Source organism: Reichenbachiella sp., from assembly GCF_039944555.1.
GTDB lineage: Bacteria > Bacteroidota > Bacteroidia > Cytophagales > Cyclobacteriaceae > Reichenbachiella.
In genome coordinates, this window is record NZ_JBDUYN010000004.1 from 288,358 (window position 1) to 346,028 (window position 57,671).

Consider the following 57,671-nt stretch of genomic DNA (forward strand, 5'->3'; position numbering starts at 1 on the left):
AAACCTCGATAGTCAATAAGCAATACCTCGTAGTCATTACGAGTGAAGTCCTTAGAATATTTACTCCATCCTTTAATGCTTCTGGTATTACCATGAAAGTAAATGACTATACCCTTAGACTGTTTCACCGTAAAGTGCAGTCCGTTTATTCTGACTCCTTCTTCCACATCAAAAAAATGCTCTTCGAAAGGGACTTCATATTTATATTCAAAGTCTTCAGGAAGTTTTTCAGGATGAAACATGAAATATTCCTGAACCAGATAGACAAGTACCGAAAGAAAAAAGTAAACTCCGAGACCAATCCAGATAAACTTTTCCATATCTCAAAATAGCGGAAATAAGCAGGCTCCACAAATTAATTGGCTTTGGATTAAGTGAATGGCCTAATTTTTGCTTTTTTATTAAAAAACATAAAAGATGAAGAAATTCGCTCTACTTACACTATTTCTGGTCATGTTAACTAAACTGGCCTGCTGCCAATATCGACCTTATCACCGTGAAGATTTAAAGAAGTATAAAAAGAAAACGGTCAAGACTTTTCAAATAGAAGATGTTAAATATGGCTACGGGTTTGGTAGCCAATATCGACCTCAAAAGTTTCAGGGCATGCAGGTGATCTCTGTAAACAGAGCAGGGGGTACGCACGATGACGTTTACTTTGTTGATAAGAATGGGAATACCCAGTATCATACAATCCGCCCAACTGCTCCAATTAATACACATCCGAACGGACAGACAAGATATGATAGTTTTAACCCTTCCGGTAATCCCTATCAGTCTTTCGGACAGGCGATCATTGACGGAGCCGCTACATTGTTATCCGGATTGTTGATTAACTAAATTTTGATCACATTAGTATTCTTCCTGCTAACCATAATTGGGGGCAAATTGGCAAGAATTTCTTTGTGTAGGGCTTCAAGTAGTTTTTTCTTGACATAGCTTTTCTTTACAACCAACCCTACTTCTCTTGTCGGTATTGGGTCCAAAAATTTGCGCAACTTAGATCGTTCGTCTTTGTTTAAATCCAATGTGAACAGTTCTGGTAACAGTGTATAACCACCCCGTCTGTCTACCAATCTTTTTAATGACTCTAGCGAGCCACTTTCATAGAGAACCCTATTGTTATATCGATCGGCCTTTTTGGCGTTGCAGATGTTGAGTGTTTGGCTTCTAAAACAATGTCCTTCGTCCAATATCCACAACCCCTCATTTTTCAATTCTGAAGATGCTACGGCCTTGTGTTCGTATAAGGGGTGTCGATGCGAAATGTAAGCTAAAAACTCTTCATAGAATAATGGTATTTCCTGCATGCTATCAACATTGAGGGGAGTTACCATCAAGCCAATATCTAATTGATCTTTTTTTAGAAGATCAAGCATGCCGTCAGTCATGTGCTCACTTACCTGAAGATTAATCTTGGGATATTTTTCAATAAACGGTGAAATGAAAAGAGGAATAAGATAGGGAGCTAATGTTGGTATTACACCAATCTTAACGTCTCCACGAATTTCATGTTTTTCGTCATCAATGATTTCATCAATTTTTTTGGACTCGGCAATAATAATTCTTGCTTGCTCTATTATTTGTACACCAATTTCTGTTGGCTCAATTGGGTGCTTTGACCGATCAAATAAGATTACGCCTAAGATGTCTTCCAGTTTTTGAATTTGCATACTGAGCGTAGGCTGTGTCACGAAGCATTTTTCTGCTGCTACAGCAAAATGTCGATGATTGTCCAGTGCAATAATATATTCAAGTTGTACTAGTGTCAAATTTGTACGAATAAGAGTGATAAAAAAAGGCTCGAAAATCGAGCCTCATGAGTTAATCAATTATTTTGAATTCTACCCGACGGTTTATGGCCTGATTTGCTTTGGTGTTGTTTGGTACTTTTGGCAAAGTTTCACCGTATCCTACAGATTCGAGTCTTGATGAGTGGATGCCGTTGGCAATAAAATAGCTATATACTGACCAAGCTCTTCTTTGTGACAAGTTTAAGTTGTAGTCGTCATCACCAATTGAATCCGTATGACCTGAAATTTCTATTTTTTCAATTTTATTTTCTTGCAGTAATTTCAATACTCTTTCGAGTTCAGAATACGAAGAAGTTTTGAGATCTGATTTATCAAAATCAAAGAATATATTGTTGAGTGCTATTGCTACTCCCTTCTCAATTGGCGATAAAAATAAATCTTTTTGAAGATCAGTGATTTCAATTACTTCATTGAGATCTACATTTTCATTCTGTGAAAGATATCCTTCTTTTTGAGCCAGAATGCCATAGGTGGCTCCAGGGCGCACCTTGAAAACAAATTCTCCATACTCATTAGTATCTGTCTGACCTATTGTTACACCGTCGGGTAGTCTTTCTACCAACACGCTACTTACTATAGATTCGTTGGTTTTTGAATCGAATACTTTACCATGTATGGTCACAAAAATTTCAGAAGCGTCTATTACTGGCTCGTCTGTAGGTTCTATAAATAGTTCGTCTATTCTAAATCTGAACACATCTGTGTTTTCGTCTGCTTTACCTCGGGTAAAATAGGCATGGCTACCTGTAGAAGGTATGTTGAAGTAAGTGTCATCGTCAGGGCCATTTACACCTTTCCCTAGATTTTCTGGTTGTGACCAGTTTGTCCAAGTATCGTCCAACCTCTTGGACACATATATGTCAGCTCCTCCATAACCTCTAAAACCTTTGGAAGAGAAATATAGCGTTTCCCCATCATGATGAAGAAAGGGGCTTCTCTCAACATCAGCTGAGTTAATTTTATTTCCAAGATTTTTTGGCTCAGACCATTGACCATCTAACCCAACAAACGAGACATAAATGTCACGGTCTCCATATGTGTCGTCGCGCTCAACTGCCATTAGGACTACCTTGGTATCCTGACTCATGTAATAATCCACCTTTTCAGAATAATTGTAGTCGTTGGTAATATTCAAATTGGTTGGTTTTTCCCATTTCCCTTCACCCTTGCTTCTACTCATTGAAATTCCTTGAGACATCCTTCCTCTCTTCTCATATCTGTTACCAAGCAGCAATATGGTTTCGTCACCGACCTGAGTGATCGAGCAAATGAAATTGGGTCCGGGTGTATTAAGCGGAGGACCAAGATTTTTAGCTGGTAACCATTCTTGTGTTTCTTCGTTCAACTCAGAGTACCAGATGTCCTCGTTGTCATCCACACCACCTACATTGTCAGGGTGACCTCTTCTACTAAAGAATAACGTTTTTCCGTCAGGTGATAGAATAGGGCTTTGTTCCAAATATTGACTATTCACATTTTCGCTTAGCTTTTCAGTGCTTAGCTCTTCGTTCACGTTTTTGGCCAAGTCTATCAATACACTGATCGGAATATTTGACGAGGATAACCCAATAGCATCAATACTGTTAAAGCCTGGTACATTCCCACCTTTTATGTCTACCCGAATATAAGCGATCCTGTAAGGCGTTTTTTCGAAAAACAGGTTGAGCAACCTACTCTGCAGTGGAATTGGTCTGGGGTTAAGGTCAAAGATCACATATTCGTTGTCTAAAGAGTCATAAGCATAGACCTTGGATATGGCTCCTGGGTTTTCAGTTTCTGCAATTGCGATTTGTTGTGCTCTGATTGGAGCATCAAATTTAACTACGATATACTCATCATTGTCAGGCCTAGCAGGCCTCCACGCATTTGGACTTTCCCCTCCTTTTGGATATACATTTGGTGAGTGAAGAACCTGACTTGCGGCATATTGAAGTGCCGTTGTTTCAGAGGTTACATGCATGACCTCAGATGCCCACTTAACAGTTTCTTGGGCAAATAGCTGAGAAGAAATGACAACGGCAGCTAAAAGAGTGATTATGTTTCTCATTGAGGATAACAATTTTTCTGAGTGGGAATAAAGATATTCAATTTTTTATTGCTTGAGTATTCTAACTTCTACCCGACGGTTAGAGGTACGGGCTTCTGGGGTTCTTTCCCTGGTCAGCGGTTGGGTTCCACCATAAGCTTTGGTACGAATTCGAACCTTCTTAACTCCTTTTTTTGTAAGATACTCTTTTACAGCATCAACGCGTTCTTGAGATAGTTTTAGGTTGGCGTCAGCGTTGCCCTGAAAGTCTGTATGTCCCTCCAATTGAATATTAATTGCTGGTCTTTGCTCTAACCAGACAACAAAATCGTTAAGTTCCGTATAGGATGATTCATCTATAATGGCTCTACCTCTGGCAAATATCAAGTTATGCAGGTTAAATTTCTCATGAGCCGCATCTGGCACCATCGCAAAATTTTTCTCAATCAATTGGGTGCCGTTGTCTGTTACGTCCATTTCTTCACTGATGGTTTTGTAACCATCGGCCTTTACGTTGATAATGTATTTGATATTTTCGAGCATAAATAACTCATATACTCCATTTTGCTCATTTGTGGCCGCAATGCCCATGTCATCGTAATAAGGCAATTTTTCATAGAATACATTGGCAATAATTGGAGTCTTAGACTCTTTGTCCAAAACGGCACCAGTCACTCTAATCAGAGTACCCTCTTCGTGAGACTGACCAATGACCGGAACAGCATAAGAAACCAAATGGAATATGGCTATTAAACAAAGAGCGCTTTTTGAGAATGCAATTTTCATAGTTCAAGCAGATATTGTAGAATCAAAAGTTCGACAGCACGTAATTTAGCGATATTTTAAAAATTACTCTAAGGAATGATCGTTGAAAAGAAGATAGCCTATTTGTAAAAAGGCTCCCCAAGGATGCTGAGCATCGTCGTAGTAGTTGACATGGAAGCCAATAGGACCGATGAGTGAATGATATACTATTCCGGTTGTAGCTGCATATGAAGGATTAATCCAGTCGGTTGTCAATGTTGCTCTTTCACCTTCAACACCAGATAAGTTCTCGACTGGGTTAAAGACATATCCTTCAAGTCTTAATTGCAGACTCTTGTTAGGAGACCAAACATTTTTTAAACCTAGAGCCAAATACTTCCGACTTCTGAATTTTTCCAAGAGCAACGTACGACTATCTTGTAGTGGATAAAATCCGGGGAAATTCATGATTGTACTTTGCAGTGTGCCCAATACCGGCTGGTTTGAATATGCTGCCTGTAATTCAGTCCCGATACTGTATTTTTTACCTAGCTCAAAAAAGATCTTGCTCGCCAATTTAGCCCTATACCATCTAATATTGTCATTATCAGAATTAGGTATTGTTGAAGTGGTGCCGGGAGAATATGTGCTTTCAATAAAATATTGATTTATGCTCAATTCAAATTCCGACCCCCGTGACGCAAACTGACGATAGTTTAGGCTGTTGTGATAAATTTTTGCATTAATCCGATAGCCATTAAGCTTCAATTCATCGAGGCTCTCGTTCGTATTGACCCGTGCAAAATTGCTGAATTTGTCCTTGTTCAGGACATAAGTGGTCTTGGCGCTAAAGCCAACTTTTCGGCTTAACGGAAATCCAAAAAACAGACCAAATCCTCTGTCTACCCTATCCACAACCGTCAAATCAGGTTTGCCAAGTAAATAATCTGTGAGATTTAGATAATCTCTATGATTGATAGAGATCGTAGGGCCAAAAGTAAAAGAATTTCTACCTGGTAGGGTAATCCTGTTTCGAAGTAAAAACGACTCATAAAACGGCCCTGCAAAAAAATTAGCGGTGTATTCTTCTAGTATACCGGACAATCGTTTGAAATCCAGACCTAGATAAAGGTATGAGGTATTGCGTGAAGTAAGGTTACCACCAATTTTGGCTTTAAGTCTTGGGTTGGATCTACCACTGAGCCTGAATGTATATTTTTCCCCTCTCGTATAGCTAGGAAAGACGTTAATGAAATAATCGTTGTTAATTAATCGATAATACCCAGATTTAGCCTGCTCAAAGTCAAGAGGTTCATTATTCTTGAAAATGCTTTTTATATATCGCGATTTTTTTTCACTGAAACCTTCAACTATTACTTCATCGAATGTGTCCTGAATGGATTGATCAAGAAATTTTTTTCTTCGCTCATTTATTTCTTGCTGGGTCACACGATTTGGAATCTTTGACAGTATTTCATCCATTTGAACCATGGTCGTATGATAACCTATCTCATAGATTTCTTTGGCTTTATTAAAATCGAGTGTACTATATTCTGATAGCTTTATATCTAAAAAAACATCTGTACTATCTAGTAAAGATGGATTTCCTTTATTTAGCATAAAAAAAAGAATTGACTCGGCCAGCAATTTTTCATCATAGTTTTTTGGGTATTGATCTAAAACTTTGCTTCCCACATTGACTCCAATGATGACATCAGGGTTAAATTCTCGTCGGGCAGGAGTGATTGGGAAATTGTCATATACACCTCCGTCAAAAAGTAGCTCTCCATTCACCCGAACAGGTCGATAGAGTAAAGGGATGGCCATAGATGCGCGTACAGATTCATACAAAACTCCGCGATTCATTACAATTTCCTCTTCCATAAAGATATTGGAAGCTATGGCACGAAAAGGAACTAGTAGACTGTCATAGTTTCCTTGTGATACATAAGAGGCGTGTTGCAGTTTCTCGGCAAGATTGATATTTAATACGTAGTCTCTGTCTAGAGAAGGGTCTAGACTTGCTGCGAATACCGAATCAAAATCAAGTTTGACAGTAAGCCAGGAAGGGTCAATTGGAGCTGGATCAAAACTATATTGATAATCTTCGTTCACAATACCATCTACCCAGTCCTGCAAATCTTGTGATAGAGCCAGATCTTTAATTTGATCAGGTGAATACCCTGCTGCATAAAAGCCACCAACCACACTGCCCATGGATGTTCCCACAATATAATCTATGGGAATTTGGTGCTCTTCTAGGGCCTTGAGTACTCCGGCATGTGCAATTCCTTTAGCGCCGCCACCACTGAGTACGAGGGCCACTGTTTGTGCGTTGGTGGAGAATGAAATGAAAACCAGGAAGATTAATATATTGAGCTTCACAGGTGGTGAATATATAGTTGAAGTTTAATAATGGGCTCTAAAAATATTTCAAACGAATGACATGAGACTGTAAAAGTTAAAAATAAACTAGGCAAACCTATTTCAAAACTTATATTTGCCGTGCAGGCTCACATTGAATATGGCTTCAAAACTTTACGACAGCACCCAATTAGATTTATATAGAAACCGATCCAAATTCAAATGGGTTGTGTTAGGTATATCCATTATAATAAGTATTGTATCAATCTACTATACCAATATATTGGTCGAGCAGATTAAATCAAGGGAGGAAAAGTTGATCGCTCTTTATGCCAATACATTGGAATATTTCGCTAATCAGGAAAACAATTCCGACCTCAATTTTATCTTCGATGAAATTATTCTGTCGAACAAGAGTATCCCAGTGGTAATGGCGGATGAACTTGGAAACCCTTTGGAGTATAAAAATATTGCTGCTGCTGATAGAGCGGCAACTAGAAAGGAACGTAATCGGATATTGCTTAATGAGATAAGAGAAATGGAAGAGGAGCATGAGCCTCTGTTGGTCACATTAAGACGAGATGGAAGTATTACTGGTTATCAGTTTATCTATTACAAGAACTCTTTATTGCTCACCCAGCTAAAATATTACCCACTTACTCAATTACTGGTTATCGGTATTTTTGGAATGATTGCCTTTCTTGTCTTCAACTATTCGAAGGCCGCCGAGCAGAACAAGGTATGGGTAGGTTTGGCGAAAGAAACAGCCCATCAATTAGGTACTCCCTTATCTTCTTTGATGGCTTGGGTGGAATACCTGAAGTCTGATGAGAAACTTAAGGATATGGAGATGATCGTGGAGCTCGAAAAGGATGTGGAACGGCTAAATATGATAACCTCAAGATTCTCGAATATTGGATCCGAGCCCATTCTGCAAAGTACTAACGTGTACAATCTTATTGAAGAGACCATGAGCTATCTGAAAAAGAGAATCTCTACCAGGGTTGAGTTCACTTTGGTATGCTTTCCAAACAAAGATTTGGAAGCAAACATCAACAAGCCTCTATTTGAATGGGTAATTGAAAATCTATGTAAGAATGCTGTAGACGCCATGGGTGGTGAAGGAAAAATCCATATCAAAATACTGAAGGCGAACGAAGGACATATCATTATTGACATCTCCGATACAGGTAAAGGCATTTCAAAGTCTGGAGTACAGAAAATATTTCAGCCGGGTTTCACCACAAAAAAAAGAGGATGGGGGTTAGGCTTGACACTAGTCAAACGGATCATTGAAAATTATCATAAGGGTAAAATTTTTGTAAAGAGATCTGATGTGAATCGGGGGACTACCTTTAGAATTTCATTAAAATCATAATCGTTCAAAAAGAAATGCGATACTTGGGGAAAAACTAATTATTACCTTAACTTCGCACTTTGAAAAAACAGGACACAATTTTTCATTGAAATAAACAATCAAGTAATGGCAAATAGTGGTAAAATCACACAAGTAATTGGCCCAGTGGTAGATGTAAGCTTCGAAGCTGATGGTTCTAAGGTTCCGGATATTTTGGACGCTCTGTACGTAACAAAAGAAAACGGACAAAAAGTAGTGTTGGAATGCCAGCAGCATTTAGGCGAAGACAGAGTAAGAACCATAGCAATGGAAGGTACCGAAGGTTTGACCAGAGGTATGAAAGTAACTGATACTGGTAAGGCAATCACTATGCCAATAGGAGAAGACATCAAAGGTCGGTTGTTCAACGTGATCGGTGAAGCCATTGATGGAATAGAACAACCAGAAGGAAAAAAATCCCTTCCTATCCACAGATCTGCTCCGCCATTTGAAGAATTGTCAACTTCTACTGAAGTTCTTTATACCGGTATTAAAGTAATAGACTTGATTGAACCTTATTCAAAAGGTGGTAAAATTGGATTGTTTGGTGGTGCTGGTGTTGGTAAAACGGTATTGATTCAGGAATTGATCAACAATATTGCTAAAGGACACGGTGGACTTTCTGTATTTGCTGGTGTTGGTGAAAGAACAAGGGAAGGAAACGATTTACTTCGTGAGATGATTGAGTCAGGAATTGTAAACTACGGTGATGAATTCCTTGAGTCAATGGAGAAAGGTGGATGGGATCTATCTAAAGTTGATAAGAAAAAATTAGGTGACTCAAAAGCAACCTTCGTTTTTGGTCAGATGAATGAGCCTCCAGGGGCAAGAGCTAGAGTTGCTCTTTCTGGTCTTACTGTCGCTGAGTACTTCAGAGATGGGGATGGTGAAGGTCAGGGAAAAGATATTCTTTTCTTTGTAGACAACATCTTTAGGTTCACTCAGGCTGGATCTGAGGTGTCAGCCCTTTTAGGCCGTATGCCATCAGCAGTAGGATATCAGCCTACGTTAGCAACAGAGATGGGAGCAATGCAAGAAAGAATTACTTCCACAAAGAAAGGATCTATAACCTCGGTTCAGGCTGTATACGTACCTGCGGATGACTTGACTGATCCAGCACCCGCTACAACATTTGCTCACTTAGATGCAACTACCGTACTTTCAAGAAAAATCGCTGAGCTTGGAATTTACCCTGCGGTAGATCCTTTAGATTCTACTTCAAGAATTTTGTCTGAAGAGATAGTAGGCGAAGAGCACTATGGATGTGCGCAGCGCGTAATCGAGATTCTTCAGAGGTATAAAGAGTTGCAAGACATTATTGCCATTTTGGGTATGGACGAATTGTCTGATGAGGACAAGGAAGTCGTGCACAGAGCACGAAGAGTACAAAGATTCCTTTCACAACCATTCCATGTGGCAGAACAGTTCACAGGTCTGCAAGGCGTGTTGGTAGATATTAAAGACACCATCAAGGGCTTTAGCATGATCATGGATGGTGAATTGGATCACTTGCCCGAAGCTGCTTTCAACCTCGTGGGAGATATTGATCAAGCGATAGCAAAAGGAGAAAAATTATTAGCTGAAGCTAAATAATTGAAACTATGTATTTAGAAATAATCACACCGGACGAAAACGTTTTTGAAGGAGAAGTAGATTCTGCTATGTTTCCTGGAAGCGATGGATCTTTTCAAGTTCTAAATGATCACGCACCTTTGGTCAGTTCAATTGGAAAAGGAGATGTGAAGATTGTAAAAATTCATGAAAAGAAAACTGAAGAGATACATTTCAGTATAGACGGTGGTGTAGTGGAGGTGCTAAACAACAAAATTTTGGTGCTGGCCGAGAAAATCGGAGAGTAAGGTCTGGCATAAAATATAGACTAAGCCATGAAATTGTTTCATGGCTTTTTTTGTGTCCAAACCTTTTCTGCAAGCTCATAATTTGTCAATAAGTTTATGAATTTTTTGTATCTTGTTGGCTAAGTATCTAATTTAATCGACTTCTAATTAGAATTACATGTCAGGCAAAACAGCATTGATCGTAGGTGCTACCGGATTGGTAGGTAGAGAGCTCTTAAACGTGCTTTTGGAGAATGATCATTACTCAAAAATATTGATTTTGGGGAGGAGTTCCCCAGGTGTGAAAGATAACCGAATTGAAGAGTTGTTGATCAACTTCGACGATCTGGCTAATTATAAAGATCAGATCACTGCGAATGATTACTATTGCTGTATTGGGACCACCATGGAAATGGCCAAGTCGAAAGAAGCATTCTATCGTGTGGATTTTACTTATACTTTGGAGTTGGCCAAAATGTCAATGGAAGATAGTCAGTGTGATCAGTTTCATATGGTTTCTTCTTATGGCGCCAATGCACAGTCTGGTTTATTCTACAACGCCGTAAAAGGACAAGTTGAAGATGCTCTGAAAGAACTTAACATAAGGGCATTACATATTTTTCAGCCCTCTTTACTTCTTGGGTACAGGCAGCATTTCAGACTTTGGGAGGAAATAGCCAAAATCGCCTCCGGTGTGCTTTCATTTTTTATCATTGGATCAAGATTAAAATTTTGGGCCATTGAAGGAAGTGAAGTCGCAAAATCCATGTTTTACGTAGCACTTAGCGGTGAGACTGGAATACACGTTCACAAGCCTCTAGAGATGAAAAGAATTGCACGCACCAAAGAATATAAAGGTGATAACAGTGTTACAGCGGACGTCTGAAGCGTCGGTCAAAATCAATCAAAAAGTAGTAGGGAAAATCGGGGCAGGACTAATGGTTCTGTTGGGAATTGAGGAGGAAGATGATCAGCAAGACATAGATTGGCTTGCAAAAAAAATTACTAACCTTCGAATATTCGATGACGAAAATGGTGTCATGAACAAAAGTGTGATGGATATCAATGGAGATATTTTGTTGATCAGCCAGTTTACCTTGCAGGCCAGTACCAAAAAAGGGAACCGCCCGTCTTACATTAAAGCAGCCAAGCCTGTAACTGCCATCCCGTTGTACGAGAAGTTGATTGCGGAGTTAGAGTTGGGGTTAGGTAAGCCTATTCAAACTGGCCAATTTGGTGCCGATATGAAGGTGTCCTTGACTAATGATGGGCCCGTAACTATTCTTTTAGATTCTAAAAACAAGCAATAATGACCATAGAAGAGGCACAGCAATTGGTAGATGACTGGATCAAAAAATATGGAGTTCGCTACTTTAGTGAACTAACTAACCTTGCCGTGCTTACAGAAGAAGTGGGTGAATTGGCTCGAATTATATCTCGCAAATATGGAGATCAGTCGTTCAAGCCGAAAGCAGAAGAAGGGGATTTAGGTGATGAAATGGCTGATGTGCTTTGGGTACTACTGTGTCTTGCCAATCAAACGGGTGTGGATCTTACTAAGGCTTTAGAAGATAATATCAAAAAGAAAACCAAGCGTGACTCTACTCGCCATAAGGAAAATAAGAAGCTTTGGAAACAGAAGCCTCCCGAAAATTAGTCATGGGAGTTCGAGCATTTTGATTCTTTTATTTCAAGGTACATTTAGGAGTGATGTATCCAGCGAACGCCACCGCTGATAGTCACATTTGTAATATTAGTTAGTTGATGCTAATTTTCTGAAAGAATGAGCACCTCACCTACCAAAGTTTTTCAGCCGAAAGTACTCACAAATTACTTGGATAGGTTCGAGGTTTTTGAATTGGACAATGAAATAAGACCTTTTCGAGTCTTGCCACTGGGAGTAGTACAAGTTTTTTTTCAACTGAATCTATCAGTTTACCATAGTACTTCGTTTACTGATGGTTGGACAAAACGTCCAGAAGCTTTTTTAGGCGGACCCTATAACCTTGGTTACACAATGGCTGCTGAAAAGGGAGTTGAGATGTTTTCATTGAAATTTTTACCAGGCCGTTATCGTTATTTTTTCCCGAACCCAATTGACGATTTTAAGAATAAGCTGATACCACTTTCAGACATATGGGGACAACAGGGCGAAGTCTTAATTGATAGAATATTTATGGCACGGAGTCATGAGGAAAGATGCGAGCTGTTGGAATCTTTTTTACTCAGGCACATGTACCATCTAAAATATTCACCAATTGAAGCGGCTGTGCAAACTGTAATTCAACGTAAGGGAATATGTAGAATCAAGGACCTCGCCGTGGCATCGAACCTTAGCACCTCACAATTTAGAAGTAGATTTATAGCAGAGGTAGGGCTTTCCCCAAAAGAATTTCAAAGGGTCATTAGAGTGGGAGCATTGGATGAGTATTATAATAGACACCCTAAAACCTCGTTTACACGATTGGCCTACAGGTTTCAATTTCACGATCAATCTCATTTCACAAGAGATTTCCAATCCATCACTGGGCAGACCCCAAAGAACTATTACTCATAGCAAGCGTTTTTTACAATTTTTTCTTGACTATGAACGCTTTCTTGCATGGAAGAATTAGCTGATACGTACTATGAAGAGTGTAATATTTTTTTTAACGATGAGTATTTTATGTTCTGAATCCTCGGCTTCACCGATCACGGTGAATGCCCAAGATACTGTTCGCTCCTCAGTTGTCATGTCCAATGACTTCGATTTTCTAATAGGAAAATGGAAAATAACCAACAAAATATTGAGGCAAAGACTAAGTGGAAATAATGAGTGGTCAGAATGGGTTGCCTATAGCCATTGCTGGAAAATTCTCGACGGATTTGGTAATATGGACGAGTTCGAAATGAAGTCAAGAGAAGGCAGAATATTCAAAGGCAATACGATTAGAACATATAGCCCAAGCCGTAAGGAGTGGACTTTGTATTGGGTAGATAGTTGGAACCCTGACTTGGGTATTACAGAGCAAACTAAAGGTTCCTTCAAAGATGGAGTAGGATTGTTTTATGGGCAAGAAGAGTTTAACGGAAAAACAGTGAAGCTTAGATTCACATGGAAGAGCCTGGATGAAAATAGGGCCTATTGGGATCAAGCCTATTATGATGAAGAAAATGGCAAATGGGAGATCAATTGGATAATGTCTTTTGATAGAATTAATGAATAATTATCGTTTCAAGGATGGATAGGCCACGGTTTTGTTACTCATTCTGATTTGTCCAAAACCCATTTCAATATTGTTTTGAATAGTTCTTCTTTTTTGAAGTCATTATGAGGCTCATGTTTAACGCCTTCCCATTGATGATAAGTAACGTCATCACCCGCTTTTTCTGTAAAGATCTTTGATGCATTAGCGGAGGTGATGGCATCTTCAGTGCCGTGGTAGATCAATAGTGGAATCTTGTTTTTGTGCGCATTTTCCAATGCCCATAGACCAGCCTGGTAACATTCTGTAAACATTCGGGTTGAGATTCTTCCATGAACTAAAGAGTCGTTTTTGTAGGCTTGATTTACCTGATCGTCGTTGGTTAGATGATTTATGTCTAACTGATTGGATTGTGTGAGCGAGGGAAGGACACCAGAGAAAAATTTGGCCAATTTGATTTGCCACTCGGCTGGCTCTTCTGCGAGTTCAAACCACGGTGAGGAAATAATAGCTCCTTGTAGTTCATTAGTGTTCTTTTGTAGAATATAATTGGCCACAATGTTGCCGCCTAAACTATGTCCGTAGAGAAAAATTGGCAAATCGTTGTACTCAGCCCTGGCGTACATCAGTAATTCCTCCACATCATCCAGAAGCATTTCGTGCGACGGAGTGTGTCCTCGTTTGCCTTCTGATTTACCATGGCCACGAAGGTCGATACCGAAAACTGAAACTTTTGAGGCATTCAGAAATTCTGCTACATGCTCGTATCGGCCCAAATGCTCGCCTAACCCATGAATTAGGCAAATGATAGATTTCGGCTCATTTACAAGCCACTCACGGCCGTTGAGAGAGGTGCCATCTTTGGCAGTTAGGATGAAACTTTCTACTTCCTCCATTCGGATCAGTTCTATTTTTTGTTGGCAAGATATACACCCACTAATACAATCCCAATACCAACGATCTGATATATATTGAGTGTTTCTCCGTCTACTATTCCCCAACCTATGGCAACAATTGGGATCACATAGGTCACGGAGCTGGCAAAAATCGGAGAAGCAGTTTTCACTAGTTTATTGAATATGACAAGTGCCACCGCAGTCCCAATAAGGGCAAGTGCAGATACATAGGCCATGCCTGATAAAAATTGAGGGTCCGTTCCTACTTTATCTAGAAAGTCGGTGGCCAGCAAGAGATATCCCAAGCTGATCGGACTTACCAAAGTGAATGATACAGCAGTGATATGCAAGGATCGAATATCCGATAGATAATGTTTGATCAGGTTGATACTTGTTCCATACATTACCGTGGCGGCTATTACAAATAGAGCATAAAGATTGACTCCGGATAGATCGAAATAAGCGCCTCCAAGCATAATGAATGAACACCCTATGAAACCAATAGCGATGCCAAACGAGTTTATGATTTTAATTTTGTGATGAAAGAATACCAGGCCGATCAACAGAACAAAAACAGGTGTCAATGAATTGATGACTCCGGTAATTGCACTTTCAAGCTGTGTTTGAGCTATCGCGAAGAGTATGGCAGGGAGTAGGCTACCAACGAACCCTACCAAAAACAAAACGGGCAGTTTTTTTCTTTCGACCTTCCTTAGTATCGGTAGGGCAAATGGCAATAGTCCCAGAAAAGCAATAAACATACGAAGAGTACCTACCTCTCCTGCAGAGAAAGTAAGTAAACTTTTTTTGATTAGAATAAATGAGCTACCCCAAACCAATGCCAGAACAACGAGTAATACCCAGGCGCCGAGGCCCGGAGAGCTTTGATTGTCGCTCATTGATTGACTAAATTATCTGCCTGAAAGATGTCCTCTATCTCATCCAGAATCTGCATGGTGTCTTCATATGTAGGAGATTCAACGAGGCGGGCACGGAATGGCTTAAACCCCGGGATACCACGAAAATAGTTTGTATAATGTCGACGCATTTCGAAAATGCCTTTTTTGTCACCCTTCCACTCTATAGAGAATTTGAGGTGGCTTTTTACCGCGTCCATCCTTTCGGAAAGTGTTGGAGGAGCTAATTCCTCACCGGTCTTAAAGAAATGTTTGACCTGGTTGAAAATCCATGGATTACCAATAGCAGCTCTTCCTATCATAATACCATCCACACCGTATTCCTCTCGATACAACTTCGCTTTTTGAGGCGAGTCGATGTCGCCATTTCCAAAGATCGGAATATGGATGTCTGGATGGTTTTTGACTTCTGCAATTGGATTCCAGTCAGCTTCCCCCTTGTACATTTGCTGACGGGTTCGACCATGGATGCTTAACGCCTTTATTCCCACGTCCTGCAATCTCTTTGCTACCTCTACGATTTGTATCGTGTTGTGATCCCAACCTAATCTCGTTTTTACTGTTACTGGTTTTTTTACACGATTGACGATCTCCTCGGTCATTTTTTGCATCTTAGGGAGATCAAGTAATATTCCTGCTCCAGCTCCTTTACATGCTACTTTTTTTACCGGGCAGCCATAGTTGATGTCTACCAGTTCGGGATCGGCTTCTTCTGCGATCGCGGCGGCTTCTCGCATCGACTCTATCTTTTCTCCAAAGATTTGAATGCCAATGGGGCGTTCATAGTCATAGATGTCCAGTTTTTGAATGCTCTTTGCGGCATCCCGAATCAATGCCTCAGATGAAATAAACTCAGTATACATCAGATCAGCCCCATTTTCCTTGCAGACTGCTCTGAATGGAGGGTCACTCACGTCCTCCATAGGAGCTAGCAACAATGGGAACTCCCCTAATTCTATATCGCCAATTTTTACCATCTTGCTTTATTTGAGCATTCGAATAGTTCTTTTTGTTTATTCAGAATATCCGATCATTTTTGCTGCAAATTTAATCTTTTTATGTCCAATTCACCAGAAAGCTCACGAAGCCCGTTATCGTTATTGCTGATACTCATTTTGCTCAGCATGGGGACTTATCTTATAGCCCCTGCCATCTTTATGGCAATTGGTGTTGAAGTATTAGGCATCACAGTCGAAGAATTTATGAGCCAGATCGGCATGGAGGATCCGGAGCCTTCTCTTCAGCTCACACTGGTCATAATTCAAGCCGGAGCATCCATCTTGAGTTTTATACTCGTTCCTGCCTTTTTTATTAAAAAATATGAGTCCAGTTCACTTTCAGAGTATTTTCATTCCAAATCACTTGCAATCAACGCTACTGTCATTACATTGGGTTTAACCCTTGCCCTCATGGTTGTCAATAGTTTGCTCATTGAGTGGAACCTAAGTTTTGAATTTCCAGATGCAGTTGCAGCCACCTTCGATCATTTGGAAGAGCAAGGCAGGCTTATGACTGAATTCTTAACAGATTTTTATTCGCTACCCTATTTTTTGTTGGTAATGATTGTGGTGGCAGTAGTACCTGCAATCGGGGAGGAACTTCTCTTTAGAGGACTCATTCAAAAATATTTGCACAGCATATGGGGTAACCCCCATGTCGCTATTTGGGCGACCGCCTTTTTTTTCAGCGCTTTTCACTTGCAGTTTTACGGATTTTTTCCAAGGATGGCCTTAGGCGCTTTTTTTGGTTACCTGTTTTATTTCTCGGGGAACCTTTGGTATGCCTCGATTGCTCATTTGATCAATAATGGATTCACTTTACTCATGATTTATTTATTTCAACTAGGCATGGTGGAGTATGATGTTGAAAGTACGGAGACCTTATCAATTTGGGTTGCTCTTGGCTTTGTGATTATTGGAGGTATTCTGTTTGTATTGTTCAAAAAACAATTTCATATTACAGGTAATTTGAAAAATGAGTAACTGGCAAAAAGTATTTTCGGATAAGAACGAATACCGCGCAGAGATTGTCATAGCCGTGCTACAGGAATCGGGTTTACAACCTGTACTGGTCAACAAGAAGGATGCTGCTTACCAGTTTGGTCATTTTGAAGTGTTGGTTGCACCTGATCATGTGCTTAGAGCAATTAAGATTATAGAGAATGACATCGAGTTCAAGTAAGTTTTCAGATCTGGCCAAGCGGCTGGTCACAGGGGTAATTGGTGCGTTCTTTGTTTTGTTTGCCATCGCCTATCACGAATATGGCTTCTTTGGTGTCTTCCTATTTTTATGCATTCTTACTCAGTGGGAATTTTACAAACTCATTATAGCGAATGGCATAGTTCCACTTAGAACCTTTGGAACAATCATGGGTGTCATTTTATTCACTATGATATATCTGGTAGAGAAAGAAACCATCAGCTTTGATGCCTTTTTTATGATATTGCCCTTTAGCTCGTGTATCTTTTTTATCAAATTATATAAGAAGGATGAAAAGAAACCCTTTACCAATATTGCTTTCACCTTTTTAGGCATTATATACGTAGCGCTTCCATTTTCACTGTTGAGTGTAGCGGCATTTATATTAGACAGGTATAGTTATCAAATTATAATCGGCATATTTCTTATCCTCTGGGCCAGCGATACGGGAGCGTATTTCGCCGGTATTCAGTTTGGAAAAAGAAAACTTTTTGAAAGGGTTTCTCCAAAAAAATCTTGGGAAGGGAGTGTTGGAGGAGCTATACTTTCTCTGGCCTTTGCTATTGGAGTTTCTTATTATTTCACTGACCTAGCTCTATGGCATTGGTTAGTGATATCGGTGATTACAGTTATTGCTGGTACATATGGGGATTTGGTTGAATCACTGTTCAAAAGAAGCATGGATATCAAAGACTCAGGACGAAAATTGCCTGGCCATGGTGGTTTTCTGGATCGTTTTGATGGTTTATTGTTGTCCATTCCCTTCATCATCATATTCTTGAAGTTTTTTGTGCAAGAATGATCGATTGTTGGGGTTAAGTCCTGTTTTCATTGGATGAATGTGTAATTTTGCCTACCTAAAAATGACAACACACAAACGCTTAAAATGGGATATATAGAACCGGCTCCAATTAAGGATAAAGAAAATCCTTTTGAGTCAATGATGTCGAGATTTCATATCGCGGCACAAGCACTAGGTCTTGACGACGAAATTTACAATGTACTTAAGTCTCCATATAAGCAGGCGATCGTTTCGTTGCCTGTCACCATGGATGACGGTTCCATTAAAGTTTTCGAAGGGTATCGCGTGATTCACTCAAATATTCTTGGACCATCTAAGGGTGGTGTGAGATTTGACATGGGAGTGAATCTGGATGAGGTCAAGGCACTTGCGGCCTGGATGACCTGGAAATGCGCAGTGGTTGATATTCCTTATGGCGGTGCCAAAGGCGGTATTCGATGTAATCCCCGTGAAATGTCTCCCGGTGAAATTGAAAGATTGACGAGGGCATACACACAAAATATGCATGAGATTTTTGGACCCGACAGAGACATTCCTGCTCCGGATATGGGTACAGGACCAAGAGAAATGGCCTGGATGATGGATGAATATTCAAGAGCTCAGGGTATGACCGTGAATGCCGTAGTTACCGGTAAGCCAATTGTACTTGGAGGTTCTTTAGGAAGAACTGAGGCCACCGGACGTGGTGTGATGATCTCTGCGCTTGCCGCGATGGAAAAAATGAAGATTAACCCTTTTAATGCCAAATGTGCCATTCAGGGATTTGGCAATGTTGGGTCTTGGGCAGGAAAGCTGCTTGAAGAACGAGGGGTTAGTGTAGTTGCGATAAGCGATGTTTCCGGTGCCTATTACAATGATGGCGGAATAAATATGTCTGAGGCGATAGAATATAGAAACAATAACAATGGGCAATTAGAAGGACTCCCGGGAGCAGAAAAAATCGATCCGGATGAATTGTTATTGTTGGAAGTGGATGTGTTGATTCCTGCAGCCAAGGAAGATGTTATCACCTTCGACAATGCAGGTAAAATTAAAGCCAAGCTCATTGTAGAAGGAGCTAACGGCCCTACATCTGCACGTGCAGATGCAATCTTGCAAGAGAACGACGTATTAGCGGTGCCAGATATTCTAGCTAATGCTGGTGGTGTGACCGTTTCATATTTCGAATGGGTACAAAACAGACTAGGGTACAAATGGACTCGTGAGAGGGTAAACCGCAGATCTGACAGGATCATGAAAACATCTTTTAATAAGGTGTATGAAATATCTCAGGAATATAAAGTATCATTGAGGATAGCTGCATATATCGTGGCTATCGAAAAGGTATCGACAACATATAAATACAGAGGAGGGTTCTAAAAACCCTCCCTTTTTCATTATTATGACCATTCACAAAGAAGGATACAAAATTCTCTTCGTACTGTTGTGTGTTCTGGCTTTAGCTAATTATGCAGTAAGATATTTTCTACCTGTCAATGAGTTGGCTCAGCAACTAGCCCTGATCGCCAGCTTGATTATTTACCTTCTGGTATTACAGTTCTTCAGAAACCCAAAAGTCAGTGTAAATGTGGATCAAAATTTGATTTTGGCCCCTGCTGATGGTAAAGTAGTGGTGATCGAAGACACTGAAGAATCAGAGTACTTTAAGTCAGAACGAAAGCAAATTTCCATATTCATGTCACCATTGAATGTGCATGTTTGTAGAACACCGGTAGGAGGACTGGTTAAGTATTTCAAATATCATGCGGGGAAGTACCTGGTGGCCTGGCATCCAAAGTCGAGTACGGAAAATGAGCGAACGACTTTGGTGGTAGAGTTGGCCAACGGAGTAGAGATTCTGGTTCGTCAAATAGCTGGAGCCGTAGCTCGAAGGATCAAATGGTATGTGGCTGAAGATCAGAAATTGATGCAGGGTCAGGAATATGGATTCATAAAGTTCGGTTCTAGGCTGGATGTATTCTTACCCGTGGATGCAGAAATAAATGTGAACATTGGAGATGTTACCAAGGGTGGCAGGACTGTGATTGCTACATTGAATTAGAAGCACTTTCTCAATCAAATCTTCCAAATTGGTGTTCTTAATTTAATAGTAAATTAAGACAAATTCTTCAAGACCACCACTTCCCTATCGGTCAGGTTTCTCCATTTTCCCTTTGGCAAGTCCTTTTTGGTAAGTGGACCATACATGGTTCTATCTAGTTTGATGACTTCATATTCGAAATGCTCGAATATTCTTCTGACGATTCTGTTTTTACCCACGTGGACTTGCACACCAATAGATTTTTTGTCACTGGATAAAATGGCAATTTCATCCACTTTTACATCCCCATCTTCGAGTGTAATACCTTGAGAGATTTGCTCAAAGTGGTAAGCGGTGAGTGGTTTATCCAACTCAACCTGATAAATCTTTTTGATTTGATAGGAAGGGTGTGTGAGTTTTTGAGAGAGGTCCCCATCATTGGTAAATAACAGTAACCCGGTTGTGTTTCTATCTAGTCGACCAACGGGGTATATCCTGGATTCGGAGGCTCCTTTGATCAGTTGCATGACCGTCTTTCGGTTCTCGGGGTCCTCCATGGTCGTAATGTAGTCTTTTGGTTTGTTGATTAGGATGTAAGCATAGTTCTGCGGTTTGATCACTTTACCGTTGAATTTTACCACATCACCGTGCTCAACCTTTGTGCCTAATTCGGTTACTACATTGTCGTTGATTTTGATTTTCCCTTCAACGATCAATAGATCTGCATCACGTCTGGAACAAATGCCTGCATTCGATATAAACTTGTTTAATCGAGCGGGATACGTTAGTGTCTCAAGTTTTTGAGCAGGTTTATTTGGGCCTTTTGGATTTGTTCTCTTTCGCATGATGACTTTGGTTCCTGCAAAAGTATTGAAAAGAGACGAATGACTTGAAGACACTCTATTCTTTCTCTTCGCCTATCTCGTTTTCTTTCTGCTCGAAGTCCTTGAGGGTAGGTAATTCATTGAGGTCATTAATGCCAAAGTAGTCAATGAAATTTTGACTGGTACCGTAGATGATTGGACGTCCTACGGCCTCTGATTTGCCTTTGATTTCGATAAGTTCTTTTTCCAACAACTTCTGAACGGCATAGTCACAGTTTACACCACGTATTTGCTCCATTTCTCCTTTGGTAATGGGCTGTCTGTAAGCGATAATGGATAAGGTTTCCAAAGAGGAGTTCGACAGTCTTTTTTTGGACTGTTGTTTGAGCAAAATACCAATACTTGCCTGATAGGCCGGTTTGGTCAGAAACTGAAAGCCACCACCGCTGAGTATGGGTTCAAAGGAATACTCATCACTTTTATACTTTTCTTGTAATTTGGCAATGGCATCGTGGATGTCGGAGAGAGGTACTTCAGCTTCGAACATTTCGGTAAGACAATCTTTGATTTCCTGGTCTGCAATAGGCTTTTGCGAACAAAAAATCAGTGCTTCGATATGATTAGCAAGATAATCCAACTAGCTGCTTTGCTTCAGTTTTGAATCAATGGAAAGCGTGGTATGCGGTACCGCACGCAACCTCTCCTTGCTTATCAACTTACCACTTTCTTTACAAATGCCGTAAGTGCCATTTTTGATTCGTATCAAGGCATTCTCCAGGTTGGTGATAAATTTTTGTTGCCTTGCGGCTAGCTGATTAAGGCTTTCTTTTTCGGCAGTGTCTGCACCATCTTCTAGGGTTTTGACATTTCCAAAAGTGCTATCTGTACCTGAATCACCACTTCTTGTCAAAGACTCCTTGATGTATTTCAATTCACTTTTTGCTTTTTCAAGTTTTCCGTTGATAAGCTCTTCAAATTCAGCTAGCTCTTCTTGGGAATATCTTGTTTTCTCTCCATTGCTCATATTTGTAGCATTTTAATCCAAGAATATTTGCGCTAATCTACTTCAACGCTTTTAAAAACAAAAGGAAAAAATGTAGTCACACAAAATATTTAGTTACATGCCATTTGGTTAGATTAGCTAACGACATTTAAACGCAACCAAACGATGAAAAAGTGTAAATTATTTTTTCTATTTCTAGTTTTTTTTACTCTCAACAATTTCTTGCTTGAAGCTCAGAATATTAAAACTAATGGAAAGCCAACTCTAGTTATTCACGGAGGAGCGGGAACCATACTGAAAGAAAACATGACGCCAGAATCAGAGCAGGCTTATCATGCCAAACTAAAAGAAGCGCTTAATGCCGGGCATGAAATCTTGGATAGTGGTGGGACATCTGAAGAGGCTGTGATTGCGGCCGTCATAGTCATGGAAAATTCACCACTATTTAATGCCGGTAAAGGGGCAGTCTTTACCAGCGAAGGTACAAATGAGATGGATGCCTCTATAATGAATGGCGGCGATGGCTCTGCCGGGGCAGTGGCAGGAATCAAAACTGTAAAGAATCCAATTCTTGCCGCTCAGGTGGTAAAAAACAATTCAGTACATGTAATGATGTCAGGATCTGGTGCTGAGTCATTTGCCAGAGATAGCGGTTTGGAACTCGTTGAACCCTCATATTTTTACACTGAAAGAAGAAAGAAGCAACTAGAAAAATTGCAAAAAGCCGAAAAAGTGAAGGAAGAAGGCAGTATCAATAAATGGAAGGATTATAAATATGGTACCGTCGGAGCTGTTGCGCTAGATAAGGATGGTAATATAAGCGCAGCTACCTCTACAGGAGGGATGACGAATAAAAAATATGGCCGAATTGGAGACTCTCCTGTGATCGGAGCAGGAACTTTTGCCAACCAAATTTGTGGAGTTTCTGGGACCGGTCATGGTGAATATTTCATAAGAAATGTGGTAGCCTACGACATAGCAGCCCGCATGGAATATAAAAGTGTATCGCTTAGTAAGGCTACCGAAGAGGTCATCATGAATAAGCTAAAAGCAATCAACGGAGGCGGTGGAGTGATAGCACTCGATGCAGACGGCAACATATCTATGACATTCAATACTGCAGGAATGTACCGAGGATACATTCAGAAGAAGCAAAAAGCAAAAACCTTTATTTTCAATGTGGAAGACTAGGCAGTCCTGTCTCTTCATTCAGACAGCTAACTTATAGGCTTAAGCTAAATGTGTTGGGTTTTATTCCCTCTTTACCAATACAACCAAATCAATAGCAATAAGGGCTCTAATCTACCCACCAATCAGGCTTAACATTTGTTAAATATCCTCTTGGGGGTACAGAAGCAAGGGTGCAATTGAAACATTCCGGCGGCGGTCGCGCATCACATCCTGCTTGCATCCATGCCGGATAAGGAATTACAAAATCAAGCATCTCTGGTGAAAATATCCATCGAAACACGTTTTGGTTGGCAACCTCAAAGTAGCCAAAAACCGGAAAGTTATGATCTACTGGATAAAAGTTGGTCGATGCGTTATATGGCGGGGGCGCAAATAGTTGAGATTGTTCCTCTTGGGCTTGCAAGTCCTCCCTAAACTGGTAAAAATCTTTTGAGACCGAATGTTGGTTAACTAATAATGAGATCCCTTCAGGAAGCCATTGGTGGCCTACATCAAAAAACATTAATTCATAGTCCAGCTCTGGCTGCATATGGTCAGTCAGTGTAATTTGTGAATGGTCGTAGATTGTAGTCATCCAACATTTCCGAACAGGGGAAGAATTATCCCTATTGTTTAAAGCGAGGTACCCATAAGTAGTGGTAAAATCCCAGACGTTATAAGTGACTTCATCTGAACTTACACCTGGATCTAATTTGTACTTCAGTAATAGCCCATCTACATCCGTAATCGTAGTTTCGTCTTCAAGTAGTTGCCGCCTTACGATCTGCTCGGTAATTAATTGGCCGGGAGTCGTCGGTGCAGGCACCGATTCAAATTCTGATTCATAGCGCCTGCCATCTCCAAGTACAATTTGCAATTGATACATGCGGTCTGGTTGGATTCTAAAATCATTGTCCTCCAAAACATAAACACCAGGTCTAAGATTGATGCTCCAATCCGTGTAGTCCCAACAATTACCGGTGTCATCGACCAGTTTCACCTCGGCATAAACAACTGGTCGATCCAGTACGTTAGTTACGGGAGACGTCATTTTCAATCGGACCTCAAAGTTGCGTGCATCCATGGGTAAGGAGGCGGCATCATTGTATGAAATATTTGTAATGAATCCTTCTACAATCAAGGCCTGTTGTTCATCTTCACTCTCAAAACTGAAATTTTCTACACAGCTAAGAAATAACAATTGCACCAATAGGATTAAGGTTAAATTATATTTCATCAAAGGTATATTGGGTAAGGTGAAACACGATTTTGCAATATCGACCGGATGCCAATCCGAACCGAGGAGCAGCGAGTTGTTTTATCACTTGAATAAACCTCGACATCTCTGAATCGGCAGGTTCTAAATAGTTGCATCCAATCATTCTATTTCTAAAATGTGTGAAAATAGGTTTCCTGAATCATTTAAATCTAGCCATCCATTGGTACCCCAAAAGAGCACATAGTCTCCATCGTTTAGATTATTTGGCTCACCAGCTCGCCAGTTAGTATAGTCAACCAGTTCACCCGTGACCCATTCGAAATCACCTTCGGTATTTGAGTCATGAAGTCCTATCCATACAATGCCTTCGCCAATGATGTTTAGAATAAACTGATTTTCTTCTTCTGATGTAATTGTGACAAGATGACCATGCCGGTTGGCCAAGTCGTTCGCGTTCGTCCATGAGGTACGCGCATCAGAAATATAATATAAGTGATCATTAAAATTGCCGACATAGTCGTATCCCTCGATGTTAAAATCTCTACTACAATCACATTCAATTGAACCGCCTGAGATTGTGCGGACGCCTTCAAAGTACGAGCCGTCAATTGACGTCAGCCCAACGTAGTCATAGCATCTCATGGAGTCGAGCCATTGGGTGTATTGTGCTTTTGTTTTGCATCCCACAAATTCATATGTTCTTATATCTTGCCCGTCTTCGTGAGTGTATTGGCACTTTAGTGCCAAATCATCGTACGATGAATAATCCTTGCTTTCAAATCGTTCGCAAAACATATTTTCTTCAGAAGTAAAGAATTCTTCATCTGATTCTTCGACCGTATCAAGGCAGGAAACAAAAAGTCCGAATATAAGATAGGGCACACTTTTCATAATTGGATTTTTGTTCAAAAATAAGTAATGTCCTTTTTGTAGCACTTAGCAGATTGCAATTTTTAAAAATTATCAACGGCAATGGTAAAGCGAATACTTCATATGCCATACAAATTCTAACTTTTAATTGATGTAACCAAAGAATATCTGGCATCGATTTATCAAGAGTGAACGAGTAAACGCTTTTAAGAATTGACGATGACGGCTATGCCGCCCATCCTTCTCTGTCCAAACTTCTATACTGAATAGCTTCAGCCAAATGCTCAATCTGAATGTCTTCTTTGCCAGCCAGGTCGGCAATGGTTCGTGCCACTTTGAGTATTCGATCATAAGCCCTTGCGGAAAGGCCTAATTTTTCCATAGCCGTTTTGAGGAGATTTTTTCCAGCTGAGTTGATCTGACATATTGATTTTACCATTTGAGAATTCATCATGGCATTATTAAATATTTCAGGATGATCTTTGAATCGCTCTTGCTGGACCATACGAGCTTCAATCACTCTTTCTCGAATGATCTCACTGCTTTCAGTCTTCCTATCCTCAGTAAGCTGATCAAATGAAACGGGAGTAACTTCTACATGCAGATCTATACGATCCAGTAATGGTCCACTGACCTTGTTCAGATACTTTTGGACTACTCCAGGCGCGCAAACGCATTCCTTTTCAGGATGGTTGTAGTATCCGCAGGGGCAAGGATTCATACTGGCAATTAGCATAAAGTTGGCTGGAAACTCAATAGATATTTTTGCTCTCGAGATCGTTACCTTTCGTTCTTCTAAAGGCTGACGCATCACCTCCAAAACCGCTCGCTTAAACTCGGGTAGTTCATCGAGAAATAATACACCATTGTTGGCCAAAGAAATTTCTCCGGGCTGTGGTATACCCCCTCCTCCAACCAAGGCAACATCACTTATAGTATGATGGGGGGAGCGAAATGGCCTTGTAGTAATAAGAGATGAATTTTCCTTTAGATGACCGGCCACAGAATGAATTTTAGTGGTCTCGAGCGATTCTTGCAACGAAATAGGAGGTAGAATAGACGGAAGCCGTTTGGCTAACATAGTTTTGCCCGCTCCTGGCGGACCTATCATAATAACATTGTGCCCTCCGGCTGCTGCTATTTCAAGTGATCTCTTAATATTCTCTTGTCCTTGTACATTGGCGAAGTCAGCGGCATATTCATTGACATATGTTTGGAACATATCTCTAGTATCATATGTTGTAGGTTGTATTTTGGTCTTCCCCGAAAGATGGTCTACGGCTTCCTGGAAGTTTTCAACACCGATTATTTCCAAGTTGTCTACAATGGCTGCTTCGGAGGCATTCTCTTTAGGTAAAACAAAAGACTTAAAACCTTGTTTACGCGCCTCTATGGCAATAGGTAGAGCTCCTTTGATTGGGCGAATGGTTCCATCCAAAGACAATTCTCCCATAATGATTGAAGTATCGAGCCCTTCAAGTTCATGTTGGCCGGATGCATTGAGAATACCAAGAGCGATTGGTAGATCATAAGAAGAGCCTTCTTTTTTGATATCGGCTGGGGCCAAGTTTATTATCACTTTTTGTCTTGGCATGAAGTAACCATTTTGTTTGAGTGCAGATTCGACCCTCTGTTCGCTTTCTTTCACTGCAGAATCTGGTAGTCCCACCATGTAAAATTTGGTACCTGCGATTACGTTGGCCTCAATAGTAATAATATGTGCGTCTACTCCATAAACAGCACTCCCGAAAGTTTTGGATAGCATTTAAGTTGATCGTCCAATAAGTGAATGAATTGATTTAGAACTATTCTTCCTTGGGTTGTTGCGGGGTGTCAGTTGGCTTTTCTATCTGGGTTTCAGCTTGCAATGATGTTTCTTTGCTGTTGGCTTTGTCGTATAGTTTGGCTTTAAGGTCGGTGATTTCATTTTCCAATGTCTTTATTTTTCTTCTTTTTGCTGCCAGATGAATATTTTCGACAATTATTTCAGTGATAAATAGGATGGATCCAATAGCACCCATCTGCAGAACAAATCGTATTAATCCGGTCCAGGTGTTTATCCAATCCCAATCCCAATGAAGAACGATTTTTTCATAGTAGAACGCAATGAAGGCAGAAAAGACAAAATAAAAAATGTATATGCCGTAGAAAATGGATTTGAATTTTTTCATGCGTACTAGCGTTCTGTTTCTTGTAGCTGGTTAATAAAATATGCCAATTATTTGACCGCCACTGACGAGTATATTGTAATTGGGAGACTAATTTAAATATTAAATTAATTTTAATCTATCAAAGAACCCTATTCATTTTTCAGGTTTTGAATTATTACTGACTAAACGGAGGTAAATCTACCCAATGGGGCATTTAATCTGAAATGCGTGGAAATCAGAGCGCAATATTTTATATTGCATATTGAGAAAAATAATATCCATTTTGGTAGAATCAATTGAGACGAGGTGTCAGCAGCCGCGTCTTTAGTTGAACTTGCCAATGGTAAACGTAATGCAGCATGAAAGAGATTAATAAACTAGTCGACCTGGTCACCCATGGTCTAAAAAGCAATTTCGATGTAATTAACCTGACTGGTGACGTTGAAAATCCTGGAAAAGAACAACTACTTTATAACGGCGTTTTACGAGGCGATTTTCCTACAGATGAAAGTGCCGCCCAAGGGATGTACGGATCTGATATTTATGACCAGCGATTTAGAATGCTTAAGTCAAGGCTGAGGCATAAACTTTACGACTTACTTTATCATATCAATTTTGATGATCCTGGATTTGATCATACCACCCAGGTGGAGTTAGAATGCGAAGAATATGTACACAAAGCTCATATCCTCTATAAATTGGGTGAGTATGCGATGTCGGAAAAGCAACTCAATAAGTGCATAACATTAGCAGAAGAAAATCAAATCACCTCAGCTCTGCTCGCGGCTTACGAACTGAAAAGTGATATATTATCTTATGAATGCAAGCCGACTGATTTTGATATTGCAACTAAAAAGATAAATGACCTTAGAAAGCTTGACCTGGAAGAAAGAAAGAACCAGGATCTATTTTTGAGAATCAGAATGTTGATGTCTAAATCAATACATTCAAGAAATACTTGTCATGATCATTTAAAAGAAGCCATCAGTCTAACTGATAAATCATGGAAATCAACTCAGTCGATTAATATTTTTCTAAATTCTTACCAATTAAAAGTCTGGCTGTTTTTACTGAATCAGGATTATCCGGGCTTGTACAAATTTACTCAGGGAGCAGCCAAAGTTGTGGATATGGCTAAGGTTGATGTTAGAAGGTTTGACCTCGGCTATAACAGTTATCTAGCAAGCAGAGCTCTACTTGCTGCTGAGAAATATAAAGAGGGGTACAAAGAGGCCAAAGCTGGCTATAAGTTTATTGATAAGTCCACAGAGCGATGGTTTGATCATTCTGAAACAGATTTTCTTCTGGCCATGCACAATCAGGACTATAAGCATGCCAAATCTGTTCTGGAGGACGTGTTAAGAAATCCGAATTATTCGAGAGCTGCTGAGAGCACTATGAGTAGGTGGAAGGTGTTTAGAATCTATCTCAATTTTGCTACTCCTAATAAGGATATGCTCAAACGAGTTCGTTTCTCGGATGTGTATGAAGCGGCAGATTATTATTATATCGAATCCAAAGGCTATTACTTTACTTTACCTCTTCTGGAATTCATTCACCATATAAATAAGGACAGGATCGATTTGGCAATCAATAAGCTTGATGAAGTAGAGAATTACTTCTTTAAGTACCTTAATGAGCCCGGTAAAAACCCTCGTGAAAAGCAATTTTATAAAATGCTCAAAATGTTAAAAACGTTTGGATTTAACGTTGAGAAAACACGAATCAAAACTAATAAGTATCATGAGAAAATGAGAGAGAAAATGGAGTACCCTCCGTTCTCTGATTTTGAAATCATACCCTATGAACATCTATGGGAGATCGTGTTGAAAACAGTGGGTAAGGCTAAGGTGACAGTTTCTTAGTGAGGTAATTTTTCTCGTAGTAACGACACATAAGAGTAATCGCGCAACTTGAGCATTTCGGTTTTCGAGCAATGCAAACATATCTGCCGTGCAAGATTAACCAGTGATGTGCTTTTGGGATATGCTCTTCGGGAATGTACTTAACGAGTTGTTTTTCAACCTCCAGAGGTGTTTTAGCAGATTGTGTAACCAAACCAAGACGTTTTGATACTCTGAATACATGAGTGTCCACTGCCATTGTGGGTTGATTAAATACCACAGATGCTATTACGTTAGCCGTCTTTCGACCTACACCAGGTAATTTTTGGAGATCATTTAAATCGGCCGGAACTTCGGAGTTAAATTCTTCCACCAGCATCTTAGCCATTCCGAGCAAATGCTTTGTCTTATTATTTGGGTAGGAAATGCTCCGAATGTAAGGAAAGAGCTCATCAAAATTAGAAGCAGCAAGAGTTTCCGGAGTAGGGAAGGACTCGAAAATGGCTGGAGTCACAATATTAACACGCTTATCTGTACATTGGGCGCTGAGTGCTACAGCTACAATGAGTTGATAAGGGTTTTCATAATGAAGCTCAGTTTCAGCTTCCGGGTTTTCTCGACTGAAGTAATCTATAAATAACTGAAAGCGCTCTTTTTTATTCATGACTCGAATCTACAAAAAGAGCTGCAATAGTTTAACCTTGTTTCAAATCTTGACTAAGAGCCAACTGGATAATTTGAAGAAAAATTGAATATTTTGTCCAGACAGAAGTCTGCTGGATCGAAAAACAATCCATCAAGGAGTGAGCTATCCAATTTCAGGTCAAAAAATTTGGCTTCGAGTTCAGAGTCGCAGACTAGTGCGTTTTCAATGTCGGTTTTTTCGTTGTCAGTAGATTCTCCATAAATATATCGGAGAAGGTCATTTTCGGTAAAAGTGGTGATCATAGGCGATGTTCAATTTTTGCATTTTTTTACGCAAATTGATCAAGGCATATCTCATCCTACCGAGGGCTGTGTTGATACTGACGTCAGTGGACTCTGCAATGTCTTGAAAACTCATTTGCATATAGTGTCTCATTATTAAAACTTCTTTTTGTACTTCGGGCAATTCTTGTACAAGCTTCTTTAATAACGCATTAGTATCTTGTTTGATTTGGACAGACTCTACAGAGTCTTCCGCAAAAGCAAGCGTATTAAATACCCCGCTTCCATCTTCCATTACAATCGTTGGGTAGCGCTTGTCCTTTCTAAAGAAGTCAATCGCCAAATTGTGCGCAATGCGCAACACCCATGGTAGAAATTTGCCCTCTTCATTGTATTTACCTGATTTGACAGTCTTAATTACCTTGATAAATGTTTCCTGAAGCAAATCCTCAGCAACATACTTATCTTTAACAATCAAGTAAATAGTAGTGAAAACACGAGACTTATGCCGAGCCACCAACTCTTCAAATGCCTCTTCGCTACCGTTTTTGTAATGTGATACTAATAAGCTATCACTAACACCAAAATTATTCATCTGTTTAACACTTTTGTTTAACGTACATGTCTAATCCATATTGTCGTGTTTGGTTAAAGAAATGAGTTAAAATAGAAAGGCGCATCTCAAATGTACTCAAACCATGACGACTTATGAAAGAAAAATCTTATGAAAGTTCTATTTTTTATAAATATACTTCTATAAAATTCGATCAAAGTAGGAGTACTTTCGATTAATAAGACAATAATGGAACTGTAATACCCCTAATGGAGTTTATATCAAAAGTCAAAAAAATAATATGAAACCGACATGAATGGCTACCTATTCACAGGAGAGCTATTAAGTCATGGAGGTTCCATGTGACCGAAAAAAATAATTATAGAAACATGAAAGCAATCTGGAACGGACAAGTATTAGCAGAAAGCGATGACACGCTTGTTGTTGAAAACAATCACTATTTCCCCTCTTCATCCATAAATAAAGAGTTTTTCAAAGAAAGTGCCACACATACTACTTGTCCCTGGAAGGGAGTAGCAAGCTACTATTCTGTAGAGGTTGGTGGAGAAACCAATGCAGATGCAGCTTGGTACTATCCATCTGCTTCTGATTTGGCCAAAAACATTGAAGGTTATGTGGCTTTCTGGAAAGGCGTTGAAGTAGTAGAATAACTATTCCGAATAAGCTCGTTTTATCGGCGAGGTATGAATTGGGCTGTCTATCTTTGTGACCTCACAAAAATAAACAGCTCATAGTGTCTACATTTTCAGCATTAGGTATTTCTAAATCATTGGTCAAAGGTTTGAATGAATTGGGAATCAAGACCCCATCGGAAATTCAGGAAAGGGCCATTCCGGTGCTTGTTCAGGGGCAGACGGATTTTATTGGCCAGGCACAGACCGGCACTGGAAAAACTGCTGCTTTTGGATTGCCATTATTGGAACTTGTTGATTCAAAGGAAGAAAATATTCAGGCCTTAATCCTGGCTCCCACACGTGAGTTATGTCAGCAAATTGCAAAGCAGCTGTTTAAATTCACCAAATATTCTGATAAGATATATACCGAGGCTGTTTTTGGGGGGGCGAAAATAGAAGAACAAATAAACAGGCTAAGAAGGCCAACTCAAATTCTTGTTGCTACGCCAGGGCGCCTTGTGGATTTACTTCAGCGAAAAGCCTTGTCACTGGACCGCGTGCAAACCGTGGTGCTGGATGAAGCGGATGAGATGCTCAGTATGGGGTTCAAGCAGGATCTCAATAGAATCTTGGACAAGACCGCCGTCACGAGCAATAAATGGCTTTTTTCAGCCACCATGCCAGAAGGTGTGAAAAAAATGATTCGTACCTATCTTTCTCAGAACGCGGAGCGGGTTGAGCTAAAAAAGAAAGGTGCAAATGAGAATATTGAATACCAATATGTGGTTTGCAATCCCCAAGACAAGGTCAAAGTATTACTTTCTTTTCTTCGTTCGCAAGGTGAAAACAGAGGTTTGATTTTTTGCAATACAAAGGCCGCCGCGAAAACGTTAAGTAAACAGTTGCAATCCAAGAACATAGCAACAGATGCACTTGAGGGTGACATGAAGCAAAAGGAGCGAGACAAAGTTATGCGAGCATTTAAAAATGAAAGCTTGCAAATTCTGGTTTCCACAGATGTCGCTGCGCGAGGAATAGATGTAAAAGGATTGGCTTACGTGGTACACTATCAGGTACCCGAGCATCTTGAGTATTTCACTCACAGGAGTGGACGAACTGGAAGGGCTGGCGCCAACGGATTGTCACTTTGCCTGGTGTCAGATGCTGAAGTAATGCGCATTAGATTTTATGAACAAAATCTAAAAATTAAAATGACCCGAATTAAAGATTGATGAAGCCGGCGACTTATTGGATTGATCATCTTGGTCTGGAACCACATCCTGAAGGCGGCTACTATAAGGAGACTTATAGGTCCTCGGCTCAGGTGTCATTTCCAGATTATCAAGATCAACGGAATGTATCTACAGGAATCTATTTTTTACTCACTAAAGGCAATTTTTCGGCCTTTCATAGGATTAAGTCGGATGAAATGTGGCACTTCTATGCAGGTGATTCCGTTAGTATATTCATTATTTATCCAACAGGGGAATTGAAGGAAATCCGGTTGGGACTCGACTTGGAAAATGGAGAGGTACCCCAAGCGGTAGTGCCGGCCAATTGCTGGTTTGCCTCTAAGGTATCTATCACTGGGAAATATGGGCTGGTAGGCTGTACCGTTGCTCCAGGATTTGACTTCATAGATTTTGAAATGGCCAAACAAACCAAATTAATCAGCCGATTTCCCGAACATACAGAATTGATTTTGAGCCTTACAAGAGCCTGAAATCCTATTTATAGAACCGATTGTCCATTCAGGTCTGTGGTTAGAATTTCACTCATGCAGTCAAAGAACGGTCTCATATTTTGAAATTGTTTGGCAATAGTTTTATGAAAGTCCTGGTTGAGGACTTCTTCCATACTGAATTCATGACGCACCCAATACTGTTTATATCTTAAAAGGTCTATGGCAGGATCGTCAATATCAAATCCCTTGGGTGCCCGTTTGAGTTGTTCTCCACGAAGTTGACCAAAGTTTGTTTTGAATTTCTTGCTTTCTAATATCTCTCTAAGCATGTCCGGCTCCTGCTGCAAGTGCTTTCTGATATGCATCATATCCTGAGAATTAGGTCCCCAAAACCCCCCACCTACGTAAGTATTGTCTGGTTCCAAATGGAAATAATAGCCTCCTCGTCTTTCTTCTGTGGCTCGCCTGAAACCACCGCCAAAATAAGTGCTATAGGGAGTTTTGTCTTTTGAAAAGCGCACATCCCGGTAGATACGATAGAGGCTTTTTTTCCCGGTAGGCGTTTCAATTATGTCCGTTTTATTGAGCTCAGCGAGGAGATGCTCTGCAAATTCAATGATATGCTTGTGAGCTTCCAAGTACTCATCTTTGTTTTTGTTGAACCACTCTCGATTGTTATTTTTTCTTAGTCGGTTTAAAAACTTGAAAGGTTGAACCAGTAGGGATGAATCGGGCATAATCACATTGTATTAAATAAAATCACCAGTCCATACGAAACAATGGATAAGTGGGTCTAAGTTAATCAGCTTTTTCTTCTATTTTATCCAATTAGATTTGGCAATTGCTTGAAATGGCTGCTATTAAATCCTTGTGGTGTCCCTTCCAATCTTGTGCTTTATTGGTCGTGGGTAAATGAGCTTAATCAACTCAAACATTAGGAACAAATAAGCCCAACATGCATTAAAAGCGCTTTCAAATTCTGTTGGGCTATAGGAAATAAGATTTTAAATAGTTCATCCAAAAGACCGGATCACTTTTGAATGGTTGCATTTCAATTAAAATAACCCTTTGAAAAATATTCTGTAAATTATGTGTGGCCCATTGATATCTATTTATGAATCAAAAAACTTGTACGCATCTTGATGTACTCAACAATCTAAAGCCTGGCGCAGGTGTCTGTGAAGAATGTGTCAAGACTGGCACTGAATGGGTTCATCTACGCACGTGCCAGGCTTGTGGAGTCACACTGTGTTGTGATTCTTCTGAAGGTAAGCATGCACGTGCACATTACGAACAAACAAGACATGCCGTTATTGCCTCTGCCGAACGCAATGAGTATTGGGCCTACTGCTACAGTGACAACGTTTACAAGAAATTTAAGCCAAAATAATACTATTCAATTCAGGTTAAATCATATATTAAAATTCCTAATGGTCTTTTATCTACCATCCATTGAATGCTTATCTAATAGTGTTTCATAATCCGAAAGCTTTTATTAATATTAATGTTCCACCTGTTTATGCCAAAGGCATCCCTTTGGGATAATTATTTTTATAATCTTAAACATTGAATAATGAGTGTAAAAGAAAACGCCATCGTAACGGTTTCGTGCGATGCAGACGGGCAGCTTGTGCTGTCTGATAACGAGGGCCATTGCAGTGAGCCGGGGAAGGTTGAGAAATTCGAAACTAATGTAACTCCAAATGGAAAGATTGGTTGGAAAGCTGGTGAAGGAATCCAATCGATTTCGGCAATCACAATTGATTCTGGTGAGGACATTTTTAAAAAATTGCCCCGTGAGAAAGAGGGTAAATGGATAGCCAAAATTGATTGCAAAGAGTCTGGAGATTCAAAATATAGTATTACTTATATTGCAGTCGGAAGTAAGGAACCAGTGACTATTGATCCAGTCATAAGAATTAAACCTCCTGGAGGCTGATGAATAATTTTTGCAAAAATTTGATAGCCTATGTTTTCATAGGCTTTTTTTCCTTTAAGGGATTTGGCCAAGACCAACGTAAGGCCGATAGCCTTATTAATGTATTAAGTAACGGTCACCATTCAGACTCGGTAAAACTTACTTTGATTGCAGAAATAGCTTTCCATTCCAATTCCCCCGATCAAATCATTAAGTATGGAACGAAGGCCTTAACCATTAGTAAGGCCCTGAATCAAGAAATGAAAATTGCTCAAAGTCATGTGCACCTTGGAGATGGTCATCGGCTCAAGGGAAATTTGACATTGGCCATTTCCAATTATTTAAAAGCGGCAGAATTTTATAATGCTGTTGGTGAAATTATCGGAGTATCAACTGTCTACTCCAACCTAGGTAACGTGTACCTGACTGAAGGGAATTATGAAAACTCCAGACGCTATTTCAATAAAGCAATTGATATTTTTAGACAGGAAAAGGATACCTTAAAATTGGCTTCCACTTTGATGAATGCTGGTGAATTGTTCAGGTCGAGCGGAGAGTTAGACCTAGCTCGCAATGCGTTCAAAGAGTCTGGTGAAATATTTGATAAAATGGATTATTCACTTGGTACAGCATATAATCTTGGAAACATCGGTCTGGTGTATGCACAGCAGGGTAAGCCAGAACTGGCAGAAGAGAATATGAATAAGGCCATTGCCATTCTTGAAAGGTTTGGTGATCATTACCCGATAGCCGTCTATCAGACATCACTGGCAGATATTTATGTCGAACGTGGTGAATTCAATAGAGCACTAGAGTATGCAGAAAATAGTTTGGCTATAGGGATTGAAGAAGGTCTGAAAGAACAAATACGTGATGCCAGTCTCAAACTTTCTGAATTATACAAAGTAGTAGGGAATTCTGATCAGGCTTATACTCATCTCAAGCAGTATGTCGTTTATAGAGATAGTATAAACAATGAAGAAACCATTCGAAAAATGGCAGATCTTCGAACCGAGTATGAAGTTGCCAAAAAACAGACCGAGGTTGACCTGCTGACCGATCAGGCCAGATTGAACAGGATAGTCAGTTGGAGTGCGGTGTTTATTATAGCCCTGCTATTGGTATTAACTCTGGCTCTTTTGAAGATATACAGAATTAAAGATAGAGCGGTGCGGATTGTACGCAAACGCAGGCGTGTCATTGCAGCTCAACGCAATCAGCTAGATCAAGTAAATAAGACCAAGGATCGATTTTTCTCAATTATTTCACATGATATCAGGGGACCAGTCAGTAATTTTCAAGGGATTTCCGGTCTGATCAATATCATGGCCGAAAGTAAGGACACAAAAGGGTTGAAACAGCTGGGAACCATGATGGAAACTTCAGCCAGAGAGGTCTCTGTACTGTTGGACAACTTATTGGAATGGGCCTTGAGCCAAGAAGGGAAAATTCCATATCACCCTGAACAAATAGATTTGAATGAGCTTTGTCAATCCAATCTAAATATTATGGCAAACCTGGCTGCTGCTAAGAAGATTAAATTGGAGGCTGAGAAAGGTCAAGAATTTTTTATTGAGGCAGACAGAAATAGTGTCTCCACTATTATCAGGAATTTACTTAGTAATGCAATCAAGTTTACACCGGAAGGTGGTCTGGTGAATCTTGACATCAGAAGGGAAGATGACCATGGGGTTATTATTGTAAAGGATTCTGGAATTGGAATACCACAAGAGAAAATTGAAGATTTGTTTTCATTCAAGGGTATCAGAAGTCAGGGAGGGACCAAAGGAGAGAAAGGAATTGGACTTGGCCTTTCACTTGTGCATGAATTTGTAGGGTTGAATCATGGCAGGACTGAAGTAGCAAGCGAAGAAGGCAAAGGCACTACCTTTAAAGTGTACTTGCCATTATTCATCAATAAAAACAGAGTCCAAAGCGCACCTAGTTCTGAGACATAAACCATTCGCTCCCTTGCCAGGATTAATTGAGCTGATAAGCACCTTTTCAACGAGTAAATGGGCTCGTTCAACAAGCAAAACAATACGTTCAAAGAGTTTTTGAATAGGCTGGATGGAAAAACTCTATATTTAAAGATTAATCCAGAGTTTACCGCATATTTAATGATCGCTCCCGCTCGTCCGAAAAATGAAAAGAAGAGACTTCATGCTTTACGTGATATGGGAATCCTTGATTCCTTGCCGGAAGCTGAATATGATCGTATTACCCAATTGGCGGCCAATATCTGCCAGGTTCCCATCGCATGTATAAGTTTTATTGACAACGACAGAGTTTGGTTTAAATCTCACTATGGTCTAAGTGCAACTGAAATCCCACGCGATGTTTCCTTTTGCGGGCATACAATCAATGGTCTGGGAGAAATCATGCAGGTACCGGATACTAATGCTGATCAAAGATTTTGTGATAATCCACTGACAAAGGGAGAACTGAGTATAAGGTTTTATGCCGGTATATGTATCAAAGATGAAGATCAACTTCCCATAGGCACATTGTGCGTCTTAGGTGCTGAGCCAAAAGAACTGAGCGACACTCAACGAGAGTCCTTAAAATTGCTTTCACAACAAGTAGAGTCTCTGCTTAATCTCCATTACGAAAACCGTCTGTTACATAGTGCTGAAAAGCAAATCCAAGATGGCTCTGATAAGCTTAGCGGCCTACTTGAGCGCGTCGGAGATATGATTTTCGAACTCAATAAAAAAGGTCAATTCTCCTATGTCAATTCAACAATGATGCAGGTCACCGGATTTAGTCAGGCCGAACTACATGAAAAATACTTCTGGGACATTGTTGCTCCTGATCATCGGGATAAGGTTATTTCACATTATCTGGGGATCTTTAAGAGAAAGATTCGATCCGATTATTATGAATTTCAGGCACTGACCAAAAGCGGTATCAAATGGGTCGGGCAAAGCGTAGAAGTCGACTATAAAGGAAATCGAGTAGAACATGCTTACGTGGTCACCAGAGATATTACCGAATTACGTGAGGCTCGAGACAAGCTAAGTCAGAGTGAAAGACAATATCGCTTACTCTCAGAAAATTCACGAGATTTTATTTCACTCGTTGATACAGAAACCAATTATCTCTATGTTTCATCTTCAGTAAAGGAGCTTCTTGGTTATGATGTAGAGGACCTTATAGGTGTTAATGCTTTCGATATCACACACCCAGCAGATGCTTCCAGATTACTTGAACATAAAAGAATTGAAAACGAGGAGGAACAGGATCTGAGGTTTGCTACTTCAAGAATAAGAAAGAAAAATGGCGAATACCTGTGGATGGAGTCAATTATAAAGGCCATTCGGGATGAAAACAATGAAATTACAAGTTTTCAAATATCGGCACGGGACATTTCAGATCGAAAAAAGAAGGATGAGCAAATTGCTCGAAAACAGGCCAAATTAGAGTCCTTAATTCAAAACTCAAAACATGCCGTGTGTATCTTAGATAATAATGGCACGCATCTTAGCTTCAATAAAGTCTATGCCTGGGGGATGAAAAAATTTGCTGGGTTTGTCCCGTTGATTGGAGACAAAATAAATTTCCAAATTCTTAACAAGATTTATCCTGATTTTGAAAAGGCAATTGGCCTGGCTTACAAGAAAAAGGTGTCAAGAGCTTTTTCCATAAGCCATAGTGAAAAAACTTACGAACTTGTTGGTCATTGTAGTCCTATTCATGATAAACAGAATCAAGTAGTTGGTCTCACTATAGAAATAAGAGACGTTACGAACAAGATTAAAGAAAAACAAAAATCCGAGTACCATAAGGAGTGCTTGCACAAGCTTAATGATATCATTACCAACAACTCCCTGGAAGCAGGCAAGCAGATAAGACAGGCGATGGAGGTGACTTTGAATTATTTGGAACTTGACATAGGAGCAGTAAGTATTATTAAGGAAGGGACGTACACCATCTACGACGCACTAGTCCAAGTCCAGGGTGTAGAGATAAAAAGTGGAGATCAGTTCAACTTGAAAGAAACCTATTGTGATACTGTATTTGATTATTCAGGAACACTTACCATTGATAAAACCAATGAAGACGAATTTCGCAATCATCCGTGCTATAAAGGAATGCAGCTAAAATCATTTATTGGGACTTCATACTATGTAAAGGGTGAAAAAAGAGGTACAGTTGGGTTTTCGTCACCCAAACCAAGAGAAACACCATTTTCCAATCAGGAAATAGAGTTTGTGAGTCTTTTTTCGAGATGGGTTGGTTTTCTTATTGAAAGAGATGAATTCAGAGAACAGCTGCTATCTGAAAGTACAGTTTTGAAGGCATTTGTATTTTCGGCTCCAGCAGCCATCGCTATGTTTAATGAGAAACTTGAATATCTCGCAGTGAGTGCCAAATGGATCGAGGATTATCAATTGGAAGAATCGAACATTCTGGGACAATCTTTAGGAGGCCTTTCTCCTTCTTTGAAGAAACAATGGGAGCCAAGACTCTTACAGAGTCTGTCAGGAAAAGTAGATAAAAGCGAAGGCGAGAAAATCAAACTAGAAGGAAGTGAAGAGCAATGGTTGAAGTGGGAAATTAGGCCCTGGATGAAATCAAAAGGTGAAGTCGGTGGCATAGTGATGTTTACCGAAGATATTACTACTCAAAAAGTGCAGGCCGAAGAACTTAGCAAAGCCAAAGATCTGGCCGAACAGGCTTCTAAGGCAAAAGAACAATTTTTGGCCACTATGAGTCATGAAATCCGCACACCGATGAATGCCATTATCGGTGTAGCTAATTTGATGCTACAATCAAATCCTAGGGAAAATCAGTTGGACGATCTCAATTTGCTGAAATTTTCCAGTGAAAACCTACTTTCTTTGATTAGCGACATACTGGATTTCAGCAAAATTGAAGCTGGTAAAATTGCGCTGGAGTCCATAGATTTTAATCTCAAAGAGCTACTATTTGATATTAAAAAATCAATGCAGCTCAAGGCTGAGGAAAAAGGTTTGAATTTGGTCTTAAAATATGATCAACATCTTCCTGAAGTATTTGTAGGAGATGCCATGAGAATTTCACAAGTGATACTCAACCTTATTAGCAATGCCATAAAATTCACTCACAGTGGGTATGTAAAGGTAGAATCCGCTCTGTTGTCCGCAAATGATAAAAGATGTACGGTGAGAATTTTGGTAGAAGATACCGGTATAGGCATTGGGAGGCACAATGAAGGAAATATATTTAAAGATTTTGAGCAGGGCAGAGAGGACACCGCACGAAAATACGGAGGAACAGGACTAGGACTTGCCATTTCCAAAAGGCTAGTCGAACTGATGGGAAGTAAAATCCATGTGGACAGTGAGGATGATCAGGGATCCATATTCTTTTTTGATCTTGAATTGTCATCAAAAGCCAGTAAACAACAAGATCGGCAAAAGACTACTAAAAGTAAGAAGTTGAAAAAGCTCACAGACGAAGACATATATGTACTTGCAGCTGAGGACAATGTTGGTAATCGCATGATTCTCAAGAAGATTTTGGAATCCTGGGGAGTCAAGGTAGACTTCGCTTTTGACGGGCAAATTGCGATAGAAAAGATCAAAAGAAAAGTCTATGATATGGTCATCATGGATATACAAATGCCGGAGATGGATGGGTATACTGCAGCCGAAACCATTCGAAAAATGGATGACCCCTACTTTCAGGAGATTCCGATCGTGGCATTGAGTGCGTTCACCTCTTCTGATATTCTCGAAAAAGTCATGTCTGCTGGCATGAATGACTACCTAAGCAAACCCCTCAAAATTCCGGAACTGCATGCAAGCATAGTCAAGTATAGCAAAGATGTTGAAGCAGTCAAACTTACCGAGACAGACAACGGACCCACTAATCAATTACAAAGAATGTACCCATATCTGTATCAGATTACTGATGGTAATGAGGGTGAGGTGATTGACTTGATAAAAACGATCACAAAGACCGTCCCTCATGAATTAAGTAAGTTGGGCAGTCAATTGGAAGTTAAGCAGTTTGATGATCTGGCTGAAACCCTACACAAAATCAAACCAAACCTGGAGAGTTTGGAGTTAAGTGAGTTGGCTGCTCAAACGGATATCTTGGAGGATGCAGCATTAGATAGCAACAATGACCTTTTACATGATAGCCTTGAAAGTTTTATCACTGAGGTTAGGAGAAAAATTGAAAAAATAGAAGGAAATAAGATCAATGTTGCCCATTAAATGATGTGTACCTAATAGTAGGTATTTTTGCGGTTTATACACTTGTAGATATTCGGAAATGGTATAAAATGAGTATATTGAAATGAGAAAAAGTTGTTGTTATTTCTATTAAGCAAGCAGCAGTGAGAGAGAAAATTAATTATACGCTTGCATGAGGATAGGAATGTAGAAATTAAAGTTAATTACAACTAATAACTAGTTATGTCCTTGGAATTATCGTGCATTGCGATAGATGACGAGCCTGTTGCGCTCAAAATTATCACATCACTTATTGAGAAAACCGAAACGCTTGAATTGCTGGGTACATTTCAGAACCCTGAAGAAGGGATGAATTTCGTTGTTCAGCGGCAGCCGGACATTGTATTTCTGGATGTTCAGATGCCTGGAATATCAGGTATGGACATCATCAAATCCCTCACAAAAAAGCCACAGATAATTTTAGTTACCTCCAATAGCAAATATGCCACAGAAGCCTTTGATTTTCAGGTGACTGATTTTCTCCTGAAGCCGATTAAAAACTATGCACGATTCATGCAGGCTGTTCAGGTGGCTATGTCCAATATTACCAAAGCACCGCCGTCACTTGCATCAAGCGAGAAGCTGGGCATTTTTTTAAAAATTGACTCTGAGCTAATCAATGTTGCATACGATGAGATTCTTTTTATAGAGGCCTATGGAGACTATATCAAAGTTCATACAAGAAATCGGGTACACGTGGTCTATTGCTCGCTGAGTAGCATTGAAAAAAAATTGCCACTTATTCATTTTACAAGGACTCATAGATCTTACATTATCAATACCGGCCACATTCAAAAAATCTATAAAGGAGATGTCCTCGTTGCAGAACGAAAAGTACCTGTAAGCCCCAGGTATAAAAAGGATCTCTTCTCGAATATTGACACACTCTAGCCAATCAACGGTCAAGGGCAATACCGTTGAAAAAATCGGACAATCACTTCCTGCACCAATAAGAAGTGCATGTAAAAATATTCAAATTTATGGTTTGAAATATGGCCGTTAACTTGGATTAATTCGCCATGCCAATCCGCTCTTTCATCTGGCAACTACACCGATTCAACGAGTATCATTTAATCTTCATTGAATGGAAAGAGAAATGATGGATATTTGAATAGGATCTAATTCAAAACTTAGGCAATACACTCTTGCCAAGTGTAGATTAATCATAAACCTGGCCGCTGCGATTTCTGCAATTTCACTAAAAAAAAGAAAATAAGCTATGGTATATGAGCAACTAATAGGAATCAGTAAGGAAGAGAAAGTAGGATTAATACGTGACGGTTTAATTGATGCCGCTCTTTCTTTAGAACTCGTTCTAAATACATCGGTTACTTTTTCCAGCCAACATTTTGGGATAAAGAGTTTAGGTGGTATACCCCAATTTTGTACAAAAAAGGGAGAACAAACCCACCTCATAAAGACTATAGTAAATGGAGGATTGAAAGGAACCTGTTATATGCTTTTTGATAGCAGCGAGTTAAACAGAGTTTGTGATTTATGTCTTCCTAAAGACTTAATGGTTGATCACTCCTATGAGGTAATGCATTCCTTAAAGATTGATTTTTTAACTGAGATTGATAATTTGTTGGCATCGACTATTATCTCCCAAATTGACAATACCTGGGATCAAAGATCGTTGATCAAAACCCCGGACATGTATGTGTTAAGTGGTAAGGAAATAAACAAGCACATCCTCGTAGATTCGATTGGATTAAACTCAGAGGCACAATTTAAGACCACCTTTTACGCTCATGAAATTGGGGTATCTTTCGAATTTATATTCCTCTGCAAGGGTGTACAAGCCAAAAGCTATTTTAGTAATAATATCATGATGCAACCTGAGAATAGCATGCATTTAGGGAATGCGACCATCTCTCACTGTGATAAAATCAAAACAGCAAATCTATGATCACTGAGAAATCAAATGGGAAAAGGGTACTGATTGTTGACGATTCAGTCTACATGCGATCACTGATAAAAAAAACTCTGGTGAAAGCAGGGTATGAAGTGGTTGGAGAAGCCGGTGACGGTGAGACTGCGATAGGTCTGGCACTTGCAATCGCCCCTGACCTTATTACACTTGACAACATATTGCCGGATATGTATGGAACTGATATTCTTAAGTTATTACTAAATAAGGAAGTAAAAGCAAAAATCATAATGATTAGTGCAGTTGGTCAGCACGCCGTGATAGGGGAAGGGCTCAACCTCGGTGCAAGCTATTACATCGTGAAGCCATTCACTTCCGAAACGCTAATTCAAACAGCGAATGCTGCCTTTCAAATCGAAGACTGAGTTTGGCGATTTTCTTGCGTCTATCACAAATTCGCTATCCTCTCAAATTGAAATTATAAGGAGTCTTGGAAAACCGTTCTTTTCACTCTTGAATTAGTCAAAAAACGGCAAATTTTTCAACAGGCAAAAAGTCGTTTTTGGCGACTAGTTCTGCGCAGTCAACGAGAATGCCCTTAATTCCTGCTGTAAGCAGCTTTTTCTACACAACTTTGATTCATACCAAATGGTGAAGCAGCATGAAAATTAATAGCGACACCAACCTATACTATTTAAATCCAACTGGATCTACTCCTTCAATAAGGATTGATTCCAAGCTAGGGGTACTTGAAATAAGTGGCGTGTCGGCACCAGATGACCCGCTCAGTTTTTATGGCCATTTATACACACTACTCAGCAAGTTCGAAGAGGAAGAATTGCAGGTGATTGACGTAAAAATTGCGTTAAAAAAAATCATTGACTCACAGTCATATTTGTTTATTCTGATCAAGAGACTGATCTCATTTTCAAAAGCAGGAAAACAGATAAACATAAGCTGGTACTACGAAAAAAATGCTGAGGAAATACTTCTCACCGGCAAGGACATTAGCCAGCAATATAATTACCCATTTCAGTTTAAGGAGGTTTTCAAAATTAATTATGAACTGTTGAAAGCCGGGTGATCTACACAAGAGAAAATTTGGCATCAAGAAATATTTAGCTGTGCATTCAATAATAAATTAGGTAACAAAATAAATTAAAATGATATGAAAATTGGAGTTACGGTATTAATGGTGGGCTTATTTCTACTTCTTGGTCAAGCGTCATTGGCGCAGCTTGCGGAAAAAATTAGAATCAATGGATATTCTAGTTTTGAATATGAATACATGATATCTGATGAGGGAAAAGGAGATCCTAATGGATCATTTGACGCCGATCTGATTGACATTGTAATTAATGTAGACATTACTTCAAACCTCAGGTTTGCAACGGATCTGACCTGGGAACATGGCTCGGCCTCAGAGGATGGACTCGGCAATGTAGCTGTTGAATATGCCTTCCCGGAATACACAGTCAGAAATTGGCTGAAATTTAGAGCAGGAAAAATGTTTGTGCCTTTTGGAATATATAATGAAATCCATACGGCGAAACCGGCATTTCTTGCCGTCAAAGAGCCTTTGAGTACAAACAAACCGCAAAAATTTGGGGCAGCTGATCGTTTTTATCCAAGATGGGCAACTGGCATTTCAGTGTTAGGAAATTTTTCTATTAAGTCATTTGATTTCGAGTACCACGTGCAATTGAGTAATGGCGAACAAGAGAATACCAACAGATTCGAAGAGGACGATAACAAAGAAAAGGCTGTTGCCATGCGCTTGTTGATGATGCCATTACAGGATTTGAAAATTGGCGTTTCTACTTTTTCAGATAGGGTCAGCGAACTTGACGCCTTAGATGAGGATACCGGTGGCAGAACAAAGGTATTCAGTATTAGTAGTCATGCCGAGTATACAAAAAACAACTTTGGTCTTGAGCTTGAGTATATCACAGGAAAAACCAAACATTCAACAAATGGTACACTTAAGAAAAGTGCATTTGAAGGTATGGTTTACTATACGCTTATGGATAAGATCACTCCGTACTTCAGATACGAGTATTTGGATCCTAACAAGGACGTCAGCAGCGATGAGGCCAACATGTTCAGTTTTGGAGTTAATACAAGAATCGACAAAAATTTCTTTCTCAAACTTCAATACAACAGAACTTCCTCTAGTGCAGACAATTCCAGGTTTTCTGGTGTAGATTTTAGTGAATTCCAATCTGCAATTGTCCTCGGATTCTAATCACAAAGAAAGTATTGTAAACGCCAAATTGTAATGACATGAAAAGCATAAATATATTAATAGTACTCCTTTTAATCCTTTTTTCCCATTCAAATATAGCTGTCGCTCAAACTGATTTCTTGATAATAGCCAACAAAGATGTTAGTCAGGATATCATCAATCAGAACGAGCTCAGAAAGATTTATTTTGGACTTACCACTCAGTGGAAAGGCCAGAAAAAAATAAAACCAACATATTCTGAGATCGAACTTGAAGTTTTCTTGAGTTATATAGAGACAAGCAAGAGGAGCTATAAGAGCTTTTGGACCAAAAAAATATTTTCGGGTAATGGTGTTGCTCCGGTTGAATTCGGGGATGTAAAAAATGTAATCGACTACGTGGGGAATACAAGCGGGGCCATTGGAGTTATACCAATCTCTTTAAAAAACGAGGTGAGTGCTGATTGTAAAATAATGCGCATCGAATGACAGCCACTCTTAGACAATGATTGTGGCATACCTCAATACTATTCTGCTCATTAAAATAGAGCTGACCAACTTATATTCTTATTTCACTTTTATTTAACGAATATGAATTTTTTAAAAAGTTTACTTGGAAAGTTTCTAATTCCATATGTTTTAACAATAATATTTGGTGCCTGGACATACGTTTCAATCACAAATATTGGTAGTCAAACCTCTTTTCAGCAGAATCTGATAACCTTTCAAAATAAACTATTGGAAATCCAGGTTCATGAAAAAGACTTTATATCAAGAGAATATAAGAATGAAGATTATTTTTTGACAGGTAAGAGCAAATATTTACAATCCAACAATGAACTCGTAGATGACTTAATCACCCGTGCAGAGGGGTTTAAAAAATCAGATCACTTAAAAGCTCAAGAAGTCGACTCAGCTGTTGCACTCTTGAATCAGTATAAAACAAACTTTAATCATTTGGCTCAATTGATTAGGGTAAAGGGGTTTAAGAATCATGGTTTTGAGGGAGAGCTTAGAACTGCGATCCATCAGGTTGAAAAATCCTCTCTTCAGTACGATAGATCATATGTGCTGACACTTAGGAGGCATGAGAAAGATTTTTTTCTGCGAAATGATCTCAATTATGCCATTTCATTTAGCGAATCTTTCGACGAAATGATAAATCACATTGAGATTGTGGGCATTTCAAACCCTAAGGAAAGGGACTTGATACTTGACAATCTGGATGAATACTTTTCCAAGTTTTTGAAGATGGTGAATATTCAAAAAGAGATTGGACTAACAGAGAATGACGGGGTTCAATGGGAGCTTCAACTAGCCGTACAAACTTTGGTACGCTATATGGAAACTATGGCAAATGAGTCAAGCCAACTTGCTGAGGCAAAAATTAATCAAAACCTAATAACACTATTCGTGTTATTCCTTCTTATTATTTTGTCTGGGGTTGTAATTGGTTATTTCCACATAGCAGTAATAGCCAAAAACATTAATTTGATAAAGAATAGTTGTGTTACACTCGCTGAAGGCGCTTTCCCTAATGAGGAAAAGGTATTATCAGCAGATGAATTAGGTATGGCTCATGAAGCAATAAATAGACTGACAAAAGGGCTTGAGTCCAAAGCGCAGTTTGCTGTTGATATTGGTCATGGTAACCTGGGGTCGGATCATCAATTATTGAGTGAAAGTGACGTTTTGGGCAAATCCCTTATGATGATGCGTGATAATTTGAAAGATGTCATCTACGAAACGAACCAAGTCGTAAGGAAAGCTGGAAATCAGGGCGATCTTAGTGCCAGAATCAATATTGAAAACAAAGCAGGAGCTTGGAAAGATTTAGGAGGTTCTATCAATAACCTGCTGACTTCTGTGGCTATACCCATATTAAGCGTCAAAGAAATAGTCAATGCCATGGCTGATGGAGATCTAACCAGGCGATATACGGAAGATGCGAAAGGAGAAATATTGTCTTTGGCAGAAGATTTAAATAGTGCGCTGGATAATCTCAATGCGCTGCTGAACCGAATAGCCAAGAATGCGAATGCAGTAGATGAATCTGCTTCAGAGATGCTAACTTCTAGTGAGGAGATGAATGGAAATACAGGAGAAATTGCCTCTTCAATAGCGCAAATGAGCAATGGTGCTCAAACCCAGGTAGCCAAAGTAGATGAGTCCTCAAACCTGGTAGAAGGCATTCTGAAATCCTCTACAGAAATGGGTGAAAGAGCCAAGACGATCAATGAAGGCGTTAACAACGTGGTTACCACTAGCGTGTCAGGTCTAAAAATGTTAGATAAGGTGGTTTCAAATATGGCCGAAATCTCCAGTCATTCAACAAAGACCAGCGAGTCTATGAAAATATTGACTTCTAGATCGAACGAGATTACAAGAGTATTGAGCATGATTACAGAGATTGCTTCTCAAACCAACCTTTTAGCCCTTAATGCAGCCATTGAAGCTGCTCAGGCCGGAGATGCCGGTAGAGGGTTTGCCGTTGTGGCCGAAGAGATTCGAAAGCTGGCAGAAGGCTCAAAAAGTTCGGCACGAGAGATAGAAAATCTGATTGAGGATGTACAAAAAGATACAAGGGAGGCCGCAAGAGTTACCGAAACCATGAGTGAAGGTGTACAGGTTGGAGAGGCGACCTCGAAGGACGCGGCTGAAATGTTTAAAAAGATTGCTGAAAGAGCCGGGCAGAATTTATCTCTGTCGGAAGGAATTTTGACTGCGACCCGGGTTCAGCAAGAAGACATTCGCATAGTAGTATCCAATACAGAAAATATTGTTGTCATTGCTGAGCAAACGGCAGCCGGGACGGAAGAAATAGCAAGCTCCGCGACCGAGTTGTCCTCAGGTATGGAAGTGTACACTCAAAAATCTGAGCGACTCACCAGAATTGCAGACGAACTAAAAACAGAGGTAAGTAAGTTTAAACTATCAGAGAACAGTAAAAAGGAAAAAAACTTAGAGACACCTCTCCCCACTGACGCAGCAGCCACAATAAGTCTGAATTAACTTATCAGTACTTCTACATACCATTTTGAAAAAGCCTCTGGCTCTGTTCTAGATGAAAGGGTTAATAGATAAGAGGTCATTTTTCTAAATGGCTGAAAGGCCTCACTGGGAGGCCTTTATACTTTTATAATTCCTGTATGTGAAGTTATTTTATTATAAAAAATAATTCACTTTTCTAATCAACCCACTTTTCTTTAAACCAGAAGACGGCCATTTCAGCTCTACCCTTTGAGAAATGCTATGACCGAAAAAGTCTATAGGAGCAAAAAAACGATTGATCGAACTCCATTCTCCACTTTGTACCGATTTATCTAGCAATTTTCAACGTGAAAAAGTACGGTTCCAACCAGCAAAAATTCGGTTTCAACGAGTAACGTTTTAAACGCTATTTATTAATCATTTTTTTCTCAAAATTTGGCCATAAAGCAATGGAAAAAAGCAAGATCATCAACCGGTTAGATGCTAATCTCTTTTCTAGGTTTACTGTATTTAAAATACAGAGTGAATATTAAAAAATGAGGGCGAAGACCCGTTTCTTCGGCCTCATAATTTTCTAAAAATAATGACATCTAAAAGACTCTAACAATGGCAACAAAAGTGGAACCTGAAATTTCAAAAAACGGTGCGTCCGTTAATGATTTGAGTAGAAAAATAGAAGAATTAGAGCTCGCACTTAGCAATGCGCAGCAGATTAGGACCGCTGTGGATACAGGCTGGGCATCGATTGAATTTGAACCTAGTGGGATCATTCTTGACACCAACGACAATTGGGTGGAAACTTTGGGCTATAAAAAAAGTGAAATGGTCGGCCAGCATCATAGAATGTTTTGTGATGACAACTACGCATCCTCCTCTGAATACAAGCAGTTCTGGAAAAATTTGGCTGATGGCAAAGTACTGTCAGGCGAATTCCGAAGACTAAAAAAAGGAGGTGAAGCATTCTGGATCAACGCCAGCTATACACCGGTCACTGATCAGAAAGGCAAGGTGATCAAAGTAGTCAAAATCGCTGCAGACATTACTGACATGGTGAATGATCGTATACAGGGAGAAGGGGTCAGATCGGCAGTAGATACAGGCTGGGCGTCCATAGAGTTCAAACCAGATGGTACCATTCTCGATACTAACGAAAACTGGATCAAAACTCTCGGCTATGACAAACAAGAAATGGTAGGTCAGCATCACCGCATGTTTTGCGATGCGACCTATGCCAATTCAACTGAATATAAGCAATTCTGGATGGATCTGGCCGAAGGCCGGGTGCAGTCAGGAGAGTTTCAGCGATTAAAAAAGGGCGGTGAACCGTTTTGGATCAATGCCAGCTATACGCCGATCAAAGACTCGGAAGGAAAAGTAATTAAAGTGATCAAAATTGCTGCCGATGTCACTGATATGGTTAACACGCGGATTCAGGGCGATGCTGTGAAGTCCGCCGTAGATACAGGCTGGGCTTCCATAGAATTCAAGCCGGATGGTACCATTCTCGATACCAATGAAAACTGGATAAAAACGTTGGGTTATACTAAGGATAAAATGGTGGGTCAGCATCACCGCATGTTTTGCGATACGGCTTATGCCAATTCTAATGAGTACAAGCAATTCTGGAAAGATCTGGCCAATGGCCATGTGCAATCAGGCGAATTCTTAAGATATAAAAATGGTGGAGAGGAGCTTTGGATCAACGCCAGCTATACGCCCATCAAAGACGCTGAAGGTAATGTATTCAAGATAATAAAAATAGCAGCAGACATTACAGATATCAAGGTGCCTATACTTCGTGTCAAAGACATCATCACAGACATGGCAGATGGTAATCTGACCAATCGATTTGAAATGAAGTCCGATGGATATGTAGGAGAAATGGGCGAAGCGTTGAATGTGGCATTGGCCAACATGAATAATCTGCTAGGAGACATCAACGAGAGTAGCACGCTATTAGCGACGAGTTCCGAACAAATGTTGACTAAGAGCGACCAAATGCAAGGCACCACACAGGAAGTGGCATCTGCCATAGGACAAATGGCCGAAGGTGTACAGGATCAGGCACGTCAAATAGACGAATCTTCCAAACTCATCGATCAGGTTCGTACGTCAGCCGAGAAAGTGGGTGAGCAGTCTCAAACGATTAATGCTGCAGCCAAAAAAGGCCAGGACAATGCGAAGAAGGGACTAGACACGGTAAAAAAAGTGGTAGACAGCATGACCCAAATTCAGGGAGCAGCAGGAATTACCTCTGAATCAATCGATGTTTTAACCGAAAGGTCAGAGGAAATAGCACGGACACTAAACGTAATCACGGACATAGCCGGCCAAACTAATCTGTTGGCTTTGAATGCCGCAATTGAGGCAGCGAGGGCCGGCGACGCAGGAAGAGGGTTTGCCGTAGTAGCTGAGGAAATACGAAAACTGGCGGAAGACTCCAGAACCTCTGCCGGAGACATAGAAAAGGTGATCAAAGCGGTAGAGAAGGATATCTCTCAAGCCGGAAAGGCCATAGGCGAAATGGGCGATAGTGTTAAAGCAGGAAATGAAGCCTCGAAAGAAGCCGAAACTGTCTTTATGGAAATCGACGAATCCATTATTGAAACTTTAGGCCTTTCAGAAGAAGTGCTAAAGGCTACCGAAGTTCAAAAAACGAGTATAGACGAAACGGTCAAGAACATTGAAAAAATTGTGACCGTCTCTGAAGAAACTTCTTCCGGAACGGAGGAAATAGCTACCTCATCTAAGGACATGAGTGATGGTATGAATGAGTTCAACTCGTCCAGTAGAGGCCTTAGTGATATAGCCAATCAGTTACAGGAAGGGGTCTCCAAATTCAAGCTTACAACTACCGCTTAAGCTAAATCGAATTGTCAAATCTAATAAAGCAAGATGGAACCAGATAATCAACAAGAGGTATTGGAAGAAATAGAGGAGCAGGAGCAAATCGAAGAAGGTACCAGAGAGCAACTGATAGTTTTTAAACTAGGACAGGAAGAGTATGCACTGCCTATTGCCCAGATCAAAGAAGTAGTCCTTACTCCACGTATTTCAGCCATGCCACAGACACCAGATTATGTGAAGGGAATAGCTAACATCAGGGGTAATGTGATCTCAATAATGGATTTTGAAGAAAAATTTGGCCTGAATGGAAGTGCAAAAAAAGGTGTAGGCTCCAATGGCATCAACTATACATTGGTGATAGAAAGTGAAGATTATCATGTAGGTATCCTCGTTAAGGAAGTGCCCAATACATTAACCATTTTATCCTCAAAAATTGATAGCTCCTCCAACATCATGCAGCACTCAACATTGGATGAATCAGTTATAAAAGGGATTGTTAAGGCAAAGGATCGAATGATAATCCTGATTGATGTCTTACTTATGATGCAGAGCGGCGAACTAAAGACAAAACTATAATCACTTTCTTATTCAAGCATAAATGACCGTTGAGCAGATAAGAGTACTCGTTGCCGATGATTCGGGCTTTATGCAATTATTGATAAAAGATATATTAAGCGCAGATAAGACTATTAAGGTGGTAGCCACAGCAGAAAACGGAAAACAAGCGTTGGAGAAGACGAAGTATTATCAACCGGACGTGATCCTCATGGATATGCTTATGCCTAAGTATGATGGGCTTTATGGAGTAGAGATGATTATGCAGGAATGCCCTGCTCCTGTCGTCATCCTCAGCACAGTCGGCAATGACAACATTGGGCCTATTCTTACAGCCTTGAATCTGGGAGCTTTCGATTACCTCAATAAACCTCAGGGGAATACAGCTAAGCTAAGAACCATTGACTCCGAAATCGTAAAAAAGGTAAGACAAGCAGCTAAGGTTGATGTGAAAAAGCTAGTTGCAGGTCGAGCTGAGGTCAATCACCTCAAGCATACCTTTACTGATCAGCGGAACTACGACATCATTGTAATAGGTTCATCTACTGGTGGACCCAATGCGCTTGAAAGAATAATTACCAAATTTCCTCGCAATCTTATTGTGCCGGTCATAATAGCACAACATATGCCTGCGAACTTTGTAAACTCTTTCGCCAGACGACTCAATCTTTTGGTACCACATGAAGTTCTCGTGGCCGAAAAAAGAATGCCAATCGAAGATGGTAAAATATACATCGCACCTGGAGATCGTAATATGATTTTGCGCAAAAACAAGGCCTCTGGTAAGGTAGTAGTAGATTTTGTAGATAAGGTATACCAAGAGTACAACAATCCATCGATCAACTCACTTATGTTGTCCGTAGCTGAGCTTTACGGATCTCAGGCCATTGCGGCTATACTTACCGGCATGGGCCGCGATGGTACCGAGGGAATGAAGGCTATCAAGGCCAAAGGTGGATATGCTGTTGCACAGGATCGCGAAAGCTCTGTCGTCTTTGGCATGCCAAAAGAAGCTATTGCTAGTGGCTGCGTGGATAGAGTGGTCGCCATTGATGAAATGGGAGAATTTATAATTAGTTGTTTGTCCTAAAAACTTGAGAAAATGGATCTTTCAATGAGTGCCCAAGAAGAAGAAGAATTGCTGGAGATGTTTTCCTTTGAAGCACAGGAAATGCATCAGCAACTCAATGAACTATTTACTTCATTCGAAGCCAATCCAGAAAATGATGAGGTAATTGACGAAATCTTCAGAATTACCCATACGCTAAAGGGAAGTGCCATGGGGATGGGTTATGTCGGTATCGCTGATATTTCTCATGTGATGGAAGACATATTTACAGCCATCAAAACAGGAGAATTGGAAACCAGCAAATCCATTTTTACCAGTCTATACAAGGCCTGTGACAAACTGGGAGAACTCATAGCAAATATTAAGACTAAAAAGAAAATTAGCCATAAGGGAATCAAAACCAAACTTGAAGTCATACTTAGGAAAATTCACTCCAACCCTGAAAGCTCACCTGAATCAGGGAGCCAAACCACTCAGGATGATAGACCAGAAGGTAAGGATATGGCCCAAGAGGAAACTATTACTGAAGCGACCCAAGATGATGAGCTAGAGCATGAGTCATTCAATAGCGACCCTGCAGATGAGCTTCCTATTGACAATCAGCCCGCATCGGGCTGGGAAAGATGGAAGCAAAAGCTTAGAAAGCTCTTTCAGCCCTCAAGTAACCACGAAGAAGAATCTCAGGAGCGTTTTAGTGAGCAAGCCATAGAGGCCGAAGAGCCATATGAAGTCGAAAGCGCTCAGGAGGCCTCGAATCCAGAATGGGAAGGAGAGCAATCAACAGCAACCGAGTCAGAGCCATCTCCGGATGGTTTAGAAATGGCAGATTCAAGACCTTCCCTGACCGAAAATGATGAAAATTCTGTTTTGAATCTACTGGACGGAATGAGCGCTGAAATAGCTGAGGAGGATACCGATTTGCTCAAAAACATTCAAGATAAGGTAGCCATTACTGACCTGGTACAGGTACCCATTCGAAAATTAGATAATCTAATGAATCAGGTCGGCCAATTGATTATTGAAAGAGATCGTTTGATGGCCATTAATGCTGTCAATGGCCAACGCAATACGGAGTATGCCGGCTTACAGAGAATAACTTCTGATTTACAATATAGTGTAATGGATGTGCGCCTGGTACAGATCGGAACGCTCTTCAATAAATTCCATCGAATCGCAAGAGATGTCGCAGCCATAGAAAACAAGCAAGTTCAACTTAAAGTAAAAGGAACTGAAGTTGAAATCGATCGGAATATTCTCAAGATCATGAGTGATTCTATGGTTCATTTGATCAGAAATGCAGTGAGCCATGGAATAGAAAGCCCCGAAGATCGTGAAAGGCTAAATAAACCCGAGGAAGCGACGATTACACTCAACGCAAGAAGTGAAAAAGACAATGTAATCATAGAAGTCACGGATGATGGAAAGGGTATAGATGCAGCTGCCATTCGGAAAAAAATATTGGAAAAAGGAATGGTTACGCAGGAATATGCAGACCAACTCAGTGATGATGAAGTGATCATGTTCATTTTTGAGTCCGGGTTTTCCAATGCCGAAAAAGTAAATGAAATTTCCGGACGAGGTGTAGGTATGGATGTGGTAAAAAACTCTACCGAATCCATAGGAGGCCAAATCCTCATTGACACTGAAGTTGGAGTGGGTACAACTATCAGCTTGAAACTCCCTTCCTCGATGGCGGTCAAGGGCGTGCTTTTATTTCAAATGGGTGAGCAGGAATTTGCCTTTGCACTAGCCTATACGGAAGCGGTAATTTCGCTATACAAAAAGGACATCCACAAGGCAGGGATCGGCCTGATGTCCAGCTATCTCAAACAGACCATTTCGGTCGTGTTTTTCAGTGACTTGTTCAACATGAAGGATTTTTCAGAAGTGTATGAACAGGGTACTTTTCATAAGACTTTTGATTCTTATAAGGATGATCAAAAATTTGATGTTATTGTCGTGTCCTATGGCAACAAGTTTATTGGCATCGTGGTGGATAAACTTTTACAGCAAAAGGAGATCATTGAGAAAACCATTCCTAAGCCATTGGACAATAATAAACTTCTGAGTGGAACTACAATATTGGGGAATGGTAATGTTTGCCTGGTCGTGGACGTCGTGGCCATTGCTGATATCCTATACAAGTCCAAGCTCAAAGTTCATGAAACCAAAAATGTATCCTAATCATGATTAAAAATTTGGCACCTGAAGAAGAATATAAAGCGAAATCAATACTTGAGTATGGGGTTGAGAAAACCGCCAATGCACTTGGTTCTATGCTGAACAGAGAGGTGAGTGCGGTGAGAATAGAACTAAAAAAATATGATGATTGGGTGAGCCTGGAGCTGGAGTATGGAAGAACCAACACTGATCATATCATCATGTTGAAAACGGAGTTAGTAGGAGGTGTTGCCGGTATCAATTATTTTTTACTTTCAGAAAGCGAAATGAAAACCATTGGCAAGGCATGCCTTCCGGAAGATCTGGTTAAAGAATCTTCATCAAGCGCTGCAAACTTCCTGGTCGAATTCCTCAAAGAAATAGAAAACGTATTGGCCGCAGCCACTATTTCTGAAATCTCCGATAAGCTTAAAACGGACCTTTTTGGAGATGTACCAAAGATTCAAGCTATTCATGCAGATCGAGTAAATCAAATCATTGAACGCGAAACATACGGATTGCATCCTAGCCTGGTTTTACACTGCCACATGCACGTCCCGGAGTTGGCCATATCTCCGGATTTCTTGTGGTTTTTTAATGCGGCTTTTTTAGAAAAGTTGAAAAGCCTGAGTGAATCAGAATTATTAGAAAACGTGCTTATCGAAAAATGATATCAGAAGAAGAAGTAAAGTCATTAATGATCGCAATGAAAAAAAGATATGGTTTGGATTTTACCAACTATGAGACCAAATCCCTTAATCGAGGCATTACGCGACTGATGAGCAAGCACAAAATGAACGGTATGATTGACCTTTGGGGTAGAATCCTAAAGGATGATGATTTTTTTATGAGTAGCATTGATGATTTACTCGTGAATCTTACCGAACTATTTCGGAACCCAGATGCCTGGATGATGATTCGGGATGAGGTCTTACCTACCTTTAAAAGAGCCAATGAGATTAACATCTGGCATGCCGGCTGCTCTACGGGAGAAGAAATTTACACCATGGCTATTGTGCTAGAAGAATCCAACATGCTATTCAAGTCCAGTATGATGGCTACTGACCTGAGCCAAACCGCATTGAGAAAAGCAAAAAGTGGGATCTACTCGAAAGCTTCTCTCAAGAACTATCTCAAGCCGTTCATGAAATTTTTTCCTGACCGATCTATGGAGGACTATTTTGATTTTGGCGAGAATGGAGCCTGCATTAAGCCCAGATATACTAAAAAGGTGACATTTGATCGGCACAATTTGGTGGAACTCAAAATGGAAAAGAAATTCGACATAATTTTTTGCCGGAATGTGATGATCTATTTTGACTCTGAGTTAAAAAGTAGAATCCTCAATTTCCTAAACGGGTGCTTAAATGATGGCGGATATTTGATTTTAGGTTATTACGACACTATGCCAAATGAAAGCATTGATCTTTTTGACATACACAACAATTCAACCAGAATATATAAAAAACGACTAACACCAATCAAAGAAAGATATGAACAAGAAAGTGTTAATAGTTGATGATTCGGGCTATACCCGCAAGGTGATCAACAGAGCCTTGACAAAAGCGGGATACGAGATAATCGGAGAAGCTGAATCAGGAGAGGCAGCCATTGATATGGCGATAGAAATGCATCCGGATGTTATCACATTAGATAATATTTTGCCAGACATGCTTGGCCTGGATATCCTTAAAGTAATAAAGGAAGAGGGGCTAGATGCCGTAGTCATAATGATTAGTGCAGTAGGACAGCAGTCCACGATATCTGATGTTTTAGAACTTGGGGCAGCAAAATATATTGTAAAACCTTTTACTCCCGGAGATGTAGTCAAGGCGGTAAATGAGTTTGCCAGCTAGTTTGTCCTGAGATATTTAATTCAAATATGCTATGAAGACAGTATTTGTTATAGACGACTCAGGATATATGAGATCCTTGATCAAGAATACGTTAGAAAAAGCGGGTTATCAGATAGTAGGGGAAGCAGGTAGTGGGGAACTAGCCATTGATCTGTGCATTGGACTTAGACCTGATCTGATCACATTAGACAACATATTGCCGGATATGCACGGGCTTGATATCTTAAAAGCCATCAGGGGTGAAGGCGTCGATTCCAAGGTGATAATGGTGAGTGCGCTTGGGCAGGCCAGTATAGTTGAGGAAGCCATTCAACTTGGCGCTCTGGACTATGTGGTTAAGCCCTTCGAGTCAGAAGATTTGATACGGGCAGTGAGCAAGATGTTTGTAAGCAACAAGGTATAGTTTTTGGTGTCAGTTAAAGCATTTCCATTGAACAAATCTATCTGAAGCAATGAAGTTACATGCTTCATAACCTGGGGATTGAGTATTGAAAAATCCTTAAGTCCCTACAATAAAACCCCACACAAAACGACCAATCTGTGCTGAAATTAATATTTCGTAAAAGTACTTATTTGAATAGAGCCTAATCTATTACTTCTTCGAATTTATGGACGATAAACAAGATTAATAGGACGTCTAATTCAAAGAGCAAAAAGTGCATTTCAACTGCCAAATATGGAACGTTAACGAGAATGCTTGATTTCAATACTATTTGGATATAAAATGGTAGATATTTGACCTGAACGGAACTATCAACTAACCCGTATTCTTTTAAACATTTAAAGCTAGAACCATGAAAAGAGTTTTAATTATTGATGATTCAGGATATATGAGACATATGATCAAGAACACATTGGAAAAGGCTGGATACGACGTG

At 40.0% G+C, this 57,671-nt stretch carries 58 protein-coding genes (2 of these 58 only partly in view); 39 read left to right on the plus strand and 19 right to left on the minus strand.

Annotation, left to right across the window (positions count from 1 at the left end; all coding sequences use genetic code 11):
• Positions 1-320, minus strand: the beginning of a protein-coding gene (locus ABJD64_RS02705; protein WP_348177152.1) for an alpha/beta fold hydrolase. Its footprint begins 517 nt before the window's first position; 320 of the gene's 837 nt are visible here — the first part of the coding sequence; the start codon lies at positions 318-320; its stop codon lies beyond the left edge, outside the window.
• 97 nt (positions 321-417) lie between these two features.
• Here ABJD64_RS02705 and ABJD64_RS02710 point away from each other — a divergent pair, with 97 nt between their 5' ends.
• Positions 418-840, plus strand: a complete 423-nt coding sequence (locus tag ABJD64_RS02710) for a hypothetical protein (RefSeq protein WP_348177154.1) — start codon at positions 418-420, stop codon at positions 838-840.
• On the opposite strand, the gene ABJD64_RS02715 is transcribed toward ABJD64_RS02710, so the two are convergent.
• From ABJD64_RS02715 to ABJD64_RS02730, 4 genes are all read right to left on the minus strand, one after another.
• Positions 837-1,772: a LysR substrate-binding domain-containing protein gene (locus ABJD64_RS02715; protein ID WP_348177156.1), complete on the minus strand. Its 936-nt coding sequence runs from the start codon at positions 1,770-1,772 to the stop codon at positions 837-839. The two genes, ABJD64_RS02710 and ABJD64_RS02715, sit on opposite strands and share 4 nt — an antisense overlap.
• A 52-nt stretch (positions 1,773-1,824) precedes the next feature.
• On the minus strand, positions 1,825-3,861 hold the full coding sequence (locus ABJD64_RS02720) for an OmpA family protein (RefSeq protein WP_348177158.1): 2,037 nt from the start codon (positions 3,859-3,861) through the stop codon (positions 1,825-1,827).
• Positions 3,862-3,906: 45 nt separating this feature from the next.
• Entirely contained in the window at positions 3,907-4,626 is a 720-nt protein-coding gene (locus ABJD64_RS02725; protein WP_348177159.1) for an OmpA family protein, read from the minus strand.
• Between the two features lie 63 nt (positions 4,627-4,689).
• Complete coding sequence (locus ABJD64_RS02730; RefSeq protein ID WP_348177161.1) at positions 4,690-6,969, minus strand: patatin-like phospholipase family protein; 2,280 nt, start codon at positions 6,967-6,969, stop codon at positions 4,690-4,692.
• A 139-nt stretch (positions 6,970-7,108) separates the two neighbouring features.
• Between ABJD64_RS02730 and ABJD64_RS02735 the strand changes: the two genes are divergently transcribed.
• The 8 genes from ABJD64_RS02735 to ABJD64_RS02770 all read left to right on the plus strand — a co-directional run bounded on the left by ABJD64_RS02735 (position 7,109) and on the right by ABJD64_RS02770 (position 13,388).
• The gene (locus tag ABJD64_RS02735; RefSeq protein WP_348177163.1) at positions 7,109-8,326 is read left to right on the plus strand and encodes a HAMP domain-containing sensor histidine kinase; all 1,218 of its coding nucleotides are present in this window, start codon (positions 7,109-7,111) and stop codon (positions 8,324-8,326) included.
• Between the two features lie 105 nt (positions 8,327-8,431).
• Complete coding sequence (gene atpD / locus ABJD64_RS02740; protein ID WP_348177165.1) at positions 8,432-9,937, plus strand: F0F1 ATP synthase subunit beta; 1,506 nt, start codon at positions 8,432-8,434, stop codon at positions 9,935-9,937.
• An 8-nt stretch (positions 9,938-9,945) separates the two neighbouring features.
• Complete coding sequence (atpC, locus tag ABJD64_RS02745; RefSeq protein WP_348177167.1) at positions 9,946-10,203, plus strand: ATP synthase F1 subunit epsilon; 258 nt, start codon at positions 9,946-9,948, stop codon at positions 10,201-10,203.
• A gap of 157 nt (positions 10,204-10,360) precedes the next feature.
• Positions 10,361-11,068, plus strand: a complete 708-nt coding sequence (locus ABJD64_RS02750) for an NAD-dependent epimerase/dehydratase family protein (RefSeq protein ID WP_348177169.1) — start codon at positions 10,361-10,363, stop codon at positions 11,066-11,068.
• On the plus strand, positions 11,040-11,492 hold the full coding sequence (gene dtd, locus ABJD64_RS02755) for a D-aminoacyl-tRNA deacylase (protein ID WP_348177171.1): 453 nt from the start codon (positions 11,040-11,042) through the stop codon (positions 11,490-11,492). The genes ABJD64_RS02750 and dtd overlap by 29 nt, the downstream gene beginning before the upstream one ends.
• Positions 11,492-11,839: a nucleotide pyrophosphohydrolase gene (locus tag ABJD64_RS02760; RefSeq protein ID WP_348177173.1), complete on the plus strand. Its 348-nt coding sequence runs from the start codon at positions 11,492-11,494 to the stop codon at positions 11,837-11,839. Before dtd ends, ABJD64_RS02760 begins: the two co-directional genes overlap by 1 nt.
• A 126-nt stretch (positions 11,840-11,965) precedes the next feature.
• A complete protein-coding gene (locus ABJD64_RS02765; protein ID WP_348177176.1) occupies positions 11,966-12,739 on the plus strand; it encodes a helix-turn-helix transcriptional regulator in 774 nt (257 codons plus the stop codon).
• Positions 12,740-12,836: 97 nt separating this feature from the next.
• A complete protein-coding gene (locus ABJD64_RS02770) occupies positions 12,837-13,388 on the plus strand; it encodes a hypothetical protein (protein ID WP_348177178.1) in 552 nt (183 codons plus the stop codon).
• 38 nt (positions 13,389-13,426) lie between these two features.
• Here ABJD64_RS02770 and ABJD64_RS02775 read toward each other — a convergent pair whose 3' ends face one another.
• Genes ABJD64_RS02775 through dusB form a run of 3 tightly spaced genes read right to left on the minus strand, consistent with a single transcriptional unit; the run spans position 13,427 to position 16,157 of the window.
• Entirely contained in the window at positions 13,427-14,263 is an 837-nt protein-coding gene (locus ABJD64_RS02775; RefSeq protein ID WP_348177180.1) for a lysophospholipase, read from the minus strand.
• 11 nt (positions 14,264-14,274) lie between these two features.
• Positions 14,275-15,162, minus strand: coding sequence for a DMT family transporter (locus tag ABJD64_RS02780; RefSeq protein ID WP_348177182.1), 888 nt, complete (start codon positions 15,160-15,162; stop codon positions 14,275-14,277).
• The gene (dusB, locus tag ABJD64_RS02785; RefSeq protein WP_348177184.1) at positions 15,159-16,157 is read right to left on the minus strand and encodes a tRNA dihydrouridine synthase DusB; all 999 of its coding nucleotides are present in this window, start codon (positions 16,155-16,157) and stop codon (positions 15,159-15,161) included. The genes ABJD64_RS02780 and dusB overlap by 4 nt, the downstream gene beginning before the upstream one ends.
• Positions 16,158-16,238: 81 nt before the next feature.
• On the opposite strand from dusB, the gene ABJD64_RS02790 reads away from it, so the two are divergent.
• The 5 genes from ABJD64_RS02790 to ABJD64_RS02810 all read left to right on the plus strand — a co-directional run bounded on the left by ABJD64_RS02790 (position 16,239) and on the right by ABJD64_RS02810 (position 20,222).
• Complete coding sequence (locus ABJD64_RS02790; RefSeq protein ID WP_348177186.1) at positions 16,239-17,162, plus strand: CPBP family intramembrane glutamic endopeptidase; 924 nt, start codon at positions 16,239-16,241, stop codon at positions 17,160-17,162.
• Positions 17,155-17,361, plus strand: a complete 207-nt coding sequence (locus ABJD64_RS02795; protein WP_348177188.1) for a hypothetical protein — start codon at positions 17,155-17,157, stop codon at positions 17,359-17,361. Before ABJD64_RS02790 ends, ABJD64_RS02795 begins: the two co-directional genes overlap by 8 nt.
• Entirely contained in the window at positions 17,342-18,181 is an 840-nt protein-coding gene (locus ABJD64_RS02800) for a phosphatidate cytidylyltransferase (protein WP_348177190.1), read from the plus strand. Before ABJD64_RS02795 ends, ABJD64_RS02800 begins: the two co-directional genes overlap by 20 nt.
• An 84-nt stretch (positions 18,182-18,265) precedes the next feature.
• A complete protein-coding gene (locus ABJD64_RS02805) occupies positions 18,266-19,540 on the plus strand; it encodes a Glu/Leu/Phe/Val dehydrogenase (RefSeq protein WP_348177192.1) in 1,275 nt (424 codons plus the stop codon).
• A gap of 22 nt (positions 19,541-19,562) precedes the next feature.
• Positions 19,563-20,222, plus strand: a complete 660-nt coding sequence (locus tag ABJD64_RS02810) for a phosphatidylserine decarboxylase family protein (RefSeq protein ID WP_348177194.1) — start codon at positions 19,563-19,565, stop codon at positions 20,220-20,222.
• Between the two features lie 53 nt (positions 20,223-20,275).
• On the opposite strand, the gene ABJD64_RS02815 is transcribed toward ABJD64_RS02810, so the two are convergent.
• From ABJD64_RS02815 to ABJD64_RS02825, 3 genes are read right to left on the minus strand one after another with little or no spacing between them, the layout of a single operon-like run.
• Complete coding sequence (locus ABJD64_RS02815; protein ID WP_348177196.1) at positions 20,276-21,046, minus strand: pseudouridine synthase; 771 nt, start codon at positions 21,044-21,046, stop codon at positions 20,276-20,278.
• A gap of 55 nt (positions 21,047-21,101) precedes the next feature.
• On the minus strand, positions 21,102-21,662 hold the full coding sequence (scpB, locus tag ABJD64_RS02820) for an SMC-Scp complex subunit ScpB (RefSeq protein ID WP_348177198.1): 561 nt from the start codon (positions 21,660-21,662) through the stop codon (positions 21,102-21,104).
• A complete protein-coding gene (locus tag ABJD64_RS02825) occupies positions 21,663-22,049 on the minus strand; it encodes a TraR/DksA C4-type zinc finger protein (RefSeq protein ID WP_348177200.1) in 387 nt (128 codons plus the stop codon).
• A gap of 144 nt (positions 22,050-22,193) precedes the next feature.
• Between ABJD64_RS02825 and ABJD64_RS02830 the strand changes: the two genes are divergently transcribed.
• Positions 22,194-23,219: an isoaspartyl peptidase/L-asparaginase gene (locus ABJD64_RS02830; protein WP_348177202.1), complete on the plus strand. Its 1,026-nt coding sequence runs from the start codon at positions 22,194-22,196 to the stop codon at positions 23,217-23,219.
• Between the two features lie 106 nt (positions 23,220-23,325).
• Here ABJD64_RS02830 and ABJD64_RS02835 read toward each other — a convergent pair whose 3' ends face one another.
• The 4 genes from ABJD64_RS02835 to ABJD64_RS02850 all read right to left on the minus strand — a co-directional run bounded on the left by ABJD64_RS02835 (position 23,326) and on the right by ABJD64_RS02850 (position 27,458).
• Entirely contained in the window at positions 23,326-24,435 is a 1,110-nt protein-coding gene (locus tag ABJD64_RS02835; protein ID WP_348177204.1) for a DUF4249 family protein, read from the minus strand.
• A 141-nt stretch (positions 24,436-24,576) separates the two neighbouring features.
• Complete coding sequence (locus ABJD64_RS02840; protein ID WP_348177206.1) at positions 24,577-25,308, minus strand: C-type lectin domain-containing protein; 732 nt, start codon at positions 25,306-25,308, stop codon at positions 24,577-24,579.
• A gap of 205 nt (positions 25,309-25,513) precedes the next feature.
• On the minus strand, positions 25,514-27,052 hold the full coding sequence (locus ABJD64_RS02845) for a YifB family Mg chelatase-like AAA ATPase (RefSeq protein WP_348177208.1): 1,539 nt from the start codon (positions 27,050-27,052) through the stop codon (positions 25,514-25,516).
• A gap of 40 nt (positions 27,053-27,092) precedes the next feature.
• Positions 27,093-27,458: a hypothetical protein gene (locus ABJD64_RS02850; protein ID WP_348177210.1), complete on the minus strand. Its 366-nt coding sequence runs from the start codon at positions 27,456-27,458 to the stop codon at positions 27,093-27,095.
• Positions 27,459-27,796: 338 nt separating this feature from the next.
• Here ABJD64_RS02850 and ABJD64_RS02855 point away from each other — a divergent pair, with 338 nt between their 5' ends.
• Complete coding sequence (locus ABJD64_RS02855) at positions 27,797-29,302, plus strand: hypothetical protein (protein ID WP_348177212.1); 1,506 nt, start codon at positions 27,797-27,799, stop codon at positions 29,300-29,302.
• Here ABJD64_RS02855 and nth read toward each other — a convergent pair.
• The 3 genes from nth to ABJD64_RS02870 are packed head-to-tail and all read right to left on the minus strand — an operon-like array spanning position 29,283 to position 30,803.
• Entirely contained in the window at positions 29,283-29,945 is a 663-nt protein-coding gene (gene nth, locus ABJD64_RS02860; protein ID WP_348177214.1) for an endonuclease III, read from the minus strand. The two genes, ABJD64_RS02855 and nth, sit on opposite strands and share 20 nt — an antisense overlap.
• A 53-nt stretch (positions 29,946-29,998) precedes the next feature.
• On the minus strand, positions 29,999-30,229 hold the full coding sequence (locus ABJD64_RS02865) for a hypothetical protein (protein ID WP_348177216.1): 231 nt from the start codon (positions 30,227-30,229) through the stop codon (positions 29,999-30,001).
• Entirely contained in the window at positions 30,204-30,803 is a 600-nt protein-coding gene (locus tag ABJD64_RS02870) for a sigma-70 family RNA polymerase sigma factor (protein WP_348177218.1), read from the minus strand. Before ABJD64_RS02870 ends, ABJD64_RS02865 begins: the two co-directional genes overlap by 26 nt.
• A gap of 347 nt (positions 30,804-31,150) precedes the next feature.
• Between ABJD64_RS02870 and ABJD64_RS02875 the strand changes: the two genes are divergently transcribed.
• The 3 genes from ABJD64_RS02875 to ABJD64_RS02885 all read left to right on the plus strand — a co-directional run bounded on the left by ABJD64_RS02875 (position 31,151) and on the right by ABJD64_RS02885 (position 33,119).
• The gene (locus ABJD64_RS02875) at positions 31,151-31,432 is read left to right on the plus strand and encodes a DUF427 domain-containing protein (protein WP_348177220.1); all 282 of its coding nucleotides are present in this window, start codon (positions 31,151-31,153) and stop codon (positions 31,430-31,432) included.
• 83 nt (positions 31,433-31,515) lie between these two features.
• Positions 31,516-32,628: a DEAD/DEAH box helicase gene (locus tag ABJD64_RS02880; protein ID WP_348177222.1), complete on the plus strand. Its 1,113-nt coding sequence runs from the start codon at positions 31,516-31,518 to the stop codon at positions 32,626-32,628.
• Positions 32,628-33,119: a cupin domain-containing protein gene (locus ABJD64_RS02885; protein ID WP_348177224.1), complete on the plus strand. Its 492-nt coding sequence runs from the start codon at positions 32,628-32,630 to the stop codon at positions 33,117-33,119. The genes ABJD64_RS02880 and ABJD64_RS02885 overlap by 1 nt, the downstream gene beginning before the upstream one ends.
• Before the next feature lie 8 nt (positions 33,120-33,127).
• On the opposite strand, the gene ABJD64_RS02890 is transcribed toward ABJD64_RS02885, so the two are convergent.
• Positions 33,128-33,817, minus strand: coding sequence for a DUF2461 domain-containing protein (locus ABJD64_RS02890; RefSeq protein ID WP_348177226.1), 690 nt, complete (start codon positions 33,815-33,817; stop codon positions 33,128-33,130).
• Between the two features lie 377 nt (positions 33,818-34,194).
• On the opposite strand from ABJD64_RS02890, the gene ABJD64_RS02895 reads away from it, so the two are divergent.
• From ABJD64_RS02895 to ABJD64_RS02990, 20 genes are all read left to right on the plus strand, one after another.
• On the plus strand, positions 34,195-34,470 hold the full coding sequence (locus tag ABJD64_RS02895) for a UBP-type zinc finger domain-containing protein (protein WP_348177228.1): 276 nt from the start codon (positions 34,195-34,197) through the stop codon (positions 34,468-34,470).
• 183 nt (positions 34,471-34,653) lie between these two features.
• Positions 34,654-35,019, plus strand: a complete 366-nt coding sequence (locus ABJD64_RS02900) for a hypothetical protein (protein WP_348177230.1) — start codon at positions 34,654-34,656, stop codon at positions 35,017-35,019.
• Positions 35,019-36,956, plus strand: coding sequence for a tetratricopeptide repeat-containing sensor histidine kinase (locus ABJD64_RS02905; protein ID WP_348177232.1), 1,938 nt, complete (start codon positions 35,019-35,021; stop codon positions 36,954-36,956). Before ABJD64_RS02900 ends, ABJD64_RS02905 begins: the two co-directional genes overlap by 1 nt.
• Positions 36,957-37,013: 57 nt before the next feature.
• Positions 37,014-41,204, plus strand: a complete 4,191-nt coding sequence (locus ABJD64_RS02910) for a PAS domain S-box protein (RefSeq protein WP_348177234.1) — start codon at positions 37,014-37,016, stop codon at positions 41,202-41,204.
• Positions 41,205-41,405: 201 nt separating this feature from the next.
• A complete protein-coding gene (locus ABJD64_RS02915) occupies positions 41,406-42,113 on the plus strand; it encodes a LytTR family DNA-binding domain-containing protein (RefSeq protein WP_348177236.1) in 708 nt (235 codons plus the stop codon).
• 328 nt (positions 42,114-42,441) lie between these two features.
• Positions 42,442-43,131 (plus strand): hypothetical protein, encoded by a 690-nt coding sequence (locus ABJD64_RS02920; RefSeq protein WP_348177238.1) that lies wholly within the window; start codon positions 42,442-42,444, stop codon positions 43,129-43,131.
• Positions 43,128-43,517: a response regulator gene (locus ABJD64_RS02925; RefSeq protein ID WP_348177240.1), complete on the plus strand. Its 390-nt coding sequence runs from the start codon at positions 43,128-43,130 to the stop codon at positions 43,515-43,517. Before ABJD64_RS02920 ends, ABJD64_RS02925 begins: the two co-directional genes overlap by 4 nt.
• Positions 43,518-43,753: 236 nt before the next feature.
• On the plus strand, positions 43,754-44,176 hold the full coding sequence (locus tag ABJD64_RS02930; RefSeq protein ID WP_348177242.1) for a SiaC family regulatory phosphoprotein: 423 nt from the start codon (positions 43,754-43,756) through the stop codon (positions 44,174-44,176).
• Positions 44,177-44,260: 84 nt separating this feature from the next.
• Entirely contained in the window at positions 44,261-45,337 is a 1,077-nt protein-coding gene (locus ABJD64_RS02935) for a porin (RefSeq protein ID WP_348177244.1), read from the plus strand.
• A 38-nt stretch (positions 45,338-45,375) separates the two neighbouring features.
• Positions 45,376-45,804, plus strand: a complete 429-nt coding sequence (locus tag ABJD64_RS02940) for a hypothetical protein (protein ID WP_348177246.1) — start codon at positions 45,376-45,378, stop codon at positions 45,802-45,804.
• A gap of 102 nt (positions 45,805-45,906) precedes the next feature.
• On the plus strand, positions 45,907-48,327 hold the full coding sequence (locus tag ABJD64_RS02945; RefSeq protein ID WP_348177248.1) for a methyl-accepting chemotaxis protein: 2,421 nt from the start codon (positions 45,907-45,909) through the stop codon (positions 48,325-48,327).
• 585 nt (positions 48,328-48,912) lie between these two features.
• Positions 48,913-51,168 (plus strand): PAS domain-containing protein, encoded by a 2,256-nt coding sequence (locus ABJD64_RS02950; protein WP_348177249.1) that lies wholly within the window; start codon positions 48,913-48,915, stop codon positions 51,166-51,168.
• A gap of 33 nt (positions 51,169-51,201) precedes the next feature.
• Positions 51,202-51,729, plus strand: a complete 528-nt coding sequence (locus ABJD64_RS02955) for a chemotaxis protein CheW (protein ID WP_348177250.1) — start codon at positions 51,202-51,204, stop codon at positions 51,727-51,729.
• A 22-nt stretch (positions 51,730-51,751) separates the two neighbouring features.
• Complete coding sequence (cheB, locus tag ABJD64_RS02960) at positions 51,752-52,798, plus strand: chemotaxis-specific protein-glutamate methyltransferase CheB (protein ID WP_348177252.1); 1,047 nt, start codon at positions 51,752-51,754, stop codon at positions 52,796-52,798.
• Positions 52,799-52,810: 12 nt separating this feature from the next.
• The gene (locus ABJD64_RS02965) at positions 52,811-54,961 is read left to right on the plus strand and encodes a chemotaxis protein CheA (protein WP_348177253.1); all 2,151 of its coding nucleotides are present in this window, start codon (positions 52,811-52,813) and stop codon (positions 54,959-54,961) included.
• A gap of 2 nt (positions 54,962-54,963) precedes the next feature.
• On the plus strand, positions 54,964-55,608 hold the full coding sequence (locus ABJD64_RS02970) for a hypothetical protein (protein ID WP_348177255.1): 645 nt from the start codon (positions 54,964-54,966) through the stop codon (positions 55,606-55,608).
• Positions 55,605-56,456, plus strand: a complete 852-nt coding sequence (locus tag ABJD64_RS02975) for a protein-glutamate O-methyltransferase CheR (RefSeq protein ID WP_348177256.1) — start codon at positions 55,605-55,607, stop codon at positions 56,454-56,456. The genes ABJD64_RS02970 and ABJD64_RS02975 overlap by 4 nt, the downstream gene beginning before the upstream one ends.
• On the plus strand, positions 56,431-56,793 hold the full coding sequence (locus ABJD64_RS02980) for a response regulator (RefSeq protein WP_348177258.1): 363 nt from the start codon (positions 56,431-56,433) through the stop codon (positions 56,791-56,793). Before ABJD64_RS02975 ends, ABJD64_RS02980 begins: the two co-directional genes overlap by 26 nt.
• Before the next feature lie 31 nt (positions 56,794-56,824).
• A complete protein-coding gene (locus tag ABJD64_RS02985) occupies positions 56,825-57,196 on the plus strand; it encodes a response regulator (protein ID WP_348177260.1) in 372 nt (123 codons plus the stop codon).
• 391 nt (positions 57,197-57,587) lie between these two features.
• Positions 57,588-57,671: the 5' end (the start) of a response regulator gene (locus ABJD64_RS02990; RefSeq protein ID WP_348177262.1), read on the plus strand. 288 nt of this gene lie beyond the right edge of the window; the window shows 84 of its 372 coding nt (coding positions 1-84); its start codon is at positions 57,588-57,590; its stop codon lies beyond the right edge, outside the window.

What these genes read in the sequence shown, in the direction of transcription:
- ABJD64_RS02920 (WP_348177238.1), top strand. Translation starts at nt 42,442, where the DNA reads ATGGTATATGAGCAACTAATAGGAATCAGTAAGGAAGAGAAAGTAGGA.
- ABJD64_RS02975 (WP_348177256.1), top strand. Translation starts at nt 55,605, where the DNA reads ATGATATCAGAAGAAGAAGTAAAGTCATTAATGATCGCAATGAAAAAA.
- ABJD64_RS02875 (WP_348177220.1), top strand. Translation starts at nt 31,151, where the DNA reads ATGAAAGCAATCTGGAACGGACAAGTATTAGCAGAAAGCGATGACACG.
- ABJD64_RS02905 (WP_348177232.1), top strand. Translation starts at nt 35,019, where the DNA reads ATGAATAATTTTTGCAAAAATTTGATAGCCTATGTTTTCATAGGCTTT.
- ABJD64_RS02855 (WP_348177212.1), top strand. Translation starts at nt 27,797, where the DNA reads ATGAAAGAGATTAATAAACTAGTCGACCTGGTCACCCATGGTCTAAAA.
- ABJD64_RS02900 (WP_348177230.1), top strand. Translation starts at nt 34,654, where the DNA reads ATGAGTGTAAAAGAAAACGCCATCGTAACGGTTTCGTGCGATGCAGAC.
- ABJD64_RS02760 (WP_348177173.1), top strand. Translation starts at nt 11,492, where the DNA reads ATGACCATAGAAGAGGCACAGCAATTGGTAGATGACTGGATCAAAAAA.
- ABJD64_RS02710 (WP_348177154.1), top strand. Translation starts at nt 418, where the DNA reads ATGAAGAAATTCGCTCTACTTACACTATTTCTGGTCATGTTAACTAAA.
- ABJD64_RS02865 (WP_348177216.1), bottom strand. Translation starts at nt 30,229, where the DNA reads ATGATCACCACTTTTACCGAAAATGACCTTCTCCGATATATTTATGGA.
- ABJD64_RS02895 (WP_348177228.1), top strand. Translation starts at nt 34,195, where the DNA reads ATGAATCAAAAAACTTGTACGCATCTTGATGTACTCAACAATCTAAAG.
- ABJD64_RS02770 (WP_348177178.1), top strand. Translation starts at nt 12,837, where the DNA reads ATGAGTATTTTATGTTCTGAATCCTCGGCTTCACCGATCACGGTGAAT.
- ABJD64_RS02725 (WP_348177159.1), bottom strand. Translation starts at nt 4,626, where the DNA reads ATGAAAATTGCATTCTCAAAAAGCGCTCTTTGTTTAATAGCCATATTC.
- atpC (WP_348177167.1), top strand. Translation starts at nt 9,946, where the DNA reads ATGTATTTAGAAATAATCACACCGGACGAAAACGTTTTTGAAGGAGAA.
- ABJD64_RS02930 (WP_348177242.1), top strand. Translation starts at nt 43,754, where the DNA reads ATGAAAATTAATAGCGACACCAACCTATACTATTTAAATCCAACTGGA.
- ABJD64_RS02810 (WP_348177194.1), top strand. Translation starts at nt 19,563, where the DNA reads ATGACCATTCACAAAGAAGGATACAAAATTCTCTTCGTACTGTTGTGT.
- ABJD64_RS02720 (WP_348177158.1), bottom strand. Translation starts at nt 3,861, where the DNA reads ATGAGAAACATAATCACTCTTTTAGCTGCCGTTGTCATTTCTTCTCAG.
- ABJD64_RS02790 (WP_348177186.1), top strand. Translation starts at nt 16,239, where the DNA reads ATGTCCAATTCACCAGAAAGCTCACGAAGCCCGTTATCGTTATTGCTG.
- ABJD64_RS02840 (WP_348177206.1), bottom strand. Translation starts at nt 25,308, where the DNA reads ATGAAAAGTGTGCCCTATCTTATATTCGGACTTTTTGTTTCCTGCCTT.
- ABJD64_RS02805 (WP_348177192.1), top strand. Translation starts at nt 18,266, where the DNA reads ATGGGATATATAGAACCGGCTCCAATTAAGGATAAAGAAAATCCTTTT.
- dusB (WP_348177184.1), bottom strand. Translation starts at nt 16,157, where the DNA reads ATGGTAAAAATTGGCGATATAGAATTAGGGGAGTTCCCATTGTTGCTA.
- ABJD64_RS02765 (WP_348177176.1), top strand. Translation starts at nt 11,966, where the DNA reads ATGAGCACCTCACCTACCAAAGTTTTTCAGCCGAAAGTACTCACAAAT.
- ABJD64_RS02970 (WP_348177255.1), top strand. Translation starts at nt 54,964, where the DNA reads ATGATTAAAAATTTGGCACCTGAAGAAGAATATAAAGCGAAATCAATA.
- ABJD64_RS02845 (WP_348177208.1), bottom strand. Translation starts at nt 27,052, where the DNA reads ATGCTATCCAAAACTTTCGGGAGTGCTGTTTATGGAGTAGACGCACAT.
- ABJD64_RS02890 (WP_348177226.1), bottom strand. Translation starts at nt 33,817, where the DNA reads ATGCCCGATTCATCCCTACTGGTTCAACCTTTCAAGTTTTTAAACCGA.
- ABJD64_RS02925 (WP_348177240.1), top strand. Translation starts at nt 43,128, where the DNA reads ATGATCACTGAGAAATCAAATGGGAAAAGGGTACTGATTGTTGACGAT.
- ABJD64_RS02870 (WP_348177218.1), bottom strand. Translation starts at nt 30,803, where the DNA reads ATGAATAATTTTGGTGTTAGTGATAGCTTATTAGTATCACATTACAAA.
- ABJD64_RS02795 (WP_348177188.1), top strand. Translation starts at nt 17,155, where the DNA reads ATGAGTAACTGGCAAAAAGTATTTTCGGATAAGAACGAATACCGCGCA.
- ABJD64_RS02950 (WP_348177249.1), top strand. Translation starts at nt 48,913, where the DNA reads ATGGCAACAAAAGTGGAACCTGAAATTTCAAAAAACGGTGCGTCCGTT.
- ABJD64_RS02940 (WP_348177246.1), top strand. Translation starts at nt 45,376, where the DNA reads ATGAAAAGCATAAATATATTAATAGTACTCCTTTTAATCCTTTTTTCC.
- ABJD64_RS02800 (WP_348177190.1), top strand. Translation starts at nt 17,342, where the DNA reads ATGACATCGAGTTCAAGTAAGTTTTCAGATCTGGCCAAGCGGCTGGTC.
- ABJD64_RS02735 (WP_348177163.1), top strand. Translation starts at nt 7,109, where the DNA reads ATGGCTTCAAAACTTTACGACAGCACCCAATTAGATTTATATAGAAAC.
- ABJD64_RS02935 (WP_348177244.1), top strand. Translation starts at nt 44,261, where the DNA reads ATGAAAATTGGAGTTACGGTATTAATGGTGGGCTTATTTCTACTTCTT.
- cheB (WP_348177252.1), top strand. Translation starts at nt 51,752, where the DNA reads ATGACCGTTGAGCAGATAAGAGTACTCGTTGCCGATGATTCGGGCTTT.
- nth (WP_348177214.1), bottom strand. Translation starts at nt 29,945, where the DNA reads ATGAATAAAAAAGAGCGCTTTCAGTTATTTATAGATTACTTCAGTCGA.
- ABJD64_RS02780 (WP_348177182.1), bottom strand. Translation starts at nt 15,162, where the DNA reads ATGAGCGACAATCAAAGCTCTCCGGGCCTCGGCGCCTGGGTATTACTC.
- ABJD64_RS02750 (WP_348177169.1), top strand. Translation starts at nt 10,361, where the DNA reads ATGTCAGGCAAAACAGCATTGATCGTAGGTGCTACCGGATTGGTAGGT.
- ABJD64_RS02915 (WP_348177236.1), top strand. Translation starts at nt 41,406, where the DNA reads ATGTCCTTGGAATTATCGTGCATTGCGATAGATGACGAGCCTGTTGCG.
- ABJD64_RS02815 (WP_348177196.1), bottom strand. Translation starts at nt 21,046, where the DNA reads ATGCGAAAGAGAACAAATCCAAAAGGCCCAAATAAACCTGCTCAAAAA.
- ABJD64_RS02850 (WP_348177210.1), bottom strand. Translation starts at nt 27,458, where the DNA reads ATGAAAAAATTCAAATCCATTTTCTACGGCATATACATTTTTTATTTT.
- ABJD64_RS02910 (WP_348177234.1), top strand. Translation starts at nt 37,014, where the DNA reads ATGGGCTCGTTCAACAAGCAAAACAATACGTTCAAAGAGTTTTTGAAT.
- ABJD64_RS02885 (WP_348177224.1), top strand. Translation starts at nt 32,628, where the DNA reads ATGAAGCCGGCGACTTATTGGATTGATCATCTTGGTCTGGAACCACAT.
- ABJD64_RS02775 (WP_348177180.1), bottom strand. Translation starts at nt 14,263, where the DNA reads ATGGAGGAAGTAGAAAGTTTCATCCTAACTGCCAAAGATGGCACCTCT.
- ABJD64_RS02965 (WP_348177253.1), top strand. Translation starts at nt 52,811, where the DNA reads ATGGATCTTTCAATGAGTGCCCAAGAAGAAGAAGAATTGCTGGAGATG.
- atpD (WP_348177165.1), top strand. Translation starts at nt 8,432, where the DNA reads ATGGCAAATAGTGGTAAAATCACACAAGTAATTGGCCCAGTGGTAGAT.
- ABJD64_RS02830 (WP_348177202.1), top strand. Translation starts at nt 22,194, where the DNA reads ATGAAAAAGTGTAAATTATTTTTTCTATTTCTAGTTTTTTTTACTCTC.
- ABJD64_RS02835 (WP_348177204.1), bottom strand. Translation starts at nt 24,435, where the DNA reads ATGAAATATAATTTAACCTTAATCCTATTGGTGCAATTGTTATTTCTT.
- ABJD64_RS02955 (WP_348177250.1), top strand. Translation starts at nt 51,202, where the DNA reads ATGGAACCAGATAATCAACAAGAGGTATTGGAAGAAATAGAGGAGCAG.
- ABJD64_RS02945 (WP_348177248.1), top strand. Translation starts at nt 45,907, where the DNA reads ATGAATTTTTTAAAAAGTTTACTTGGAAAGTTTCTAATTCCATATGTT.
- ABJD64_RS02980 (WP_348177258.1), top strand. Translation starts at nt 56,431, where the DNA reads ATGAACAAGAAAGTGTTAATAGTTGATGATTCGGGCTATACCCGCAAG.
- ABJD64_RS02825 (WP_348177200.1), bottom strand. Translation starts at nt 22,049, where the DNA reads ATGAGCAATGGAGAGAAAACAAGATATTCCCAAGAAGAGCTAGCTGAA.
- ABJD64_RS02985 (WP_348177260.1), top strand. Translation starts at nt 56,825, where the DNA reads ATGAAGACAGTATTTGTTATAGACGACTCAGGATATATGAGATCCTTG.